The 55,367-nt window shown below is 67.6% G+C and carries 50 protein-coding genes, 1 tRNA gene, 1 pseudogene and 1 riboswitch (2 of these 53 cut by a window edge); of the genes and pseudogenes, 29 read left to right on the top strand and 23 right to left on the bottom strand.

Going from position 1 to position 55,367, the window contains the following annotated elements; all coding sequences use genetic code 11:
- The 11 genes from ACJQWM_RS01530 to ACJQWM_RS01580 form a co-directional block, all read left to right on the top strand.
- A protein-coding gene (locus ACJQWM_RS01530; RefSeq protein ID WP_332703403.1) for a mechanosensitive ion channel family protein crosses the window boundary here: on the top strand, positions 1 to 504 show its final stretch. The gene continues 651 nt to the left of window position 1, outside the view; the window shows 504 of its 1,155 coding nt (coding positions 652-1,155); its start codon lies beyond the left edge, outside the window; the stop codon is at positions 502 to 504.
- Positions 505 to 537: 33 nt separating this feature from the next.
- Positions 538 to 2,481 carry a dihydrolipoyl dehydrogenase gene (gene lpdA, locus ACJQWM_RS01535; RefSeq protein WP_332703401.1) on the top strand — a complete coding sequence of 648 codons (1,944 nt, stop codon included), beginning with the start codon at positions 538 to 540 and terminating at the stop codon, positions 2,479 to 2,481.
- A 539-nt stretch (positions 2,482 to 3,020) separates the two neighbouring features.
- The gene (locus ACJQWM_RS01540) at positions 3,021 to 3,386 is read left to right on the top strand and encodes a hypothetical protein (protein WP_332703399.1); all 366 of its coding nucleotides are present in this window, start codon (positions 3,021 to 3,023) and stop codon (positions 3,384 to 3,386) included.
- Between the two features lie 72 nt (positions 3,387 to 3,458).
- On the top strand, positions 3,459 to 4,256 hold the full coding sequence (atpB, locus tag ACJQWM_RS01545) for a F0F1 ATP synthase subunit A (protein WP_332703397.1): 798 nt from the start codon (positions 3,459 to 3,461) through the stop codon (positions 4,254 to 4,256).
- An 89-nt stretch (positions 4,257 to 4,345) separates the two neighbouring features.
- Entirely contained in the window at positions 4,346 to 4,645 is a 300-nt protein-coding gene (atpE, locus tag ACJQWM_RS01550) for a F0F1 ATP synthase subunit C (protein WP_330970337.1), read from the top strand.
- 120 nt (positions 4,646 to 4,765) lie between these two features.
- The gene (locus ACJQWM_RS01555; protein ID WP_332703395.1) at positions 4,766 to 5,236 is read left to right on the top strand and encodes a F0F1 ATP synthase subunit B; all 471 of its coding nucleotides are present in this window, start codon (positions 4,766 to 4,768) and stop codon (positions 5,234 to 5,236) included.
- Between the two features lie 7 nt (positions 5,237 to 5,243).
- Entirely contained in the window at positions 5,244 to 5,786 is a 543-nt protein-coding gene (locus ACJQWM_RS01560; protein ID WP_332703393.1) for a F0F1 ATP synthase subunit delta, read from the top strand.
- A gap of 157 nt (positions 5,787 to 5,943) precedes the next feature.
- Positions 5,944 to 7,509, top strand: coding sequence for a F0F1 ATP synthase subunit alpha (atpA, locus tag ACJQWM_RS01565; protein WP_332703391.1), 1,566 nt, complete (start codon positions 5,944 to 5,946; stop codon positions 7,507 to 7,509).
- Between the two features lie 149 nt (positions 7,510 to 7,658).
- Complete coding sequence (atpG, locus tag ACJQWM_RS01570) at positions 7,659 to 8,522, top strand: F0F1 ATP synthase subunit gamma (protein ID WP_332703389.1); 864 nt, start codon at positions 7,659 to 7,661, stop codon at positions 8,520 to 8,522.
- A gap of 128 nt (positions 8,523 to 8,650) precedes the next feature.
- Positions 8,651 to 10,087: a F0F1 ATP synthase subunit beta gene (gene atpD, locus ACJQWM_RS01575; protein ID WP_332703387.1), complete on the top strand. Its 1,437-nt coding sequence runs from the start codon at positions 8,651 to 8,653 to the stop codon at positions 10,085 to 10,087.
- A 132-nt stretch (positions 10,088 to 10,219) separates the two neighbouring features.
- On the top strand, positions 10,220 to 10,645 hold the full coding sequence (locus ACJQWM_RS01580; RefSeq protein ID WP_332703385.1) for a F0F1 ATP synthase subunit epsilon: 426 nt from the start codon (positions 10,220 to 10,222) through the stop codon (positions 10,643 to 10,645).
- Between the two features lie 178 nt (positions 10,646 to 10,823).
- Here the strand turns inward: ACJQWM_RS01580 and ACJQWM_RS01585 are convergent, their stop codons facing one another.
- On the bottom strand, positions 10,824 to 11,207 hold the full coding sequence (locus tag ACJQWM_RS01585) for a GtrA family protein (RefSeq protein ID WP_332703383.1): 384 nt from the start codon (positions 11,205 to 11,207) through the stop codon (positions 10,824 to 10,826).
- A 206-nt stretch (positions 11,208 to 11,413) separates the two neighbouring features.
- On the opposite strand from ACJQWM_RS01585, the gene glmU reads away from it, so the two are divergent.
- Complete coding sequence (glmU, locus tag ACJQWM_RS01590; protein ID WP_332703379.1) at positions 11,414 to 12,778, top strand: bifunctional UDP-N-acetylglucosamine diphosphorylase/glucosamine-1-phosphate N-acetyltransferase GlmU; 1,365 nt, start codon at positions 11,414 to 11,416, stop codon at positions 12,776 to 12,778.
- A 127-nt stretch (positions 12,779 to 12,905) separates the two neighbouring features.
- Here the strand turns inward: glmU and ACJQWM_RS01595 are convergent, their stop codons facing one another.
- The 9 genes from ACJQWM_RS01595 to ACJQWM_RS01635 all read right to left on the bottom strand — a co-directional run bounded on the left by ACJQWM_RS01595 (position 12,906) and on the right by ACJQWM_RS01635 (position 23,689).
- The gene (locus ACJQWM_RS01595) at positions 12,906 to 14,225 is read right to left on the bottom strand and encodes a sensor histidine kinase (RefSeq protein ID WP_332703377.1); all 1,320 of its coding nucleotides are present in this window, start codon (positions 14,223 to 14,225) and stop codon (positions 12,906 to 12,908) included.
- A gap of 117 nt (positions 14,226 to 14,342) precedes the next feature.
- On the bottom strand, positions 14,343 to 15,692 hold the full coding sequence (locus ACJQWM_RS01600; RefSeq protein ID WP_332703375.1) for a sigma-54-dependent transcriptional regulator: 1,350 nt from the start codon (positions 15,690 to 15,692) through the stop codon (positions 14,343 to 14,345).
- Between the two features lie 226 nt (positions 15,693 to 15,918).
- Complete coding sequence (locus tag ACJQWM_RS01605) at positions 15,919 to 17,142, bottom strand: ABC transporter permease (protein WP_332703373.1); 1,224 nt, start codon at positions 17,140 to 17,142, stop codon at positions 15,919 to 15,921.
- Positions 17,143 to 17,321: 179 nt separating this feature from the next.
- Positions 17,322 to 18,632, bottom strand: coding sequence for an ABC transporter permease (locus tag ACJQWM_RS01610; RefSeq protein ID WP_332703371.1), 1,311 nt, complete (start codon positions 18,630 to 18,632; stop codon positions 17,322 to 17,324).
- A gap of 67 nt (positions 18,633 to 18,699) precedes the next feature.
- Positions 18,700 to 19,917, bottom strand: a complete 1,218-nt coding sequence (locus ACJQWM_RS01615; RefSeq protein ID WP_332703369.1) for an ABC transporter permease — start codon at positions 19,915 to 19,917, stop codon at positions 18,700 to 18,702.
- A 13-nt stretch (positions 19,918 to 19,930) separates the two neighbouring features.
- Positions 19,931 to 21,247, bottom strand: coding sequence for an ABC transporter permease (locus ACJQWM_RS01620; RefSeq protein ID WP_332703367.1), 1,317 nt, complete (start codon positions 21,245 to 21,247; stop codon positions 19,931 to 19,933).
- A gap of 132 nt (positions 21,248 to 21,379) precedes the next feature.
- Positions 21,380 to 22,090 (bottom strand): ABC transporter ATP-binding protein, encoded by a 711-nt coding sequence (locus ACJQWM_RS01625; RefSeq protein ID WP_332703365.1) that lies wholly within the window; start codon positions 22,088 to 22,090, stop codon positions 21,380 to 21,382.
- A gap of 97 nt (positions 22,091 to 22,187) precedes the next feature.
- Positions 22,188 to 22,403 (bottom strand): hypothetical protein, encoded by a 216-nt coding sequence (locus ACJQWM_RS01630; protein WP_332703363.1) that lies wholly within the window; start codon positions 22,401 to 22,403, stop codon positions 22,188 to 22,190.
- A gap of 2 nt (positions 22,404 to 22,405) precedes the next feature.
- A complete protein-coding gene (locus ACJQWM_RS01635; RefSeq protein WP_332703361.1) occupies positions 22,406 to 23,689 on the bottom strand; it encodes an efflux RND transporter periplasmic adaptor subunit in 1,284 nt (427 codons plus the stop codon).
- Positions 23,690 to 23,902: 213 nt separating this feature from the next.
- Between ACJQWM_RS01635 and glmS the strand changes: the two genes are divergently transcribed.
- The 4 genes from glmS (at position 23,903) to ACJQWM_RS01655 (ending at position 29,378) form a co-directional block, all read left to right on the top strand.
- A complete protein-coding gene (gene glmS / locus ACJQWM_RS01640) occupies positions 23,903 to 25,744 on the top strand; it encodes a glutamine--fructose-6-phosphate transaminase (isomerizing) (RefSeq protein ID WP_332703359.1) in 1,842 nt (613 codons plus the stop codon).
- 384 nt (positions 25,745 to 26,128) lie between these two features.
- Positions 26,129 to 26,602: a hypothetical protein gene (locus ACJQWM_RS01645; protein ID WP_332703357.1), complete on the top strand. Its 474-nt coding sequence runs from the start codon at positions 26,129 to 26,131 to the stop codon at positions 26,600 to 26,602.
- On the top strand, positions 26,599 to 28,122 hold the full coding sequence (locus ACJQWM_RS01650) for a DUF7125 family protein (RefSeq protein ID WP_332703355.1): 1,524 nt from the start codon (positions 26,599 to 26,601) through the stop codon (positions 28,120 to 28,122). The genes ACJQWM_RS01645 and ACJQWM_RS01650 overlap by 4 nt, the downstream gene beginning before the upstream one ends.
- Complete coding sequence (locus ACJQWM_RS01655) at positions 28,119 to 29,378, top strand: ATP-binding protein (RefSeq protein WP_332703353.1); 1,260 nt, start codon at positions 28,119 to 28,121, stop codon at positions 29,376 to 29,378. Before ACJQWM_RS01650 ends, ACJQWM_RS01655 begins: the two co-directional genes overlap by 4 nt.
- Before the next feature lie 22 nt (positions 29,379 to 29,400).
- Here the strand turns inward: ACJQWM_RS01655 and ACJQWM_RS01660 are convergent, their stop codons facing one another.
- The 4 genes from ACJQWM_RS01660 to msrC all read right to left on the bottom strand — a co-directional run bounded on the left by ACJQWM_RS01660 (position 29,401) and on the right by msrC (position 33,863).
- Complete coding sequence (locus tag ACJQWM_RS01660) at positions 29,401 to 29,886, bottom strand: gluconokinase (protein WP_411306626.1); 486 nt, start codon at positions 29,884 to 29,886, stop codon at positions 29,401 to 29,403.
- Positions 29,887 to 30,496: 610 nt separating this feature from the next.
- Positions 30,497 to 32,353: a TonB-dependent vitamin B12 receptor gene (btuB, locus tag ACJQWM_RS01665; protein ID WP_332703349.1), complete on the bottom strand. Its 1,857-nt coding sequence runs from the start codon at positions 32,351 to 32,353 to the stop codon at positions 30,497 to 30,499.
- A gap of 152 nt (positions 32,354 to 32,505) precedes the next feature.
- A riboswitch (cobalamin riboswitch) is annotated at positions 32,506 to 32,736 on the bottom strand.
- Between the two features lie 258 nt (positions 32,737 to 32,994).
- Positions 32,995 to 33,372, bottom strand: a complete 378-nt coding sequence (locus tag ACJQWM_RS01670) for a TfoX/Sxy family protein (protein WP_332703347.1) — start codon at positions 33,370 to 33,372, stop codon at positions 32,995 to 32,997.
- A complete protein-coding gene (gene msrC, locus ACJQWM_RS01675) occupies positions 33,369 to 33,863 on the bottom strand; it encodes a free L-methionine (R)-S-oxide reductase MsrC (protein ID WP_332703345.1) in 495 nt (164 codons plus the stop codon). Before msrC ends, ACJQWM_RS01670 begins: the two co-directional genes overlap by 4 nt.
- Positions 33,864 to 33,907: 44 nt before the next feature.
- Here msrC and bioD point away from each other — a divergent pair, with 44 nt between their 5' ends.
- From bioD to ACJQWM_RS01690, 3 genes are all read left to right on the top strand, one after another.
- Entirely contained in the window at positions 33,908 to 34,594 is a 687-nt protein-coding gene (gene bioD / locus ACJQWM_RS01680; RefSeq protein ID WP_332703343.1) for a dethiobiotin synthase, read from the top strand.
- A 129-nt stretch (positions 34,595 to 34,723) separates the two neighbouring features.
- The gene (locus ACJQWM_RS01685; RefSeq protein WP_332703341.1) at positions 34,724 to 35,920 is read left to right on the top strand and encodes an efflux RND transporter periplasmic adaptor subunit; all 1,197 of its coding nucleotides are present in this window, start codon (positions 34,724 to 34,726) and stop codon (positions 35,918 to 35,920) included.
- 207 nt (positions 35,921 to 36,127) lie between these two features.
- Positions 36,128 to 39,214 (top strand): efflux RND transporter permease subunit, encoded by a 3,087-nt coding sequence (locus tag ACJQWM_RS01690; protein ID WP_332703339.1) that lies wholly within the window; start codon positions 36,128 to 36,130, stop codon positions 39,212 to 39,214.
- A gap of 216 nt (positions 39,215 to 39,430) precedes the next feature.
- Here ACJQWM_RS01690 and ACJQWM_RS01695 read toward each other — a convergent pair whose 3' ends face one another.
- The 3 genes from ACJQWM_RS01695 to ACJQWM_RS01705 all read right to left on the bottom strand — a co-directional run bounded on the left by ACJQWM_RS01695 (position 39,431) and on the right by ACJQWM_RS01705 (position 40,805).
- On the bottom strand, positions 39,431 to 39,874 hold the full coding sequence (locus tag ACJQWM_RS01695) for a phasin family protein (protein ID WP_332703337.1): 444 nt from the start codon (positions 39,872 to 39,874) through the stop codon (positions 39,431 to 39,433).
- A 383-nt stretch (positions 39,875 to 40,257) separates the two neighbouring features.
- Positions 40,258 to 40,611, bottom strand: coding sequence for a 6-carboxytetrahydropterin synthase QueD (gene queD / locus ACJQWM_RS01700; protein ID WP_332703428.1), 354 nt, complete (start codon positions 40,609 to 40,611; stop codon positions 40,258 to 40,260).
- 117 nt (positions 40,612 to 40,728) lie between these two features.
- Positions 40,729 to 40,805: transfer RNA gene (locus ACJQWM_RS01705), tRNA-Met, on the bottom strand.
- A gap of 130 nt (positions 40,806 to 40,935) precedes the next feature.
- Here ACJQWM_RS01705 and ACJQWM_RS01710 point away from each other — a divergent pair.
- From ACJQWM_RS01710 to bfr, 3 genes are all read left to right on the top strand, one after another.
- Entirely contained in the window at positions 40,936 to 41,553 is a 618-nt protein-coding gene (locus ACJQWM_RS01710) for an RNA pyrophosphohydrolase (protein WP_411306627.1), read from the top strand.
- Positions 41,554 to 41,669: 116 nt separating this feature from the next.
- Positions 41,670 to 41,873, top strand: a complete 204-nt coding sequence (locus ACJQWM_RS01715) for a (2Fe-2S)-binding protein (protein ID WP_332703335.1) — start codon at positions 41,670 to 41,672, stop codon at positions 41,871 to 41,873.
- Positions 41,874 to 42,039: 166 nt separating this feature from the next.
- Positions 42,040 to 42,510, top strand: a complete 471-nt coding sequence (gene bfr / locus ACJQWM_RS01720) for a bacterioferritin (RefSeq protein ID WP_332703333.1) — start codon at positions 42,040 to 42,042, stop codon at positions 42,508 to 42,510.
- An 85-nt stretch (positions 42,511 to 42,595) separates the two neighbouring features.
- Here the strand turns inward: bfr and ACJQWM_RS01725 are convergent, their stop codons facing one another.
- Positions 42,596 to 43,189 carry a DUF4126 domain-containing protein gene (locus ACJQWM_RS01725; protein ID WP_332703331.1) on the bottom strand — a complete coding sequence of 198 codons (594 nt, stop codon included), beginning with the start codon at positions 43,187 to 43,189 and terminating at the stop codon, positions 42,596 to 42,598.
- A 70-nt stretch (positions 43,190 to 43,259) separates the two neighbouring features.
- Between ACJQWM_RS01725 and ACJQWM_RS01730 the strand changes: the two genes are divergently transcribed.
- From ACJQWM_RS01730 to ACJQWM_RS01755, 6 genes and pseudogenes are all read left to right on the top strand, one after another.
- Positions 43,260 to 44,045, top strand: coding sequence for a DUF6776 family protein (locus tag ACJQWM_RS01730; RefSeq protein WP_332703329.1), 786 nt, complete (start codon positions 43,260 to 43,262; stop codon positions 44,043 to 44,045).
- Positions 44,046 to 44,049: 4 nt separating this feature from the next.
- Positions 44,050 to 44,427: pseudogene (locus ACJQWM_RS01735) on the top strand (bactofilin family protein); the annotation flags it as partial.
- Between the two features lie 189 nt (positions 44,428 to 44,616).
- Positions 44,617 to 45,366, top strand: coding sequence for a DUF6776 family protein (locus ACJQWM_RS01740; RefSeq protein WP_332703327.1), 750 nt, complete (start codon positions 44,617 to 44,619; stop codon positions 45,364 to 45,366).
- Positions 45,367 to 45,567: 201 nt separating this feature from the next.
- Positions 45,568 to 45,945, top strand: coding sequence for an iron-sulfur cluster insertion protein ErpA (gene erpA, locus ACJQWM_RS01745; protein ID WP_332703325.1), 378 nt, complete (start codon positions 45,568 to 45,570; stop codon positions 45,943 to 45,945).
- A gap of 7 nt (positions 45,946 to 45,952) precedes the next feature.
- A complete protein-coding gene (gene nudC, locus ACJQWM_RS01750) occupies positions 45,953 to 46,984 on the top strand; it encodes an NAD(+) diphosphatase (RefSeq protein WP_411306628.1) in 1,032 nt (343 codons plus the stop codon).
- Between the two features lie 125 nt (positions 46,985 to 47,109).
- Positions 47,110 to 48,069, top strand: a complete 960-nt coding sequence (locus ACJQWM_RS01755) for a hypothetical protein (RefSeq protein WP_332703323.1) — start codon at positions 47,110 to 47,112, stop codon at positions 48,067 to 48,069.
- A 215-nt stretch (positions 48,070 to 48,284) separates the two neighbouring features.
- Here ACJQWM_RS01755 and ACJQWM_RS01760 read toward each other — a convergent pair whose 3' ends face one another.
- The 4 genes from ACJQWM_RS01760 to purD all read right to left on the bottom strand — a co-directional run bounded on the left by ACJQWM_RS01760 (position 48,285) and on the right by purD (position 52,692).
- Positions 48,285 to 48,710 (bottom strand): DUF2752 domain-containing protein, encoded by a 426-nt coding sequence (locus ACJQWM_RS01760; protein ID WP_411306629.1) that lies wholly within the window; start codon positions 48,708 to 48,710, stop codon positions 48,285 to 48,287.
- Positions 48,707 to 49,060 carry a CD225/dispanin family protein gene (locus ACJQWM_RS01765; RefSeq protein ID WP_332703319.1) on the bottom strand — a complete coding sequence of 118 codons (354 nt, stop codon included), beginning with the start codon at positions 49,058 to 49,060 and terminating at the stop codon, positions 48,707 to 48,709. The genes ACJQWM_RS01760 and ACJQWM_RS01765 overlap by 4 nt, the downstream gene beginning before the upstream one ends.
- Before the next feature lie 226 nt (positions 49,061 to 49,286).
- The gene (locus tag ACJQWM_RS01770; protein WP_332703317.1) at positions 49,287 to 51,191 is read right to left on the bottom strand and encodes an MFS transporter; all 1,905 of its coding nucleotides are present in this window, start codon (positions 51,189 to 51,191) and stop codon (positions 49,287 to 49,289) included.
- 181 nt (positions 51,192 to 51,372) lie between these two features.
- Positions 51,373 to 52,692 (bottom strand): phosphoribosylamine--glycine ligase, encoded by a 1,320-nt coding sequence (gene purD / locus ACJQWM_RS01775; RefSeq protein ID WP_332703315.1) that lies wholly within the window; start codon positions 52,690 to 52,692, stop codon positions 51,373 to 51,375.
- 232 nt (positions 52,693 to 52,924) lie between these two features.
- Between purD and ACJQWM_RS01780 the strand changes: the two genes are divergently transcribed.
- On the top strand, positions 52,925 to 54,373 hold the full coding sequence (locus ACJQWM_RS01780) for an alanine/glycine:cation symporter family protein (protein WP_332703313.1): 1,449 nt from the start codon (positions 52,925 to 52,927) through the stop codon (positions 54,371 to 54,373).
- 9 nt (positions 54,374 to 54,382) lie between these two features.
- On the opposite strand, the gene ACJQWM_RS01785 is transcribed toward ACJQWM_RS01780, so the two are convergent.
- Positions 54,383 to 55,367: the 3' portion of a calcium/sodium antiporter gene (locus tag ACJQWM_RS01785; RefSeq protein ID WP_332703311.1), read on the bottom strand. The gene runs 92 nt beyond the window's last position; the window shows 985 of its 1,077 coding nt (coding positions 93-1,077); the start codon falls outside the window, past its right edge; it ends in the stop codon at positions 54,383 to 54,385.

The following is a 55,367-nucleotide window of genomic DNA, read 5'->3' on the forward strand; positions in this document are numbered from 1 at the left end:
GCGTACGGCACTGACAAGGAACTGGTCAAGAAGGCCGCGCTGGAGGCGGCGTCGCAGGTGCCGTTCACGCTCGATCTCGAAGGCAAGCGCAAGCCGCAAGTGTGGCTGGTGGCGTTCGGCGACAGCAGCCTGGATTTCGAGCTCGTGGTCTGGCTCAACGCGGAGGCCACCAAGCGGCCTTCCGCGGTCCAGGCTGCCTACTTGTGGGCGCTGGAGACGGCGCTGCACAAGTACCGCATCGAGATCCCATTCCCGCAGCGGGACCTGCACATCCGCAGCCTGTTTGAACGCCGCGGCGATGAGGCGATGGCGGTGTGGCAGGGCGTCGGCCGCGACGATGGCGCCGGCGTCGAGGAGCTGGCGGATGCCGGCGTGGCGCTGGGCCGCAGCGAGCGCGAGGCGCTGTCCAGCAACGACGCCGAGCAGGACGTCAAGCAGCAGATCGCCGAAGACGCCGCGGCGGAAGGCGCCGTGGGCGAGAACGACCCCTCCGCGCGCGACTAGCCGCGCGGCCCGCTATACCTGGAGAGCATTGCGATGGCCCGTACCACCGAAGTGAAAGTGCCCGATATCGGCGATTACGACGGCGTTCCCGTCATCGAGCTGCTAGTGGCGGTTGGCGACCGGGTCGAAAAGGACCAAGGGCTGGTCACGCTGGAATCCGACAAGGCGACGATGGAGGTGCCGGCGCCGGCGGCGGGCGTGATCCACGAGCTGCGGGTGAAGCTGGGCGACAACGTGGCCGAGGGCGCCGTGATCGCGGTGCTGAAAGCGGAAGACGAAGATGAGGACGAAGGCACGGATGCGGACAAGCCGGGCGGCGAGGCGCAGGGCGCCCCGCCCGTTGCCGCCCCGGCAGCGGACCGCGCGAAGGGTGATGCTCCCGCGGCGAGCGCAGCAGCGGCGGGCGAGGGGAAAGGCGATGGCGGTGCCGGCGGCCGTGTCGAGGGTTCGCCCGGTCCGGCGCCCGGCAGCCCCGCGTCCTCGCCCACCGGCCACAAGCAGGCGCCCCCACCGGCGCTGGCCCCGGGTGCTGCGCCATCGGGTCGCAAGCCCGATATCGAGTGCCGCATGCTGGTGCTGGGCGCCGGCCCCGGAGGTTACACCGCTGCGTTCCGCGCGGCCGACCTGGATCTGGACACGGTGCTGGTGGAGCGCTATCCGCAGCTGGGCGGCGTGTGCCTCAACGTCGGCTGCATCCCGTCCAAGGCGCTGCTGCACGCGGCGGCGGTGATCGATGAGGCCGCCCACGCCAGCGACTACGGCATTGAATTCGGCAAGCCCAAGATCGGTCTTGATGCGCTGCGTAGCTACAAGGACAAGGTGGTCGGGCAGCTGACCAAGGGCCTGGCCGGCATGGCCAAGCAGCGCAAGGTGCGGGTGGTTGGAGGTACCGGCAGGTTCATCTCGGCCAACGAGCTCCAGGTCGACGGCGAGGACGGCGAGAAGCTGATCGCCTTCGAGCAATGCATCATCGCCGCCGGTTCGCAGGCGGTGAAGTTGCCGGGCTTTCCCTGGGGCGAGAAGGACGCCACCGGTGCGCGGGTGATGGACTCCACCGATGCGCTCGAACTTGCCGATATCCCGAAAAAGCTGCTCGTGGTCGGCGGCGGCATCATCGGCCTGGAAATGGCGACGGTGTACCGCGCGCTGGGCAGTCAGGTCACTGTGGTCGAACTCGCCGACCAGCTGATGCCGGGCACCGACCTCGATCTGGTCAAGCCGCTGGCCGAACGCCTCAAGAAGCAGAGCGTGGCGGTGTACCTCAAGACCAAGGCCGCCGGCACCGAGGTGCAGAAGAAAGGCGTCAAGGTATCGTTTGAGGGCGACCAGGCTCCGGAGGCGCAGGTGTTCGACCGGGTGCTGGTGGCAGTCGGTCGCGCGCCCAACGGCGGCAAGCTCGATGCGCAGAAGGCCGGGGTGGAGGTCAGTGACCGCGGCTTTATCGCGGTCGATCGGCAGATGCGCAGCAACGTGCCGCATATCTTCGCGATCGGCGATCTGGTCGGCAACCCGATGCTCGCACACAAGGCCACGCACGAGGGCAAGCTCGCCGCCGAGGTCGCCGCCGGTGAGAAGAAAGAATGGGTCGCACGGGTGATCCCGTCGGTGGCCTACACCGATCCGGAGATTGCCTGGGTCGGGGTCACCGAAACCGAGGCAAAGGCCAAGGGCCTTAAGGTTGGCATCGGTAAGTTCCCGTGGGCGGCCAGTGGCCGCGCCATCGGCATCGGTCGCACCGAAGGCTTCACCAAATTGATCTTCGACCAGGCTACCCAGCGCATCATCGGCGGCGGCATTGTCGGCGTGCATGCGGGCGACCTGATCGCCGAGATCGCGCTCGCGATCGAGATGGGCTGCGAGGTCGGCGACATCGGACACACCATTCACCCGCACCCGACGCTCAGCGAGTCGGTCGCGATGGCTGCCGAGGTCTTCGACGGCACTATCACCGATCTCTACATTCCCAAAAAGAAGTAGGCCGGTCCGCTGCCGCCGCCGTGGCGCGAGCGCACGTGGGCGCGAACGCGAATCGGACAGGCGCGGTGGTCCGGATTCCATCGCGGCCATGGGCCGCTCCTACAAAAGCGCTCGTGATTCGTAGGAGCGCCCCATGGGCGCGAACGCGAACCGGACAGGCGCGGTGGCCTGGCTTTCATCGCGGCCATCGGCCGCTCCTACAAATGCGGGCCTTCCTGTGATTGCCGGAGGCCGGAAAAGCGAAACCCCGGCCGGGGCCGGGGCTTCTTGAACCCACCGCTGTCTTTGCCATTGACGAGGAGAGAGGCGGAGCGTTCCCAGGCTCTGACCCGGCCTTAGCCGAAAGGTTCCATCGGATCGCTTCCCGGCGGGGCGGGCGTTCAACCGCTGCGGTTCTCCGACGGATCCATAGCGGCCGGCTATCGCGGCGACCGGTGCAGGCCGTGGCGCAGCGGGTCGGTTGCCGCTTCTGCGTGCGCCCTCTATAATTCTGCGGCTCACCCGGGCGCTCTGGTGTCCGCCTCCTACGACGGGTCCGCATGCACGATCCATTGTCTGCAGGCCGTCGCCTGGCGTTGCGCACGCTCGCCTGGCAGGCCGGCTCGACCGCGCTGCTGGCGCTGGCGTTCCTCGCCAGTGGCGTGCCGCACGCCGCGGCGGTCCTGGTCGGCGGTGGCGCGATGCTGCTGGGCGGGGCGATCGCAGCGCGGCTGATGGTCGGCGGCGGTATCCAGCCGGCCAACGTGGTGATGGTCCGCTGGTTTGCGGGCGTGGTGTCGAAGTGGTTGCTGGTGGTGGTGATGTTGTTGCTGGGTCTGGCTGTCTGGCGCTTGCCGCCGCTGCCGCTGCTGCTGGGCATCGTGGTCGCGTTGATCGCGCAGATGCTCGCCACGATCCGGCGCTGATCCTGCGCGAAGCCGGTCTCAGGCCGGTTCAAATTCAAACATCTACAAAATTTCTATCGGGGTTCAGGACGCATGGCGGTCGAGCAAGAGCTGACGCCCACCGGGTACATCCAGCACCACCTCCAGAACCTGACCGCGCCGATCGGCGAGGGCGCTTTCTGGACGTTGCACCTGGACACGCTCATCACTTCGGTGTTGATGGGCCTGCTGATCGTATTCAGTTTCTGGATGGCCACCCGCCGTGCGACCGCCGGCGTGCCGGGCAAGTGGCAGGCGTTCGTCGAGATTTGCCTGGAGTTCGTCGACCGCCAGGCCAAGGACACCTACCACGGAAGCAGCAAGCTGGTGACGCCGATCGCCATCACGCTGTTCTTCTGGATCCTCATGATGAACCTCATCAAGATGATCCCGGCGGACTTCATCGCGGTTCCTCTGACCTGGGTCGGCGTGCATTACTGGAAGCCGGTGCCGACCGCCGACGTCAACGCCACGCTCGGCATGTCGATCAGCGTGTTCTTCCTGATGTTGTTCTTCGCCCTGCGCTCCAAGGGCCTGGGCGGTTTCACCAAGGAATTCCTGACAGCGCCGTTCGGCAAGTGGATGCTGCCGTTCAACCTGATACTCAACATCGTGGAGTGGGTCAGCAAGCCGATCTCGCTGGCGATGCGACTGTTCGGCAACATGTTCGGCGGCGAGATCGTGTTCCTGCTGATCTGGGTGCTCGGCGGCGCGGGCATCATCGGCGCATTCGCCGGTGGCCTGTTCGGCCTGGGCTGGATGCTGTTCCATCTGCTGGTCATCCCGCTGCAGGCCTTCATTTTCATGATGCTGTCGATCGTCTACCTGAGCCTGTCGGAAGACACGCACTGATCGCATCGCCCGACCTCACCTTGTTGTCCCGCTTCAAAGTTTCGCTTCATCCCTCAACGTTCAACCTCAAGCACGATTCGGAGAAAACCATGGAATCCATCCTCGCCAACCTCGCCCAAGTCCAGGCTTCCACCGTACTGGCCGTCGGCATCATGATCGGCCTGGCCGCGCTCGGTGCCGGTCTCGGTCTGGCGATCATGTCCGGCAAGTTCCTCGAGTCCGCCGCGCGTCAGCCGGAGCTGATCCCGGTCCTGCAGGTCCGCATGTTCATCACCGCCGGCCTGATCGACGCCGCGTTCATCATCACCGTCGCGGTGGCGCTGCTGCTGGCGTTCGCCAACCCGCTGGTGACCGTGTTCACCGAGCAGCTGGCCCTCCTCGCCGGCTGAGCCGGCCGGCACGCTCCGGTCGTGCCATGACGGGCTGCCTGCGGGCGGCCCGTCGGTACGGACAAGGGGGCGGGCGAACCCGCACGCCTCCGACCCAGCACCTCTGGCAGAACGTTACGCATGAATATCAATTTCACCCTCATCGCCCAGGCGCTGGCGTTTGCCGGTTTGATCTGGATCATCGCGACCAAGATCTGGCCGCCGCTGCTGAGCGCGATCGAAGAGCGCCAGAAGAAGATCGCCGAAGGACTGGCCGCGGCCGACCAGAGCCAGAAGAACCTGGCCCAGGCGCAGGAGCAGGTCGACGCGGCGCTGCGCGAGGCGCGTGGCAAGGCCAACGAGATCATCGACCAGGCGCACCAGCGGGCCAGCCAGATCGTCGAGCACGCCAAGAACGAGGCCATCACCGAAGCCGAGCGGCAGAAGGCGCTGGCGGTGGCCGAGATCGAGGCGGCCAGCAACCGTGCCCGCGAGGACCTGCGCCGCCAGGTGTCGGCGCTGGCGGTGAGCGGCGCCGAGAAGCTGCTGCGGCGCGAGATCGATGCCAGCGCCCACAAGGCGTTGCTCGACGAGCTCGCGGCGGAGATCTGAGCACGCCATGAGCCAGCCCCTGACCCTCGCCCGCCCCTACGCTCGCGCCGCGTTCGCGCTGTCGCGTGGGGACGGTCCCGACCAGGCCGGCCGCACCGAACAGTGGTCGCATGCGCTCGCGTTCGCCGCGCGCGTGGCCGCCGATCCGCAGGTGCATGCGCTGCTCGGCCATCCGCAACTGGCGCCGGGCGATGCGGTGACGTTGCTGGCCGCAGATGGCAGCGACGAGACCTTCGCGCGCTTCCTGACGCTGCTCGCCGACAACCGCCGCCTGTCGCTGCTGCCGGAGATCGCCGGTTTGTTCCAGGAGTTGCGCGCCGACGCCGACCGCGTGGTCAAGGCCCGCGTCACCACCGCGGGCGAACTGCCGGCAGCGGAGCTCGAGTCGATCCGGATGGCGCTCAGGCAGCGCTTCGGTCGAGAGGTCGAGATCGAAACCGCGATCGACGAGTCGTTGATCGGCGGCGCGCTGATCGACGCCGGCGACGTGGTGATCGACGGCTCGCTCAAGGGCAAGCTCGCGCGCCTGCGGACCGCGTTGGCCAATTGATGAAGCGGGATTAGGAAACAGGAAACAGAAAGCGGGAAAAGCTAGTGCCTGGCGCCATCGGCTTTGGCCACTTTCAAGTTTTACCGTTCTCGATTCTCGATACGAAATTAAAGCACCCCGCGCGCCGCAGTTCGCGACGCACGACAAGGAAACGACAATGGCAACCTCCCAGCTCAACCCGTCCGAAATCAGCGAACTCATCAAGACCCGCATCGAGAAGGTCAAGCTGACCGCCGAGGCCCGCAATGAAGGCTCGGTCACCTCGGTGGCCGACGGCATCGTGCGCATCCACGGCCTGGCCGACGTGATGCAGGGCGAGATGGTCGAGCTGCCTGGAGCTGAAGACGGAGCGTCCAGCTTCGCACTGGCGCTGAACCTGGAGCGCGACTCGGTCGGCGCGGTGGTGCTTGGCGAGTACGAGCACCTGCGCGAGGGCGATGTGGCGAAGACCACCGGCCGCATCCTCGAGGTGCCGGTCGGCCCGGAGCTGCTCGGTCGCGTGGTCAACGCGCTGGGCGAGCCGATCGATGGCAAGGGCCCGATCACCGCCACCCTGACCGCGCCGGTGGAGCGCGTCGCCCCCGGCGTGATCTGGCGCAAGTCGGTCGACCAGCCGGTGCAGACCGGTTACAAGACCGTCGACTCGATGATTCCGATCGGCCGCGGCCAGCGCGAGTTGATCATCGGCGACCGCCAGACCGGCAAGTCGGCCCTGGCGATCGACGCGATCATCAACCAGAAGGGCACCGGCATCAAATGCGTGTACGTCGCGATCGGCCAGAAGGCCAGCTCGGTGGCGAACGTGGTGCGCCGCCTGGAAGAGAACGGCGCGCTGGCCCACACGATCGTGGTGGCCGCGACCGCGTCCGAGTCGGCCGCGATGCAGTACATCAGCGCCTACTCGGGCTGCACCATGGGCGAGTACTTCATGGACCGCGGCGAAGATGCGCTGATCGTCTATGACGACCTGTCCAAGCAGGCCGTTGCCTACCGCCAGATCTCGCTGCTGCTCAAGCGCCCGCCGGGTCGCGAAGCCTATCCGGGCGACGTGTTCTACCTGCACAGCCGGCTGCTCGAGCGTGCCGCGCGCGTGTCCGAGGAGTACGTCGAGCAGTTCACCAACGGCGCGGTGAAGGGCAAGACCGGTTCGCTGACCGCGCTGCCGCTGATCGAGACCCAGGCCGGCGACGTCTCCGCGTTCGTGCCGACCAATGTGATCTCCATTACCGACGGCCAGATCTTCCTGGAGACCGACCTGTTCAACGCCGGCATCCGCCCGGCCGTGAACGCCGGTATCTCGGTCTCGCGCGTCGGCGGCTCGGCCCAGACCAAGATCATCAAGAAGCTGTCGGGCGGCATCCGCATCGCACTCGCCCAGTACCGTGAGCTCGCAGCCTTCGCGCAGTTCGCCTCGGACCTGGACGAAGCCACCCGCAAGCAGCTCGAGCGCGGCCAGCGGGTGACCGAGCTGATGAAGCAGAAGCAGTACCAGCCGATGTCCATCGCCAACCAGGCGCTGTCGATCTACGCGGTCAACGAGAACTACCTGGACGACGTGCCGGTCGGCAAGATCGGCTCGTTCGAAGAGGGCCTGCACGCCCACTTCGCCAACACCCAGGGCGAGCTGATCGACAAGGTCAACGCGACTGGCGGCTGGGGCGACGAGATCGAGGCCGCTTTCAAGAAGGGCATCGAAGAGTTCAAGCAGACCGGTAGCTGGTAAATAGAGCCGGGACTCGGGACTCGGGACTCGGGACTCGCGAAAGCGAGCTTCCCGGCGACCGAACCTCGAACCCGGGCGTGGAGTAAAGCGATTCGAGTGCGGGCTCTTCCGAGTCCCGAGTCCCGAGTCCCGAGTCCCGGATTGAGAGAATGGCAGGCGGCAGAGAAATCAAAACCAAGATCAAGAGCGTGCAGAACACCCGCAAGGTGACGCGCGCGCTCGAGATGGTCTCGGCTTCCAAGATCCGCAAGGCGCAGGATCGGATGAAGACCTCGCGCCCGTATGCTCGGGTGATGAAGCAGGTGATCGGGCACCTGGCCCAGGCCAATTCCGACTACCAGCATCCGTACATGACCGAGCGCCCGAACCCCAAGCGGGTGGGGTACGTGATCGTCTCGTCCGACCGCGGCCTGGCCGGCGGCCTCAACAACAACCTGTTCCGAAAGCTGCTGGGCGAGTTCCAGAAGTGGCACGAGCAGGGCGTCGAGGTCGACGTGGTCACCATCGGCCAGAAGGCCTCGGTGTTCTTCCGCCGGATCAAGGTCAACATGCTGGCCTCGGTCACCCACCTGGGCGACCAGCCCAAGCTCGAGCAGCTGATCGGCATTATCAAGGTGATGCTCGACTCCTACAGTGCCGGAACCATCGACCGGGTGTTCCTGAGCTACAACGACTTCGTCAACACCATGGTCCAGCGCGCCGCGTTCGACCAGCTGCTGCCGTTGCCGTCGCCGGAGACCCAGGTCGCCCGGCACGACTGGGACTACATCTACGAGCCCGATGCCGAGACCGTGCTCGAGCACGTGCTGACCCGCTACATCGAGTCGCTGGTGTACCAGGCGGTGCTGGAGAACGTGGCCTCCGAGCACGCCGCGCGCATGGTTGCGATGAAGGCGGCCAGCGACAACGCCAACAAACTGATCGAGACCCTGCAACTGGTCTACAACAAGGCGCGGCAGGCCGCGATCACGCAGGAAATTTCCGAAATCGTCAGCGGCGCCGCGGCGGTTTGAACGAGAGCAGTTTTGGTCCGCAAAGAACGCAAAGAACGCAAAAGAGAATCTTTTAACGTTACTTGGCTTTTTTGCGTCTTTCGCGTCCTTTGCGGACAGCAAGATTTTGATTTTCTGAGGAAGCATCCATGAACAGCCAGGTCACCACCGCCCCGGCCAGCGCCCAGGGCAAGATCGTCCAGATCATCGGCGCCGTCGTCGACGTCGAGTTCGCGCGTGAATCGGTGCCGCGCGTGTACGACGCGCTGAAGGTCGACGGCACCGAGATCACACTGGAAGTGCAGCAGCAGCTGGGCGACGGCGTCGTGCGCACCATTGCGCTGGGCTCCACCGACGGCCTCAAGCGCAACCTGATGGCCCGCAACACCGGCCGCGGGATCTCGGTTCCGGTCGGTGCCGGCACCCTGGGCCGCATCATGGACGTGCTCGGTCGCCCGATCGACGAGGCCGGTCCGGTCGACGCCACCGACACCTGGGAGATCCACCGCGAGTCGCCGTCCTACGAGGAGCAGTCCTCGACCAACGAACTGCTCGAGACCGGCATCAAGGTGATCGACCTGATGTGCCCGTTCGCCAAGGGCGGCAAGGTCGGCCTGTTCGGCGGCGCCGGTGTCGGCAAGACCGTCAACATGATGGAGTTGATCAACAACATCGCCAAGGCGCACGAGGGCCTGTCGGTGTTCGCCGGCGTGGGTGAGCGCACCCGCGAGGGCAACGACTTCTACCACGAGATGAAGGACTCCAACGTCCTGGACAAGGTCGCGATGGTCTACGGCCAGATGAACGAGCCGCCGGGCAACCGCCTGCGCGTCGCGCTGACCGGCCTGACCATGGCCGAGTACTTCCGCGACGACAAGGACCCGGCGACCGGCAAGGGCCGCGACATCCTGTTCTTCGTCGACAACATCTACCGCTACACCCTGGCCGGCACCGAAGTGTCCGCGCTGCTCGGGCGCATGCCCTCGGCGGTGGGCTACCAGCCGACCCTTGCCGAGGAAATGGGCGTGCTGCAAGAGCGCATCACCTCGACCAAGACAGGCTCGATCACCTCGATCCAGGCCGTCTACGTGCCGGCCGACGACCTGACCGACCCGTCGCCGGCGACCACCTTCGCCCACCTCGACGCCACCGTCGTGCTGTCGCGCAACATCGCATCCCTGGGCATCTACCCGGCGGTCGATCCGCTCGACTCGACCTCGCGCCAGCTCGACCCCAACGTGATCGGCAACGAACACTACGACGTCGCCCGCAAGGTTCAGTCGACGCTGCAGAAGTACAAGGAGCTGAAGGACATCATCGCGATCCTCGGCATGGACGAGCTGAGCGAGGAAGACAAGCAGGCGGTGTCGCGCGCGCGCAAGATCGAGCGCTTCTTCAGCCAGCCGTTCCACGTCGCCGAAGTGTTCACCGGCTCGCCGGGCAAGTACGTCACCCTCAAGGAGACCATCCGCGGCTTCAAGGGGATCGTCGAGGGCGAGTACGACCACCTGCCGGAGCAGGCGTTCTACATGGTCGGCACCATCGAGGAAGCGGTCGAGAAGGCCAAGAAGATGGGCGTGGGCTGACTGGAAGAGAGGCGGGAACGGTGAACAGGAAATGGGGAACTGAAGATCCGTTCCTGTTCGTACCTTCTCGTCCACACTGATTTTCCGTTCCCTGCGCCCCGTTTCCCTGTTCCCGCTTTTGAGATTCAGACCATGGCCTCCACCTTCCGTTGCGACATCGTCAGCGCCGAAGAAGAAATCTTCCGCGGCGACGCTGAATTGCTGGTCGCCACCGGCGAAATCGGCGAGCTCGGCATCGCGCCCAAGCACGCGCCCCTGATCACCCGGCTCAAGCCCGGCAAGGTCGTGGTGACGTTGCCCGGCGGCGAGCAACTCGACTTCGCGGTCTCCGGCGGGATCCTGGAGGTGCAGGCGACGGTGGTGACCGTGCTGGCCGACACCGCCGTGCGCGCCCAGGACATCGACGAGGCCGCGGTACGCGCCGCCAAGGACGAGGCCGAACGCGCGTTGGCCAATCGCGGCGAGCAGATGGATGTGGCCGAAGCGCAGGCCAAGCTGGCCGAAGCAATGGCGCAGCTGCAGGCGCTGGAGCGCCTGCGCAAGAACATGAAGCACTGACCTCGGTGCTGCTGTCGATCAGAAAAACGCCGGCTGATGCCGGCGTTTTTTTTGCCGGGAGCACGCGCTTTTGCTCCCTCCTTTGGAAAAGGATGGCTGGGGAGGATTTGCTCCAGGCAACGCGCGGAAAGCCAAGGAGGCCCCTTGGCCCCTTCTTCAAAGGGGAAAACAGCAGCGCTCAGCGTCGGTAGATCCAGTACCGCGACAGCAGGAAGCCCAGGCCGCCCAGCACGAGCTCGACGCCGGGCTTGGCCAGCCATGCCCACTTCAAACCCAGGTAGTCATCGATCGTTCCGATCGCAAGCGTGCTGAGCAGCGTCATGCTCAGCCACATCCCCAGGAAGCGCAGAAACTGGGTGCGGCCGACCGCGGTATCGTCGCCGGCAAAGGTGATGCGGCCGTTGAGCCAGAATCCCAGCAGCGCACCGCAGACGCGACCGACCACGTTGGCCTGTCGCACCGGCATGCCGAAATGGCTCAGCGCGACCATCACGCCCCAGTCGAGCAGCCATTGGATCATCCCGATCAGCAGGTAGTGCCGGCCTTGCCGCTTCAGGCTCATCGAAGCAGGCTCATCGAAGCAGGCTCATTGAAGCCGCGCCTGGATGGCGGTCCTGCGCGTGCATCCAGGCGCAAACGCCGTTCGGCACACGGGGAGCGGCGAGCGGAGTGGAAAGTCGAGATAGCGGCACCGCGGCATCCTAGCAGGCCCGCGCCGGCTAGAATCGCCGTTGTCTCTACCGAGTCGAACACGTATCCGGAGTCCGCATGAGCGCACCGCTGCACGTCGTCATCCTCGCCGCAGGCGAAGGCAAACGCATGAAGTCGTCGGTGCCCAAGGTGCTGCAGAAGATCGCGGGCCGGCCCATGCTGGCGCACGCGATCGAGACCGCGCGCGCCTTGCACCCAGCCGGCATCCATGTGGTCTACGGCCATGGTGGCGACCAGGTGCGCAAGGCCTTTGCCGAGCAGCGCGACCTGCACTGGAGCGAGCAGCGTGAGCGCCTGGGTACCGGCCATGCGGTGCAGCAGGCGATGCCCGAGGTGCCGCAGGACGTGCGCGTGCTCATCCTCTATGGCGACGTACCGTTGATCACCGCCGAGACCCTGCGGCGCCTGCTGGACGCTCCCGGACGGATCGCGGTGCTGGTGGCCGACCTCGATGACCCCAGCGGCTACGGCCGGATCGTGCGCGATGCCGAGGGCCGCGTGGCGCAAATCGTCGAGCACAAGGACGCCGACGAGGAGCAGCGCGAGATCCTCACCGTCAACACCGGCATCCTGATCGCCGATGGCGACCCGCTGCGCCGCTGGCTTGCCGGACTCGACAACGAGAACGTACAGGGCGAGTACTACCTCACCGACGTGTTCGCCGCCGCGGCCGACGAATACAACGCCGCCGAGATGGTGCACGTGCGTGAGGCGATCGAAGTGGAGGGCGCGAACGACCCATGGCAGCTGGCCCAGCTCGAACGTGCCTTCCAGCTGCGCGCCGCCCGCGCGCTGTGCGACGCCGGTGCGCGGCTGGCCGACCCGGCGCGGCTCGACGTGCGCGGCCGCGTGACGGTCGGCCAGGATGTCGAGATCGATGTCGACGTGGTGTTCGAAGGCAACGTCGAGCTTGCCGATGGCGTGCGCATCGGCCCGTTCTGCCGGCTCAAGGACGCTAGGCTCGGCCCCGGCACCGAGGTGCGGGCGCATTGCGACATCGACGGCGCCGTGGTCGAGGGCGCGGCCACCATCGGCCCGTTCGCGCGGCTGCGGCCGGGCACGGTGCTGGCCGATGGCGTGCACATCGGCAACTTCGTGGAAACCAAGAACGCCAAGGTCGGCGTGTCGAGCAAGGCCAACCACCTCAGCTACATCGGCGACACGTTCATCGGTGTGGGGGTCAACATCGGAGCCGGCACCATCACCTGCAACTATGACGGCGCCAACAAGTCGGTCACCCGGATCGAGGACCGCGCGTTCATCGGCTCCAATGCCTCGCTGGTGGCGCCGGTGACGATCGGCAAGGGCGCCACCATCGCCGCCGGCTCGGTGATCACCAGGCCCGCGCCCGACGGCAAGCTCACCGTCGCGCGCGCGCGGCAGTCGGTGGTCGAAGGGTGGCAGCGGCCTAAGAAGAAATAGCTCGGTGGTCGCGGGGGCGCACGTCCTGTTGTAGGAGCGGCTTCAGCCGCGATCGGACTCCCCAGCGAGCGACCGGTTCCGGATCGCGGCTGAAGCCGCTCCTACGGGTGTTGATCTTTGGGTTTCGCTAATCCGGCAGCACCAGCGTCACGCACAGCCCGCCGCCGTCGCGGTTGAGCAGCGCGATCCTGCCGCCATGGGCTTCGGCGATCTCGCGGGCGAGGGCGAGCCCCAGGCCGGTGCCGTTGCGCTTGGTCGAATAGAAGGGCAGCAGCGCGTTGGCCAGCACCGCCTCGTTCATGCCGGTGCCGCGGTCGAGCACGTCGATACGCCAGGCGTCAGGCGTGCGGCGCAGCACCAGGGCCACCTCGTGCGGCGGCGATCCGGATTCGTGCGCGTTCTTGAGCAGGTTGATCAGGCTCTGCTCGAGCTGGGCGACATCGACCCGCGCGATGCCGTCGCTGCCCTTGCCATCGAAGGTGAACTCGACCTGGGTGCGGAGCTGCGCGACGAAGCGCGACCATTCGATGGGCGTGCGCCGCGGCGCCGGCAGCTTGGCAAAACGCGCGTAGTCGCGGATGAAGCCTTCCAGGTGCCGCGCGCGGTCTTCGATCGTCGCCAGCGCGGTGGGCAGCTTGTCGTACTGGCCCCGGCGCAGCAGCTCGCTGCCCGAGTGCGCGAGCGAGGCGATCGGCGCGAGCGAATTGTTCAGCTCGTGGCTGATCACCCGGATCACCTTCTTCCAGGTCTGTACTTCCTGCCGGCGCAGCTCGGCGGTCAGCACGCGCAGCAGCACCAGCTCGTGGTGGCGGCCATTGAGCCGGAACTGGCGGCGCGAGAGGTGGTAGATGTCCTCCTCGTCCTCATCGCCGACGGTGAACATGCCGTCGCCACCGCGCTGGAATGCCTCGCGCACCGCGTCGTGCGCGCCGGCAAGCAGGTCCTCGAACGTATGCCCCTCCAGCCGCCGACCTTCGCCGAGCAGCTTGCGCGCGGCAAGGTTCGCATGCACCACGTGGCGGCCCGGGTCGATCAGCACCATCGCCACGGGCGTGTTCTGGACCATGGTCTCGAGCAGCAACTCGCGCTGCACCAGCGCCAAGCGCTGCTCGCGCAGCGCCTCGCCGAGCCGGTTGTGGCTGGCGACCAGCTCGGCCAGTTCGTCGCGGCCCTGCCATGACAGCCCGAAGCTGTAGTCGCCGTCGCGATAGCTGGCAACGCTGCCGGCCAGCGCGCGGAACAGCGAGTTCATCGGGGCGAATGCGCGCTGCACGTGGTAGACCAGCAGCGGCGCCAGCACCGCTGCTGTGATCAGTACCACCAGCCACGGCTCGCCCATCCACTTCGACAGCAACGCCGCCAGCGCCGCGGCCGCCGCCACATAGAGCAGGGCGATCGCGCCGAACTGCAGCGACAGCGGAAGCCGGCTACGCCAGTGCCTGATCATGGTCCGTCACCGGTAGGCTCCGCCCTGTAGAGCCGAGCTTGCTCGGCTGCTCCCCCGTCCCGGCCGCGGCGCAGCCGGGCAAGCCCGGCTGTACCGACGCGGTGGCGTCGCTGTGGCTCACGGCCGCTCGATGCCTAGCCGGTCCAGCCGCCGATACAGCGCCTGGCGCGACAGCCCCAGCTCGCTGGCGGCCTGGGTGAGGACGCCGCCGTTGCGCTGCAGCGCGGCCTCGATCGTCGCGCGGTCGGGCTCGTCGGCCGAGTTCACTGCCGAGCAGCTGCCCGGCAGGCCCAGGTCGCCGGCGCCGATGACATCTCCGCGCGTGAGCAACATCGCGCGCTGGATCGTATTGCGCAGCTCGCGCACGTTGCCGGGCCAGGCGTGTGCGAGCAACGCGCGTTCGGCATCCTCGCCCAGACGCTTGCCGGCGGCCACGCCCGTGTCCTGCAAGAACAGCCGGGCCAGCGGCAGGATGTCATCGCGACGGTCGGCCAGCGGCGGCACCTCGATCTGGATCGTGTTGAGCCGGTAGTAGAGGTCCTCGCGGAATTGGCCGTCGCGGATCATCTGCGGCAGCTCGGCGTTGGTCGCGCTGACCAGGCGCACCTTGACCTGCCGCTCGCGGTTGGAGCCGAGCCGCGCGAAGCGGCCGGTTTCCAGCACGCGCAGCAGCTTCATCTGCCCGGCCGGCGGCAGCGTGCCGATCTCGTCGAGGAACAAGGTGCCGCCGTCGGCCGCCTCGAACTTGCCCTCACGCGCCTTGGTCGCACCGGTGTAGGCGCCCGCCTCGCTACCGAACAACTCCGCCTCGATCAGCTCGCCCGGCAGCGCGCCGCAGTTGAGCGTCACGAAGGGGCCGTCCTTGACCGACGAGTTCGCCTGCACGATCTCGGCGATCTTTTCCTTGCCGGCACCGTTGGGGCCGCAGATCAGCACCGGCACGTCGGCGCGCGCAACCTGGCCGGCCAGCTCGACCACGCGCGCGAGCGCGTCGGAGGCGAACACCAGTCCGCACAGGTCGTAGCGCGACTGCAGCTCGCGATGGATCTTCCTGCGCTGGCCATGCAGGCGCGAGACCTCGCGCGTGCTGGCCGACAGTTCCAGCAGGTTTTCCACGCTCGCCAGCAGCTTGTGGTCGTCCCACGGCTTGGCGAGGTAATCGGCGGCGCCCGCCTTGGCCAGGTCGACGGCGATCTCCAGATGCGTCCACGCGGTCAGCAGGATGATCGGCAGGTCCGGATGGCGCGCGCGGATCGCACGGAACAGTTCCACGCCTTCCTCGCCGGAGGTGGTATCGGCACGGAAGTTCATGTCCTGCACGACCAGCCCGATGTCCTCGCGCGCGAGCATGCGCAGCCCATCCTCGGGCGAATGCGCGACCAACGTGCGGATCTCGCGCAGGCCGAACAGCACGTCCAGTGCGGTGCCGACCGCCGGGTTGTCGTCGATGACCAGGACCGTGCGCATGGAGCTCCTTTCTGTCAGCCGCGTTAGGCAAGCGTAGCAACTGCGTTCCTGGTCCCGGGAGGATGTATCCAGGCCGTCATCCCCGGGAAAGCGGGGACCCAGTGACTTTAAACGCGTCTGCAGGTTGCGGCGACGCGGACCCAGTGCGCTGAAGCCTCTGGATCCCCGCCTCCGCGGGGATGACGGATTGGAGGCTTCGCGCATCCGTTGAGCGGGTTGCCCGTCGTCAAATCGAGCGCGTCGCCACCGCCGGCGGCACCGCCGCGGCGCGGCGGGCCGGTGCGAACACCGCGATCTGGCCGAGCAGCCACAGCGCGAGCGCACCGATTGGCAGGTACATCGCCGGGAGCCGGGGCAGCTCGTAGCGCTCCATCAGCATCAGGTTGATGCCGTAGGCCAGCGCCATGCCAAGCGCGATGCCGACTGTAGCCAGCAGCAGGTTCTCGGTCTGGAAGTAGCGCAGGATCTGGCCGCGGGTGGCGCCGAGCGCACGCCGCACGCCGATCTGCTTGGTGCGCTGCTGCACCCAGAAACTGGCCAGCCCGACGATACCCAGGGCGGTCACGATCAGCAGCGCGATGCAGACCGAGACCAGCAGCCAGGCCATGGCGCGGTCCTGTGCGTAGAAGTCGTCGCTCATCTGCTCGAAGCTTTCCGAATCGAGCAGGATGCGATCGGGATTGCGTTGCTCCAGCACCGCCACCGCCGCCTTCAGCACCTCGTCGCGGCGCGCCGGTTCGGTGCGCAGCACGTAGGAACCCGTCGTATAGGGCCGATGGATCGGCAGCACCATCGACAGCCCGGCATCCGCCGGACTGCCGTTGTCGCCGGGACGGATCAGGTGCTCGATGACGCCGACCACGCGCTGCGGGTTGTCGCCGCCGCTGTAGATCGACTTGCCGACCGCATCCTCGCCGGGAAACAGTCGCTCGGCGGTCGCGCGGGTGAGGATCACCGAGGAGATCTCGACCTCCGATGCGGGCGCCGTCAGTGCCTCCCACTCGACGTATTCATCGGCGGTGAATTCGCGGCCGGCGACCAGCCGCAGGCCGAAGGTCTCCAGCAGTTGCTCATCGCCGGCATAGACGGATGCGTCCAGCGTCGGGTTCTGCTGGTCCGGCTCCAGGTTGATAGAGCTGTACGAGGACGAGTTGCCGAACGGGACCTGGTTGACCACGGTGGCCGCGCGTACGCCGGGGAGTGCACGCAGGGCGGCAAGATCCCCGCGGGTCAGCGCTGCGGCATTGTCGTCGCGGCCGATGCCGGTGTAGCGCAGGCGCACCAGCTCGTTCTCGGCCAGGCCGGTGGTGCGGTTCATGCGGTCCAGCCGGGTGTCGATCAGGAACACCGCATTGCAGATGATCGCGCAGCTCAGCGCGATCTCCAGCACGATCAGCGCGGCGGCGGTCTTGTGGCGACGCAGGGTCGACAGGATGGGGCGGATGTCCATGGTGGTTCTCCAGCGTCCCGCGGTGCGGGAGGTTTTTTTGTCGTTTCCTTCTCCCGCGTGCGGGAAAAGGTGCCCGAAGGGCGGATGAGGGCGAGCGATACTTGGAACGGCCGACGCAAGTGTGTTTCGCGTGCCCTTTACCCCCCACCCTCTCCCGCCAGCGGGAGAGGGTGTTTTGTTCATTGCGATTTGAGCTGGATAGCCGGCGTGACCTGGCAGGCTCGCCATGCGGGCAACAGCCCCGCCAGCAGACTGGCCGCGATCGCGAGGGCAAAGGTGGTCAGCAGCATCGCCGGGTCGAGCTGGGCGAGTTCGGCATAACCGGTTGGCTGCTGGCGCACCGCCCACAGGCCCAGCAGGGCCAGCGCCAGTCCCAGCAGCCCGCCGGCCAGCCCAATCGTGCCGGCCTCGACCAGGCACTGGGCGAAGACCGCGCGGCGCGAGGCGCCCAGCGCGCGGCGCACGCCGATCTCGCCGGCGCGGCGCAGGAACTTGGCCAGCAGCAGGCCGACGGTGTTGAGCAGGCACACCAGCAGAAAACCGAAGGCCAGCCAGACCTGCAGGCGCACGTCGCTGGGCACTATGCGCTGGTTGTCGAGCCAGCCCATCACGTCGAACATGCGCACGTTGGTCGGGCGCCCGAAGCGGCCGGCGGCACGTTGCTGGTCGGAGTAGTTGGTGAGGTAACGCAGGTAGTCCTCGGCCTTTTCTGGCGAATCCAGTTCGACCCAGTACTGCAGCCAGCTGCAGGAGGCATCTACGCCGCGAACGCCCTCCGCGCCATTGCCAGTGTCCTCCCAGCAATTCATGTTGCCGCTGGTATTCATGTCGACATCGCGCGAGGTCGAGAACGGCAGGAACACCTGTTCGACCTCGCCGAAGTGGCTGTTGGTTACGTCGTAGAAGCGCGGTGTCGGCCGCCATTCGTCCAGCACGCCGACGATGCGGAATGTGGTCTGGTCCAGCCGGAGCGTCTGGCCGACGCTGTTGGCGCCGTCGAACAGCCGATCGTTGAGTTCCTTGGCGATGACCACCACGCGGCCACGCGCCTCGTCGTCGCTGGCAGCCCAGCCGCCACCATGGGCGAACGGCGCGTCGAACATCGGAAAGAAGTCCGCCGAGGTGAAGCGCGACTCCACGTTGAATGGGCTCATGCCGGAGCGCTGCGGCTCCGCGACCACGCTGCCCGCGGTCATCAATGCCTGGCGGTCACCGCGCGCCTCGCGCAGCAGCGCCTCGGCATCGAAGCGGGTCATCTGGAATTCTGGAGGATCGCTGGGCGTGTAGCCGCTCATTGAGCGCGGGTCCATCTGTGGGTAGAACAGGGTGTCGCTCTTGCCGGGTATGGGATCGCCCGACAACACATGGAACACCGTGAGCGTGGTCATGGCCGCGCCGATGCCCAGCGCGATCGCGAGCACCATCAGCGCGGTCAGTACCTTGTTGCGGCGGAAGCTGCGCAAGGCGAGGTCGAAGTAGTAAGTGAACATGGCAATCCTTTGAAGCCGTAGGGCGGGTTTCAACCGGCCGTCTTGGTGGCTGGAATGGCGGGCCTTCCTAAACGCTGCGCGTCGCGACCGCCGGCGGTACCGCCGCCGCGCGCCGGGCCGGGCCGAGTACGGAGGCCTGTCCGAGCAGCCACAGTGCGATCGCGCCGACCGGCAGATAGATCGCCGGCAGCCGGGCGAGCTCATAGCGCTCCATCAGCGCGAGGTTGATGCCGTAGGCCAGCATCATCCCGATGACGATGCCTATCGTGGCCAGCAGGAAGTTCTCGGTCTGGAAGTAGCGCAGGATATGGCCCCGGGTGGCCCCGAGCGCGCGCCGCACGCCGATCTGCTTGGTGCGCTGCTGCACCCAGAAACTCGCCAGCCCGACGATGCCCAGCGCGGTGATCACCAGCAGCGCCATGCAGACGATGGCCAGCAGCCAGGCCATTTCAACATCCGTTCGGTAATAGCTGTCGCGCATCTCTTCCAACGTTTCCTGCCTGACAATGGTGCGGTTCGGATCAATGCGCATTAGCGTGTCGACCGCGCGCTCTAGCACCTGCGCGCGTTGCGCAGGATCGCTGACGCGCAGCAGGTAGTTGCGGAAAGCGCCCTCCACCGGCATCAGCATCGCGTATGTGTAGGAGGCCGGACCGTTGGCTCCGTGGGGCTGTACCAGATGCTCGACAATCCCCACGATGGTGATCGGCGTATCGCCCCAGGCGTAGAAGGATTTGCCCAACGGGTCCTGTCCCGGAAATAGCTCCTTGGCCATGCTGTGGGAGATGATGACCGATGGAATTGCGAGCTTGCTGTTGGGGGCGCTCAGTGCCTCCCAGTCGACGAACTCGTCCGGCGTGAAGTGCCGGCCGGCAATTAGGTTCAGCCCCATCGCATCGATCAACTGCCTGTCGCCTGCGTAGTAGGAGCTCTCGAACAGTGCAGATTCGCCCGGTGTCCGCCTGACATCCAGACTCCTTCCCGCCGAACCCAAGGGAAGAAAGTTAACGGCGGCGGCATTCCTGACTCCAGGCAACGCGCGCAGCGCAACCAGATCTTCCCGGGTCCGCGCAGCGGCGCTGTCGTTCGTACCGGGGTCGGCTAGCTGGATGCGCACGAGTTCGGTTTCCGCCAGACCGGTCGGGCGGTCCATGAGCTGCAGCCGGGTGTGGATCAGGAAAACCGCATTGCTGAGGATGGCGCAACTCAGGGCTATCTCCAGCACGATCAACGTGGCTGCCGTCTTGTGGCGACGCAGGGCGGAAAAAATCGGTCGAATGTCCATGGCTGCCTCTGGCTTATTGCGTCTTGAGCTGGATGGCGGGGGCGACCTGACATGCGCGAAAGGCCGGCAACAGGCCGGTGAGCACGCTTGCCACGACCGCGAGCGCGAAGGTGGCGATCAGCATCACCGGATCCAGCTGCGCCAACTCGGCGTAGCTGGCCGATCGCTGGCGCACCGTCCACACTCCCAGCAGCGCGACACCCAGGCCGAGCACGCCGCCGGCCAGGCCGATCACGCCGGCCTCGACCAGGTACTGGACGAAGATGGATCGGCGCGATGCTCCCAGAGCCCGGCGCACGCCGATTTCACTCGACCGGCGCATGAACTTCGCCAGCAGCAATCCGACGGTGTTGAGCAGGCATACCGCCAGAAAAGCAAAGGCCAGCCACACCTGCAGGCGCACGTCGGCCGGCACTGTCTTGATGTGCTCAAGCCAGTCCATCACGTTGTCCAGACGCACGTTGGTTGGGCGCTCGAATCGGCCCGCCGCGCGCTGCTGGTCGGAGTAATTGGTGAGGTACTGCAGGTAGGCGGCGGCTTTTTCCGGCGTGTCCAACTCCACCCAGTACTGCAGCCAGGCACAGGGGGCATTGAGACCGGTGGCGCCTTCCGCATCCTCCTCGACATCGTCACTGCCCCAGCAATGCATGCGGCCTGCGACGTCCATGTCGAGGTCGCGCGAGGTCGAGAACGGCACGTATACCTGTTCGATTTCGGCATAGCGGTTGCCGTACATGTCGTAGAACTTCGGAGTCGGGCGCCAGTCGTTGAGTACTCCGACGACCTGAAACTCCGTTTGGTCCAGCCACAGCGATCGTCCGACGCTGTTTTCGCCGCCGAACAGCTTGTCATTGAGCGGTTTGGCGATGACCGCAATTCGGGCGCGCGCATCGTCTTCGGCCTTGCCCCATCCGTTGCCGAAAAGGAACGGCACAGCGAACATCGGAAAGAAATCGCTGGAAGCGTAGCGGGAATCCACGGAAGACGAATCGAGTGCGCCCGGCTGCGACTTGACCACTACGCTGCCCCGCTTGGTTATCGCCTGGCGGTCACCTCGTGCGTGGCGCAGCAGGGCTTCGGCGTCGTAGCGGGTCATCTGGTCTTCCGGATATTGCTCCGGGACGTACCCGTCCATGCTGCTGGCGTCCAACTGCGGATAGAACAGCGTGTGGCTTCGGCCAGGCAATGGATCGCCCGAAAGGATGTAAAACACCGTCAGCGTCGTGATGCAGGCGCCGATGCCGAGCGCGATCGCGAGCACCATCAGCGCGGTCAGTACCTTGTTGCGCCTGAAGCTGCGCAGGGCGAGGTCGAAGTAGTAGGCGAACATGCTGCGTTCCTTCGATGATCGGGGTCTTTGTAGGAGCGGCTTCAGCCGCGAACAGGAGTCGGCGCGAGCGAACGATTTCCGATCGCGGCCGAAGCCGTTCCTACGACCGACAGGGAGTCCAGTCGGACAGGATCAGGCGGAGGTTTCGGCCGGTTTGCGCACCAGGCTCGGCTCGGCCGCGAGGTCGGTCGCCATGCCGTCGACGATGTGCACGTTGCGCCGCGCGCGCGCGGCCAGTTCCGGGTCGTGGGTCACCATGACGATGGTGGTGCCGGCGGCGTTGATCTCCTCGAGCATCTCCAGCACGCCGCGGGCCATCTGCGAGTCGAGGTTGCCGGTGGGTTCGTCGGCCAGCAGCAGGCGCGGGCTGCCGGCCAGTGCACGCGCGATCGCGGCGCGTTGTTGCTGGCCGCCCGACAGTTCGGCCGGGTAGTGCTTCATGCGCGAGCCCAGCCCTACCTTGGCCAGCGATTCCTCGATGCGCTGCTTGCGCTCGGACGCACTCATGCCGCGGTAGCGCAGCGGCACGTCGACGTTGTCGAACAGGTTGAGGTCCGGGATCAGGTTGAAGCTCTGGAAGATGAAGCCGATCTTGCGGTTGCGCAGCTTTGAGCGTGCGTCGTCCGACAGGCCGCTCACGTCCTCGCCATCGAGCTTGTAGGTGCCACCGGTGAAGCTCTCCAGCAGCCCGGCGATGTTGAGGAAGGTGGTCTTGCCCGAACCCGACGGACCGGTGACGGCGACGAACTCGCCCTCGCGCACATGCAGGTCGAGCGAGCGCAGTGCATGGGTTTCGACCAGTTCGGTGCGGTAGACCTTGGTGACCTGTTGCATGTCGAGCATGGGAATGGTTCCTGTGAGCGGAGGAGGTTCTATCCGCCATCCCGAGCAGCGCTGGGATGACGGGTGGGAGTGAAGAGGTGGTGGTGGTGCGGCCGGTTCAGCCGTGCACCCGGAACAGCGCGGCCCCGGGGTCGGACCGGGCGAAGCGGCGCCACGGGCGGGGCTTGAGCCGCCGCTCGTACTGGTGATCGTTGGCGCTGTCGTCGTGGGCGGCGACAGCGAGGGCCGGGGGCTCCAGCAGCCGCAGGGACGCCGCATCGGATACCGGAGCGGTCGATTGCGGGTCGGAAGGAAGCACGGTCTGGGTATTCATGGTCAATCTCCAGTGATGCGAATGCGTTCGGCATCGCCGAACTGATCGGCGCCGGAGACCACGATGCGGTCGCCCGGCTGTAAACCATCGAGGATCTCCACCGAGGACAGGCTGCTGACGCCGGTGCTGATCGGCTGGCGCACCGCGACGTCGCCGTCCATGACATAGGCGTGGCGGCCGCCGCTCTGTTCCAGGAACGGCCCGCGCTCGACCATCAGCACGTCATCGCGGGTATCGAGCATGATCCGCGCCCGCAGGCGCTGGTTCTGGCGCAGTCCGGGCGGTTGCTCCTCGGTGAAGCGCAGGCGGCTGACGACCTCGCCGTTGACCACCTCCGGTGATACCGCCGAGACCTCGCCCGGGTATGGCCGGCCTGCGCCGCTGGTCAGCTGCGCCGGCATGCCGATCGCCAGGTCACGCGCGAAGCTTTCCGGCACGCGGATCTCCACCTCGAACCGGGTCAGGTCGACCACGCTCAGCACCGGCGCATTGACCGCGACGTTCTGGCGATGCGCGACCTGCACCTGGCCCACCTGGCCATCGAATGGCGCGCGCAGCGTCAGCGCATCGACCTGGCGCTGCAGTTCGCTGACCACCGCACGCTGGCGGTCGGCGAGCAGCTTCTTGTTCTGCGTGTCCAGCCCCGCACCCTGGCCCTGCAGGTCATACTCGCGCCGCGCATGGGCGACGCCGAGCTCGGCCTTCTTGAGGTTGTCCTGCGAGCGCGCCACGTCGATCTGCGCGACGGCACCGCCTTCGAACGCGCGCTGGTTGCGCTCCAGGTCACGCCGCGCGGCCTGCTCCTCGATTTCGGCCTGGTCGAGCGCGCGGCGCGCGGCCGAACGCGCGATCTGCGCGTCCAGCCCGGCGCGCCCGGCCTCGGCCTCCACGCTGGCCAGGGTGGCCTGCTCCTGCGCCAGTCGGCTGCGTAGTTCCGGGCTGTCGATCTCGGCTAAGGGCTGGTCGGCCTTGACCACGTCGCCGGCGACCACATGCAGGGTCACGGTGCCGCCGGCGATCGCGTACAGGGTCGGGCTGTTGGCCGCAATCACCCGGCCGTCGGCGGAGATGTCACGGACCAGGTCGCCGCGGGTGACCTCGGCGATGCGCACGCGCGAGGCGTCGAAGGAGCGGCTGCCGCCGCTCCAGGCCGATACCAGCCAGCCGCCGAGCAGCAGCACGCCGATCGCCACGGCGGCGCCGGTCAGCCATCGGCGGCGGCGCTGGACGTGCGCCGGGGTGCTGACGACGGCGTGGTCCTGGGCGGAGGTGTCGCGGATGCTCATGGGTCGGGCTGGCCTCTGTGCGTGCTGGGGACGGGGTGTACGGGGTGCACGGGGTGTATTAAGCATGAAGCGTGCCAACCTCCAGAAGGCTGATTCCACGTGTGTTTCCCGTTGTCTACAGGTGTCCGCGGGCAGGTGCGCAGTGTCCGCCGGACAGTGTCCGCGGCGCGCGGCACCGCTAAACTGCGCCGTCATCAGAGGAGTCGCCCATCCATGTGTGGAATCGTCGGTGCAATCGCGGATCGCGATGTGGTCCAGCTCCTGATCGAGGGACTGAAGCGGCTGGAGTACCGCGGCTACGACTCCGCCGGCATTGCCGTGGTCGCCGGTGAGGCAGGCTGCGAAGAGATCCGCCGCGTGCGCCGCACCGGCCGGGTCGCCGAGATGGAAGCGGCGGCCGCAAGCGAGGCATTCACGGCCGGCACCGGCATCGGCCACACCCGCTGGGCCACGCACGGCGGGGTGACCGAGGCCAACGCACATCCGCACATCAGCCACGGCGTGGCGCTGGTGCACAACGGCATCATCGAGAACCACGAGGAGCAGCGCGAGAAGCTGCGTGCGCTCGGGTACGAGTTCGAATCGCAGACCGACACCGAGGTCATCGCCCACCTGATCCACTCGTTCCTGAAGCAGGGCGACGATCTGCTGGCTGCGGTGCAGCGGGCGGTCGGCGAGCTCACCGGCGCCTATGCACTGGCGGTGGTGAGCCGGCACGAGCCGGAGCGCCTGATCGCCGCGCGCATGGGCTGCCCGCTGCTGGTCGGCCTGGGCGAGGGCGAGAATTTCATTGCCAGCGACGTTTCGGCGATCGTCCAGGCCACGCGGCGGGTGATCTTCCTGGAGGAGGGCGATACCGCCGAGGTCACGCGCGATGCGGTGCGGGTGTTTGACGAGCACGGCGCCGTGGTCGAACGCGAGGTGCACGTATCGGATGTCTCGCTGGCCTCGCTGGAACTCGGCCCCTACCGCCATTTCATGCAGAAGGAGATCCACGAGCAGCCGCGCGCGATCGCCGACACCATCGAGGCGGTGATCGACAACAAAGGGTTTTCGGCCTCGTTGTTCGGCGCCGGTGCCGAGCCGGTGCTGGCCGATGTCGAGGCGGTGCAGATCCTCGCCTGCGGCACCAGCTACTTTGCCGGCCTGACTGCGCGCTACTGGATCGAGGCGATCGTCGGCATCCCGTGTTCGGTCGAGGTCGCCAGCGAATACCGTTACCGCAGCGCCGTGGCCAACCCGAAGCAGCTGGTCGTGACCATCTCGCAATCGGGCGAAACCCTCGACACGATGGAGGCGCTCAAGTACGCCAAGTCGCTGGGACACGACAAGACCCTGTCGATCTGCAACGTGCCCGAGAGCGCGATCCCGCGCGCCAGCCGGCTGGTCTACTACACCCGCGCCGGCGCCGAGATCGGCGTGGCTTCGACCAAGGCCTTCACCACCCAGCTGGTCGCGCTGTTCACCCTGACCGCGACCCTGGCCAAGCTGCGCGGGCGCCTGTCACCGGAACAGGAAGGCGAGTTCCTCGATGCGCTGCGCCAGCTGCCCGGCAGCGTGCAGCACGCGCTGAACCTGGAGCCGCAGATCACCGCCTGGGCCGAGCGTTTCGCACCGAAGCAGCACGCGCTGTTCCTCGGCCGCGGCGTGCACTATCCCATTGCTTTGGAAGGTGCCCTGAAGCTTAAGGAGATCTCCTACATCCACGCCGAGGCGTATCCGGCCGGCGAGCTCAAGCACGGCCCACTGGCGCTGGTCGATGCCGACATGCCGGTGGTGGTGATCGCGCCGCGGGACAGCCTGCTGGAAAAGGTCAAATCCAACATCCAGGAGGTGCGCGCGCGCGGCGGCGAGATGTTCGTGTTCGCCGATCTCGACAGCCATTTCGGCGATTCCGAGCAGGTCAGCGTGATCCGCACCCCACGTCACGTCGGCGTGCTGTCGCCGATCGTGCACACCATCCCGGTGCAGTTGCTGGCCTACCACGTCGCGCTCGCACGCGGCACCGACGTCGACAAGCCGCGCAACCTGGCCAAGTCGGTGACGGTGGAATAGGGCTTTTTGTAGGAGCGCTTCATGCTTTTGTAGGAGCGCCCCCAGCTTTTGTAGCAGCGCCCCATGGGCGCGAACCGGAATCGGACAGGCGCGGTTGTCCGATTTGCATCGCGCCCATGCTCCTCATGAGCCCCATGCTCCTCATAAGCCCCATGCTCCCCAAAAGCCCCATGCTCCTCATAAGCCCCATGCTCCTCATAAGCCCCATGCTCCCCAAAAGCCCCATGCTCCTCATAAGCCCCATGCTCCTCATAAGCATGGGGCGCTCCTACAAAATCCCTGGGTCGGCTGGCTGCGTGCCATCGCCGCGCCGGCAGCCCGCCACGCGCGTGCGGCCGGGGTGGCGTACCCCTGACGTGATGAGCGAGCGAAGGCAGCCGGCGTATGATCAAGCATCAAGAATTCAACCGCGACGGCCCCGCCACACCTGTGGAAAAGCAGGAACACCAACGCATCGCCGCGAACCTGACCCATCGGGCCGAGAACGGCGCGGATGCCGAGCAGATCGCCGACGCGATCGTCTCGATCTGGCAGCAGATCGAGGCCGCTCTGCGTCCGATCCTCGGCCAGCGCGGCGTCGATTCGCTCTACAGGCGCAGCCTGCATCTTGCCGGATTGGCCCACCCATGGTTGGCGGGCATCCATGAAGGCCGTCCCGACGCGCTGGATTTCGAGGCGCTGAAGTCCGCGCTGGTGCAGCAAAGCAGCGCCGCCGCCGCGGCCGCAGGCGGCGCGCTGCTGCAGACCTTTCACGACTTGCTGGCCGGCCTGCTCGGTCCCGCGCTCACCGACCGCCTGCTGCATTCGGTGTGGATCAACTCGCCAAGCGGTGCATCCGCAGAGGACACCATTCGATGACGACCCGAGTGACAATCAACCGCCTGGCCACCGGGGTGCCGGGCCTGGACGAAGTGCTCGGCGGCGGCCTGCCCGAGTTCTCGTTCAACGTGATCGCCGGGGCGCCCGGCTGCGGCAAGACCACGCTGGCCCACCAGATGATGTTTACGCTGGCCTCCGCGGAGCGCCCGGCGCTCTACCTGACAGTACTCGGCGAGCCACCGATGAAGATGCTGCGCTACCAGCAGCAGTTCGATTTTTTTGACAACGAGGCGATCAACCGCCACGTGCATTTCGTCAACCTGAGCGACGATGCCGCGACCGGCAATTTCGACCGACTGCTGCGCCGCATCGTCTCCGAGGTCGAAGCGCACGCGCCGGCGGTGGTGTTCGTGGACTCGTTCCGCTCGATGGCGCGGGCGGGCATGGTCCAGAACGCCCAAGAGCACGACCTGCAGCAGTTCGTGCAGCACCTGGGCCTGCTGATGACCAGCTGGCAGGCCACCTCGTTCCTGATCGGCGAATATTCCAACGAGACCGACGCCAATCCGGTGTTCACCGTGGCCGACGGCATGATCTGCCTGCGCCAGAGCGTGCAGCGCAACTCGATGGTCCGCAAGATCGAGGTCATGAAGATGCGCGGCCAAGCGACGCTGCCGGGGCTGCACAGCTTCCGTATCAGCCCGGCCGGGATCAGGGTGTTCGCGCCGGCGTACATCGTGGATCCGGAGTGCGCAGGGGCGAGCCAGCACGCGCCCGAGACGCGTCTGTCGATGGGCATACCGGAGCTGGACAAGATGTTCGGCGGCGGCCTGCCCCAAGGCTTTTCGCTGCTGGTGGCGGGTCCTTCGGGATCGGGCAAGAGCATTCTGGCCGGTGCTTTCCTGGCAGCAGGCGCGGCGCGCGGCGAAACCGGCGTGATGGTCGCGTTCGAGCAGCATCCCAACCGCTCGCGGCAACGCGTGGTCGCTGAATTGATCGAAAGCGGCCAGGTCGGCCTCATCACCACCCGCGCGCCCGACACCTCGATCGACGAGATCGTGCACCGCATCACCGACGAGGTCCACCGAATCAAGGCGACCCGCGTGGTCATCGATTCACTCACCGGTTTCGAGCTGCTGGTCGCCCCGACCTTCCAGAGCGACTTCCGCGAATCGCAGCTGCGCCTGGTCACCGCGCTGGCAGGCGCGGGCGTCACCGTGCTGATGACCGCCGAGCTTGAGGACCGTTACAACGAGCTGCGCTTCAATCCGTTCGGCACCGCGTCGCTGACCGACGCGATCATCGTGCAGCGCTACATCGAGGTCGAGAGCCGGCTGCTGCGCGTGATGGCGGTGGCCAAGGTGCGCGCGAGCAACCACTCCAGCGAGTTGCGGCTGTACAGCATCGATGAAGACGGCATCCAGGTGGGCGAGTCGCTGCCCGACCAGGAGGGGCTGCTCGGCGGCAGACCGACCAGAAAACCGGACAAGCCGGACCGGTCGGTCACGGGGGCCAAGTCGGATCCCGAGGACTCCGGCCAGGCCGGCAGCTCGTCATGAGCCCGACCACTGGCCGCAACGACCACGCAGCCGACGAGGCCGCGCGCGAGCTGGCCGGACTACAGCACGAGATCGTGAAGGCGCGGGCGCAACTGGCCGGGTTGCAACGGCACGTGCGCGAGGCGCAGGCCCAGCGCGACCACGATCAGGTGCCGGCCACGACCGCGCGCCGGCACTCCGACACGACCGAGGCGAACACGCAACTGGCCGATGATCACGCGTTGGCGATGGCCACGCACGAACGCCGGCACTCCGCGAACAGAGAGGCGAACACGCAACGGGCGGACGATCATGCCGGCGCGATCGCCGCGCACGAGCGCCAGCACTCCGAGAACAAGGAAGCGAACACGCAGCGGGCCGACAATCATGCTGGCGCGCTTGCCGCGCACGAACGCCAGCATTCCGAGGACAAAGCGGCGCACACCCAATTGGTGGGCGACCACGAACGCGCAGAGGCCGCGCATGAAAACCAGCACACGCAGCAGCAGGAGGCCAACGCCCAGCTGGTGCTGGCCGCGCTCGGTGCCCAGGACCTGCAGGCCGCGGCCGAGCAGGCGCAGCGGCGCCAGACGGAGTTTCTGGCAGTGCTCGCGCACGAGCTGCGCAACCCGCTGGCACCGATCAGCAGCGCCGCGTCGATGCTGGGCATGGTCGGCTCGGATGACGACACGTTGCCGCGATTGCGGGAGATCATCGAACGCCAGGTGACGCACATGTCACGCCTGGTCGGCGACCTGCTCGATGTCTCGCGCGCCAGCACCGGCAAGCTGCGGCTCGAGCGCGAGACGGTCGACTTGGCCCGGATCATCGATCAGGCCATCGACGCCAGCCGGCCGGCGATCAAGGCGCGCGGGCAGCATCTGGACCTGCATCGCCCGGCTCGCGCGCTGGAGGTGCACGGCGACCCGGTCCGGCTGGCGCAGGTCCTGTGCAACCTGCTCGACAACGCCTGCAAGTACACGCCCAAGGGCGGCGAACTCGGGCTTTCGGTCGCGGTGGAGGGCGAGTCCGTCGTGATCACCGTGTCCGACAACGGCATCGGGATCAGCGCCGACGCCCTGGGCAACGTCTTCGAGCCGTTCGTGCAGGAGCCGCACGCCACCGGCTTCCACGGCGGCGGCCTCGGGATCGGGCTGACGGTGGTGAAGCAATTGATCGACGCCCATGGCGGCACCGTGACCGCCCGCAGCGCCGGCAGCGGCCAAGGCAGCCAGTTCGTGGTGACGTTGCCCATGCTCGACCCGGAGCACCTGTAGAGCCGAGCTTGATCGGCTGCTCCTACGCAATCCGGCGCAGGTTGGAGATCACCTGTTCCACGGTGTCCGCCACCGGCCCGAGCGGTCGCACGATGACCGCCCTTTCGTCCGCGGCCGGTGGCTGCAACGTTGCCAACTGGTCGTCCAGCAGCGATTGCGGCATGAAGTGCCCGCGGCGTCGGTGTATGCGTTGCATCAGCGTGTCGCGGTCGAGATCCAGGTGCACGAACACCATGTGCTCCGCAGCCCTGCGCAGGCGGTCGCGGTAGACGCGCTTTAGCGCCGAGCAGGCAACGACGATCCGGCCGCCGCCCGCGACCCGGGACGAGATGGCGCGTGCCACGGAGTCCAGCCAAGGTGCCCGATCAGCATCGGTCAGGGCGGTCCCGGCGGCGAGCCTGGCGCGGTTGGCGGGCGGGTGCAGGTCGTCGGCATCCATGAAATCGTGCCCCAGCCGCTCGGCCAGGGCGCGGGCGATGGTGGTCTTGCCTGAGCCGGACACGCCCATCACAACGATGGCCGATGGGATGGACGGCGGGGCGAGGTGGGGCTCCGGATATTCGGGCGAAGGACTCATCGGAAGTTCTCGCTCCGCGCTCCTGGTCCGGTGGATCAGGGACCATACGCAGGAGCGCGTGAGCACAGGTTGATCGCGTCCGGTGGGGCTGGGGCGTCGAGCCGCCAGCGCAGCGGAGCAAGCTCCGCCATACCCCCCGGTTCTTGTAGGAGCGCCCCATGGGCGCGATCGGGTTTCACCGCGTCGGCCCGAAAAGCATCGCGGCCATGGGCCGCTCCTACAGGTGCGACGACGCTGCGCGGGTGCAGCGGAGCAAGCTCCGCTCTACCCCCCGCAGTTTCGTAGGAGCGCCCCATGGGCGCGATCGCGGTCTACCGCGTCGGCACGAAAAGCATCGCGGCTATGGGCCGCTCCTACAGGGGACGATGCTGCACGGTGCCGTAGAGCCGAGCTTGCTCGGCTTTCGTGTTTGCCCGGAAGGTTCGTTGTGGCCGTGGCGGTGCAGCGGAGCAAGCTCCGCTCTACCCTCGGATTTGCGGGGCAACACCACATCGCACTCATCGCGGCCATGGGCCGCTCCTACGTCGAGGCGGTGCGTGCGTCAGTCCGCCGGCGCGTAGCGCAAGGTCAGGAACCACTCGCGCCCGGGCTGGTTGTAGAACGATGAGGTCTCGTAGTCGCGGTCGAACACGTTGGCCAGCCGCGCCTGCAGGGTCCATGCGGGCGCGAGGACGTACTCGGCACGCAGATCGAGCGTCGCGTAGCCGGCGAGCCTGCGGGTGTTGGCGACATCATCGAAGCGCGAGCCTTCCGCGACGCCGGTCAGCCCGACGCGCAAGGTGTCGAACGCCCGGTCCAGGTCGATCCGGGCGCTCTGGCGCGCGCGCCGCGGCAGTTCATTGCCTGCGTTGAAGCCGATGAGATTCTCGGTGTCGAGCACGCTGACGCTGGCCGCGATCGCCCACTGCGCGAGTTCGGCATCCAGCCCCAGTTCGGCGCCGCGCAGGCGCGCGCGTTCGATGTTGTTGGGCAGGAACAGACTCGCGTCATAGGCGATCAGGTCATCGACCTCGGTATCGAACCCGTCCAGCCGCCAGCTCGCGCGCTCGCCGCGCCAGGCCAGGCCGGCCTCCCAGGTGCGCGATTCCTCCGGGCGCAGCGCGGGGTTGCCGAAGAACGGGAAGTACAGCTCGTTGAAGGTCGGCGCCTTGAACGCGGTGCCGTAGCCGGCACTCACGCGCCAGGCGTCGGTGAGCTCGATGCCCCAGGCAGCACTGCCGGTGGTGGCGTCGCCGAACTGGTCGTTGTCATCAACTCGCAGCGCGAACTGCAACGACTGCATGGCAAACATACCTTGGTATTGCGCGAACGCGGCGCGGTTGCTGCGCTCGGTTTCGGCGTAGGTGGTGCTGCTGTCGACCCGGTCGCGCAGCCAGTCCAGCCCGAGCGTCAACAGCTGGTCGCGGGCCAGTCCGAAGTCGCCCTGCAGGGTGGCGCTGTCGCGGTCGGTGTCGAAGTAGCCCAGGAACGCCTGGTTCTTGAAGTTGTCGGAGGCATCGACATTGCGGCCGGCGGCCAGCTGCAGCCTGATCCGGTCCGACGGCGTCCAGGTGCTGCTGCCGCCGATCACCTGCTGCACGGTCTCGGAGCCGTTGGTGAAGTCGCCGTCGAACCGGGTTTCGCCCTCGGCGCGCAGCGCATGCAGGTCCAAGGCCAGGGTGTCGCCGGCCTCGATGCCGCCGCGCAGCGACAGCGACCGGTTGCGGTAGCCGTCGCGATCGGGTTCCGGCTCGGCGATGAAGCAACCGCCGGAGAACGGCGTCGGCGTGGCTACGTCGCAGGCGTCGATGCCGTCGGTGCGCTGGTAGGCCGCGTCGATGCCGAACCACGCCTGCCCGTTGCCGCCACCGAGGCCGGCGCTGGCCTCGCGGTGGTCGTGGCTGCCCACGGTGACGCTGGCACGCGGGTTGATGCCGTCGCGGTCGCGCCGGGTGAAGATCTGGATCACCCCGCCGATCGCGTCGGCGCCGTACAGGCTGGAGCGCGGGCCGCGCACGATCTCGACCCGGTCGATCAGCGCCAGCGGCAGGTTCTGGAACGACACCAGGCCAGAGGTCGACGAGCCCATCCGCACGCCGTCGACCAGCACCAGGACATGGTCGGACTCGCTGCCGCGCATGAACAACGTGGTGAGCTTGCCGGGCCCGCCCTGGTTGGAGATCGAAATGCCGGCGCGGCCGCGCAGCAGCTCGGGCAGCGAGCGCGCCTGGCTGCGCACGATGGCGTCGCGGTCGATCACCTGCACCGGCGCGAGTGCTTCATCGGCGCTGATCGCGGTGCGGGTGGCGGTGACGACGACCTCGTCGAGATCGAGCGCGTCGTCATGCGTCTGCGCGTGGGCGAAAGCGGGCAGGGCGAGCGCGCAGGCGGCGGTCAGCTTGAGAAGGCGGAACTGCATCGGTGGTTCTCCATCGCACGGAATCCCGTGCCGGTAGCGAGGGAAAGTCGGATGCAGAGGGAGAGAGGCCGCGAGATCGGGCGGACAGCACCGGCGTCGCCGCCGCAATGCCCGCCGCATCGCAACCAGTGGTGGGTGTGTCGGCGTTTGCCCAGACACCCCGCTGCAAGGCCGGTCTCCGGACTTGCAAGTGGAAGCGGTGATCCTGCTTCCGGCCGAGGCGCCTTCCCACGCTGCTGCGCAGTGGCGGATGCCGCGGCCTTGACTCGCTTACCGTTGCGGGGGCAGTGCCGGAATGTGCCGCGTGGTCGCGGCGGTCACCGGCTTCCCGTTTCAACCCGTTGGCAGACAGCCGCCGGGTCACCTTGGAGCGCGCGCAGTCTAGCCGAAAAGTTCGCCGCGCGCGGTGGCTTCTTGTTCCGGACGTTTGTAGGAGCGGCTTCAGCCGCGAGCTCTTGCTCCGGACTTTTGTAGGAGCGACGTGAGTCGCGACCGGGACTACGGCCGCGACGTGCATCGCGCCCATGGGGCGCTCCTACAACAGCGCCAGCCATCGTCGCGATCGGACGATGCTTCGGCGCACCGGTTGGGAATCGCGGCTGAAGCCGCTGCTGCGGGATCACGACGATCGTGAAATCAGCTCAATAGCGCCCGCTGCGGTAGGGCGCGTCCGGGTCCGGACGCGCTGCCACGGTGTCTTCGGTCAGCACGGTGGTGGTCACCGGCGAGGCGGCCGGCTTGTGGCGCGGTGGCGGCAACTGGGCAATGGCGGCTTCGGCTTCGCTGACCAGTTGCTGGCGGCGCGAGTCCTGGATTTCCTGCCAATGGCAGTCCAGCAGCGCGCCCTCGATGGCATAGAGCAGGTTCAAGGTCGGTTTGAAGCCCGCCCGCTTGACCCGCATGAACGCCTCGACCGCACCGATCTCGGCCAATTCCGGGTGCGTGCGCAAGCCGACCTGGCGCAGCCACGCGGCCGATTTGGGGCCGATATTGCGCAGCTTGGCAGTAGTGTCGCTCATGTCATGGACTCCATATAGGCTTGCGCGATTGCTTCCAGGCCGCGCTGGTCCTCGTCGTCGAAGCGATGCGTGCGCGGGCTGTCGATGTCGAATACACCGATGAGGTCGGGGCCGTCGGCGCCGTCGCGCACCAGCGGCACCACCACTTCGGACTGCGAGGCCGCATCGCAGGCGATGTGGCCGGGAAAGGCTTGGACGTCGTCGATGCGCTGGGTCCGCCGCGTGCTTGCAGCGGCGCCGCACACGCCCTTGTCGAGCGGGATACGCACGCATGCCGGCAAGCCCTGGAAGGGACCGACCACGAGCTCGCGCCCGTCGAAGAAATAGAAGCCGACCCAGTTCAGCTCCGGCAGCGCGTGGTAGACCAGCGCCGACAGGTTGGCGGCATTGGCGATGCGGTCGGGCTCGCCGTGCAGCAGCGCCCGTGCCTGCGCCAGCAACTGCGCGTACTGCTCCGGCTTGCTGCCGGTGAGGGTATTGGCGGCGAACATGGCCCGAGTGTAGCAGCGGGTCGCGCGGCGTTTACGATGGGGCGATGGACATCAAGAACGTATTCGTCACCGGCACCGACACCGGCATCGGCAAGTCCGTGGCCAGCGCGGCACTGCTGCACGCCTTGCGCGCGCGCGGCCTGCGCGCGGTCGGCATGAAGCCGCTGGCCAGCGGTTGCGAGCGCACCGCCGAAGGCTGGCGCAACGAGGACGCGCTGCTGCTGCAGGCGGCGAGTGATCCGCGCCCGGCCTACGGGGATATCAACCCGTATGCATTGCCCGCGCCGCTGGCGCCGGAACTGGCCGCGGCCGAGGCCGGCGTCGAGATCCGGCTCGAGCCGATCGTGCAGGCACATGCACGGCTTGCCGCACAGGCCGACTGCGTGGTGGTCGAGGGCGTCGGTGGCTGGGCGGCGCCGCTGTCGGCGACGCTGGACCAGGCCGACCTGGTCCGCGCGCTGTCGCTTCCGGTGGTGCTGGTGGTGGGCCTGCGGCTGGGCTGCATCAACCACGCGCGGCTGACCGCACAGGCCATCTGCGCTGACGGCGCGCAGCTGATCGGCTGGATCGGCAATGACATCGACCCGGGCATGGCCCGGTCCGGCGACACTTTCGCGTTGGTAGCGGAACGACTGCCAATCCCCTGCTGGGGCCGCTTGCCGTTCCGCGAGCGACCCGACCCGGCCGCGCTGGCGGGTGGACTGGTGCTGCCGGCGGCTCTGCCAGGCTGATCTGCCGAGCTGACCTGCCGGGCCGGCCTTCCGGCCGCTGCTGCCCATGACTCACGGCACGGGAGCGGATCGCGCCGGACAAGAGTAAACTCGTCGGTACAAGAAATCGAACACCTGCCGAGGCTCCCCATGCGCCGCAACCTGCTGTCCACCCGAGTGCCGTTCTCCAGAGGCCCGCTCACCGCCTTATTGATCGCCAGCATCCTGGGTCTTGGCGCCTGTGGCGGCGAGGATGCGGGCGGTGCTGGCGCAGCCGGCGGCCCGCCAGGGGACATGCAGTTGCCGGTGGAAGCGGTCACCGTGCAGCCGCAGCCGTTGTCGGCAGGCCTGCAGACGGTCGGCAGCCTGCGCGCCGACGAGTCGGTGGTGGTGCGGCCAGAGGTCGCCGGCCGCATCGACCGGATACACTTCACCGAAGGCGGCCGGGTCGAAGCCGGGCAACCGCTGTTCAGCCTCGATGCGAGCCAGGCCCAGGCCAGCCTCAACGAGGCCAGCGCCAACCTCGCCAACAGCCGCAGCGCCAACGAACGCGCCGAACGTTTGGCCGAGCAGCAGTTGATCGCGCGCTCGGACTACGACACCACCCGCGCCGTTCTGAGCGTCGACCAGGCGCGCGTGGCGTCGGCCCGCACCGCATTGTCGAAAATGACGCTGCGCGCGCCATTCTCCGGGCAGATCGGCCTGCGTGAGGTCAGCGTGGGCGAGTTCGTCAATGTCGGTCAGGACCTGGTCACGCTGGTGCGGCTGGACCCGATCGAGGTCGACTTCAGCGTGCCCGAGGGCGCGCTGCCGCGCATGCGCCAGGGCCAGCCGGTGCAGATCAGCATCGATGCGTTTCCGGGGCAGAGCTTCACCGGCGAGATCGTCGCGATCGCTCCGGTGATCGACCTCAACAGCCGCAGCGCACAGTTGCGGGCGCAGGTGCCCAACCCGGATTCCAAGCTGCGCCCGGGCCAGTTCGCGCGGCTGCAGGTCGACACCGGGCGTGGTTCGCCCGAGGCGCTGATGGTGCCGGAACAGGCCCTGATGCAGGAGGGCGAGAGCCGCTTCGTCTATACCGTGGTCAATGGCAAGGCGCACAAGGCGCCGGTCGAAACCGGCGTGCGCGTGCCCGGCGCGATCGAGGTGGTCGAGGGACTCAGTCCCGGCGATGTCGTGATTACCGCCGGGCAGGGCAAGCCGATGATGCACGAGGGCATGCCGGTGATGGTGTTGCCGCAGCCGGGTGAGGCTGCGGCCGCAGGACCCGGGGCGCCGGCCGATGACGCGGCGCCCGCACCGGCGGCGCCAGAGGATGCGGCCGAACCCGTAGCCGACACACAATAAAGCCCCTCTCCCGCCGGGAGAGGGTTGGGGGGTGAGGGTGCGGCGAAACGATGACTGCTGAACCATCGGCGCCATTAAAAGGCTGACGATCCAGGTCCAGCGCTTCACTAGCACCGCTCCGCCGCACCCTCATCCGCCCTTCGGGCACCTTCTCCCCAAGCGTTTCAAGGCGAGGGGAGAAGCGAACAAGCACAGAACGAGGCCCCCATGGTCCTGTCCGACATCTCCATCCGCCGTCCGGTCTTCGCCACGGTCATCAACCTGGTCGTGTTGCTGATCGGCATCATTGCCTACGACCGTCTGGCGGTGCGCCAGATCCCCAACGTCGACACCCCGGTGATCACGGTCAACACCGTGTATCCCGGCGCCAGCGCGCAGGTGATCGAGTCGCAGGTCACCCAGCCGATCGAGGATTCGCTGTCGGGGGTCGAAGGCATCGAGTTCATGCAGTCGGTCAGCCGCGAGCAGTCCAGCCAGGTCACCGTGCGCTTCCGCCTCGACCGCGACCCCGATGGCGCGGCCAGCGACGTGCGCGACCGCGTCGCCCAGGCGCAGCAGTTCCTGCCAGACGAGGTCGACCCGCCGATCATCCAGAAGCAGGAGGCCGACGCGCAGCCGATCATCTACCTGGCGTTCTCCTCGGACCGCCATTCGCGGGTCGAGATCGCCGATATCGCCGAACGCCTGGTCAAGGACCGCATCCAGACCATCCCCGGCGTCGCGCAGGCGCAGGTGTTCTCCAGCACCTACGCGATGCGGGTGTGGCTGCAGCCGCAGCGACTGGCCGGTTTCGGGTTGACCCCGGCCGACGTCGAGGCCGCGCTGCGCGCGCAGAACGTGGAGATCCCCGCCGGGCGCGTGGAGGGCAGCGACCGCGAGTTCACCGTGCTTTCGGAAACCGACCTGCGCACGCCCGAGCAGTTCGGCCAGGTCATTGTCGGCAACAGTCGCGGCGAGGCCGGCGGCAGTGGCTACCTGGTGCGGCTCAGGGACGTCGCGCGGATCGAACTGGGCTCGCAGGAGGAGCGTTTCCGCGCGCGCTTCAACGGTGTCAACGCGGTGCCGCTGGCGGTGGTCAAGCAGGCCGTCGCCAACCCGCTGGACATCTCCGAGGCGCTCGAGCAGATGCTGCCGCGGATCCAGCAGACGCTGCCGGACGGGATGAACATCCAGGTGGCGTTCGACAGCACGATCTTCATCGAGAACTCGATCCACGAGGTCTACAAGACCGTCGCCGAGGCGGTGCTGCTGGTGATTCTGGTGATCTTCCTGTTCCTGCGCAGCTGGCGCGCCACCCTGATCCCGCTGGTCACCATCCCGATCTCGCTGATCGGCGCGTTCGGGCTGATGTACGCCTTCGGCTTCACCATCAATACGCTGACCCTGCTGGCGATGGTGCTCGCGATCGGGCTGGTGGTCGACGATGCGATCGTGATGCTGGAGAACATCCACCGACACATCGAGGAAGGCATGCCGCCGTACCAGGCGGCGTTGAAGGGCAGCAAGGAGATTGGCTTCGCGATCGTCGCGATGACGCTCACGCTGGTCGCGGTGTACGTGCCGCTGGCGTTCTCCACCGGCCGCACCGGCAAGCTGTTCATCGAGTTCGCGCTGACCCTGGCCGGCGCGGTGCTGGTGTCGGGCTTCGTTGCGCTGACGCTGTCGCCGATGCTGTCGTCAAAGCTGCTGCGACGCGAGAAGCAGCACGGCCGCTTCTACGCGGCCGGCGAGCGCGTGCTCGGCTGGATGGACCGCAACTACCGCCGCGGCCTGACGAGCGTGCTTGCGGTCAGGGCGCGCTGGGTGGTGGTGGGCGTCGCCGCGGTGGTGTTCGGCGGCGCCTTGCTGCTGTTCACGCAGCTGCCCGACGAGCTGGCGCCGCAGGAGGACCAGGGCTTCATCATCGGCTTCGGCGTCGCCCCGGAAGGCTCGACCGTCGAGTACACCGACCGCTACGCGCGAATGATGGAAGCGCATTTCGCGCAACTGCCGCAGGTCGAGCGCTACTTCCAGATCGTCGGCTTCCCGTCGGTGACCAACACGATCGGGTTCGTGATGCTCAAGGACTGGGACCAGCGTGAGGTGTCGACGGCGCAGGTGCACGCTGGATTGCTCCCGCAGTTCATGGGCATTCCCGGGATCATGGCGTTCCCGAACCTGCCGCCGTCGCTAGGGCAGGACGGATTCGGCCAGCCGGTCAACTTCGTCGTGCAAGGTATGGGCAGCTGGGAGGAACTGGGCGCCACCGTGCAGCAGCTGATGGCGAAGATCGCCGAGAACCCGCAGCTGATTAATGCCGACAGCGATCTCAAGCTCGACAAGCCGCAACTGAAGATATCGCTGAACCGCGACAAGGTCGCCGCGGTCGGCAGCGACGTCGCCACGGTCGGCCGAACCCTGGAGACGATGCTGGGCGGTCGCAACGTCACCCGTTTCAAGCGCGGCTCGGAGCAGTACGACGTGATCGTGCAGGTCGAGGATGCCGACCGCCGCACGCCCGGCGACCTGTCCAACATCTTCGTGCGCGGCGGCGACGGCCAGATGGTGCAGCTGTCCAACCTGGTCGACGTCGAGGAAACCGTCGCGGCCAAGGAGCTCAACCACTTCAACAAGCTGCGGGCGGCGACCATCAGCGCCGGCCTGGCGCCGGGCTACTCGATGGGCGAGGCGCTGGACTGGATGGAGAGCGCACTGGCCGAGGTCGCACCGGATACGCAGTACGACCTGACCGGGGAGAGCCGCGAGTTCCGCGAATCAGCCAGCGATTTCAAGATGATCTTTGCGCTCGCGCTGATCTTCATCTTCCTGGTGCTGGCCGCGCAGTTCGAGAGCTGGGTCGATCCGCTGGTGATCCTGCTGGCGGTGCCGCTGGCGGCGTTCGGTGCGTTCCTGCTGCTGTGGCTGACTGGCGGCAGCTGGAACATCTACTCGCAGATCGGACTGGTCACGCTGGTCGGGTTGATCGCCAAGCACGGCATCCTGATCGTGGAGTTCTCCAACCAGTTGCAGGAGCAGGGCAAGAGCAAGCTCGATGCGGTCATCGAGGCCGCCGCGCGGCGCCTGCGCCCGATCCTGATGACCACCGGTGCGATGGTGCTCGGCTCGCTGCCCCTGGCGGTCGCGGCCGGTGCCGGCGCCGAGGCACGCAACCAGATCGGCCTGGTGATTGTCGGCGGCATGTCGATCGGCACCGTGTTCACCCTGTTCGTGGTGCCGGTGATGTACCTGCTGATCGGTCGCAACCACCAGAAGGCGGCAAATGAGCAGGCCGGGCTGGAGGCCGAGCGGAGCTGACACAACCCCTCCTTTGAAAAAGGAGGGTCGGGGAGGATTTGCTTCTTCGGCTTTTCGCTATTGCTGCAGAGACCAGTCGGGAGCAAATATCCCCCCAGCCCCTTTTTTCCAAAGAGGGGAGCGAAGCCGCCAGACTCACCCGCGCGCAGGCAACAAAAAAACCCGGCAGCCTGCGCTGCCGGGTTTCGTGTTCCTGCCGAAGCGGGAGAGAGAGACTTACTTGGTGCTGTTCTTCGCGGTCTTCGCCACGTCGGCGTAGGTCGCCTCGGCCTTGTCGGTGGCGGCCTTGGTGGCCTGCTCGACGTTCTCGCGAGTCGCCTTCGCAGCGGTCTCGGCCTGCGCCTTGGCAATCTGGGCGATCGCCTCGTTGGCCTTGATGCTGCGGCCCAGCACTTCCTGGCTGGTGCTCACGGTGCGCTCGATGTTTTCGCGCGCGAGCTGGGCGCCCTTGGGCAGCAGGGTCTTCAGGCTGTCGATGTCGCGGGCCTCGGCGGCCTCGCCCCAGAAGGCGAAGTTGGCGTTGACGCGCTCTTCCAGCGCCGCGACCTGCAGGCCGAACACGGCCGAGGCATTGTCGAGGGCCAGACGGTTGATCTGGGCGGCCGTGTCCGCGAACTGGCGGGTCGCGGCGGTGAACTGCTCGTTGAACTGCTGATACATGGCGGTCTCCTGCTCGGTTCGCCGACAGGGTTGTCGGTTTGTGCGGTGCAGCATAAACCGACGTTTGTTGCGATGCAACATCGCTGGCAGTCTGGCAGCTGAACGAGGCTCCAACCCCCGCCTTTTTGTAGGAGCGCCCCATGGGCGCGAGCGGAACCTCACGAGGCCTGCCCGAACGGCATCGCGGCCATGGGCCGCTCCTACAGGGGAGACTATGCCGGTCCTCGTAGAGCCGAGCTTGCTCGGCTTCGCTCCTGCCCCGGAAGCCCGTTGTCGTCGGGCCGTCGGCTTTTTGTAGGAGCGCCCCATGGGCGCGAACTGCAATCTCACGACCGCTGCCCGAACGGCATCGCGGCCATGGGCCACTCCTACAGAAGCCTGCCTCAACCGCGGTAGCGGCACCCCGACGTGCAGGTCTCGTGCACCACAACCTCGCTCAGCAGTGGCAGCGCCGGCTTGAGCCGATCCCAGATCCACACCGCAAGCCGCTCGCTGGTCGGATTCTCCAATCCCTCGATGTCGTTGAGGTAATGGTGATCCAACTGCTCGTACAGCGGCTTGAATGCGGCTTTGATCTCGGCGAAGTCCATCACCCAGCCCGACTGCTCGCCCAACTCGCCGCTCAGATGGATCTCGATCCGGAAGGAATGCCCGTGCAGGCGCGCGCACTTGTGCCCTTCCGGCACGTTCGGCAGCCGGTGCGCGGCCTCCAGGGTGAACGCTTTGAAGATGTCGATGGCGGCCATTGGCAAGTGTCCCGATTCGGGCGCGGCGGGAACGCCGTCGACGCGGCAAACGCGTTGAAACGTCTGGCTGCGAGCGGCGAAGGGCCGGAGAGGGGATTTCCGCAGGGATGGTGGCTATGGGTGGACTCGAACCACCGACCCCAGCATTATGAGTGCTGTGCTCTAACCGGCTGAGCTACATAGCCACGCGGAGAACCGCGAATTGTTCCTGCACCGCGCTCGCCTGTCAATCGCTGGCCGACTCGCTTGTCGTCTGCCGGGGGGCGTGGCAGAGTCGGAGCCAGTGACGCAAGTCTAAAGTCAGGAGTCCGCATCGTGATCGATCCGGACGGCTACAGGCCCAACGTCGGCATCGTCCTGATGCATCCGGACGGTCGACTGTTCTGGGCCCGCCGCGTACATCGCGATGGCTGGCAATTCCCGCAGGGCGGGATGAACACCGACGAGACGCCGCTCGAGGCGATGTATCGCGAACTGCGCGAGGAAACCGGGCTGCTGCCCGAACACGTCGAGGTACTCGGCGCGACCAAGGGGTGGCTGCGCTATCGCCTGCCGCAACGCGCGATCCGCCGCAACGACCGGCTGGTCTGCATCGGCCAGAAGCAGGTCTGGTTCCTGTTGCGGCTGGCCGGGGAGGAATCCGACCTGCGGCTGGACCTGAGCGACAAGCCGGAATTCGACCATTGGCGCTGGGTCGATTTCTGGTATCCGCTCGAGCACGTGGTGATGTTCAAGCGTGGCGTCTACGCCAGCGCGCTGCGCCATCTGGCGCCTTTTGCCCGTCACGTGGCCGGCACCCAGGCCGTGCCGGTGCCCGCGCCGGACCCGCGGGCCGGCTGGAACAACCGGCACCGCTCCCGTCCCCGGCCGGCCGCGCCGGCATGCGGCGGCAGCCACGCCGGCGGCAAGGCGGGCGATCCGGTCCCCGGTTGAGCGATTTGTCTCCAGGCGCCCCCGTCGGCGCCACGGATTGACAATCATTCTCATTCGTAGTCGAATGACCCTGCAGCCCGCCGGCTGCCTGTCTTCCGCCTTACGGCCGTCACCGCATGTACGTCTGCATCTGCAACGGAGTCACCGAGCGCGATATCCGCCAGGCCGCCGAGGCCGGCTGCCGGAGCGTGCCCGAGCTGACCATGCGCACCGGCGCGGGCGCCAATTGCGGCAGCTGCCTGGATACCGCCGCGGCGTTGCTTGAAGACACTCGGGGCGTGCGCGAACTGCCCGTGCCCATGCTGCAGCAAGCGGCTTAAACCTGGCCGGGCCGGAATCCGGCGGACTGAACCCGCCGCGGTGATCGCACCAGCCGCCGCTCCGGAAACGCATTGATTCTCGCCTGCGATCGCACTCGATTCGCGTTCCGCCATGGCGCGGGCGAAGGCGCTAGAGTGCCGCCATTGCAGGCAAGGGAGCACGGCGATGAAAGGCGAAGCCAAGGTCATCGAATTCCTCAACAAGGCGCTCTACAACGAGCTGACCGCGATCAACCAGTACTTCCTGCACGCCAAGATGCTGAAGAACTGGGGGTTGAAGGAACTGGCCGAGCACGAGTACCACGAGTCGATCGACGAGATGAAGCACGCCGACAAATTGTCCGAGCGCATCCTGTTCCTCGACGGACTGCCGAACTTCCAGGCACTGGGCAAGCTGCGCATCGGCGAGAACCCGCGCGAGGTGCTGGCCTGCGATCTCGCGCTCGAACTGGAAGCGCTGCCGTTGCTGCGTGACGCGATCGCCCATTGCGAGAGCGTCAATGATTTCGTCAGCCGGCAGCTGTTTGCCGACATCCTCGAATCGGAGGAAGAGCACGTCGACTGGATCGAAACCCAGCTCGCGCTGGTCGAGCGCCTGGGCGAGCAGAACTACCTGCTGAGCAAGATCGAGAGCTGAGCGAAGCAACCTCGGGGGAGGGGGAACGCCATCGTCAGCGGTGGCGTTTTCATATGCGAGTCCCGAGTCCCGGATCCGAAAACGATCACCATTTAACGGGCCGCGGCGCCCGCCGGAACAACCTGCGCCAGATCCACCAGATCACCAGCGCCAGGGTCAGCGTGATCGCCAGCACCATCGACAGCGCCAGCCACGGGTAGGCGAATACCAGCGCCAGTCCCGTGACCACCGCGACATCTTCGGTCACCGAGGCGGTCCAGTTGCTCAGCGGCTCCGGCGAGGTGTTGATCAGCACCCGCGAACCGGCCTTGACCGCATGGCTGACCAGCGCGGCGCCGCCGCCGATGGCGAGCGCGCCGGCGCCGAGGTCGCCCAGACCCTCGGCCTCGGGCGACAGCGTGGCCGCGGCCAGGAACGCGCCGGCGGGAATGCGCAGCAGCGTGTGCAGCAGATCCCAGCCCGAATCGACGCCGGGGATCTTGTCGGCGAAGAATTCGGCCACCGCCAGCGCGCCGGAAATGCCGAGCACCCACGGCGACGTGGTCACCTGCAGCGCCTGCGGCAGCTCGAGCCAGCCCAGCGCACCGGCCAGGCCGACCCCGAACACGGTCAGGTACACCCGGATGCCCGCCAGCCATGCGAGCACTACGCCAATTGCGAACAGGTGCGCATCTGTCATCGGGCGGCCCCGCTAGACTGGTGCCGGGAGTATATGGGGGGCCGGGGGTGCATGCCGCCGGCAGACAGTCATGAGCAATGCGCCACGCAAGGCACCGCCGAGCTTCGTCATCGTCCAGCGCCAGCCGCGCCGGCGGTGGCTGCTGTGGCTTGCAGTGGCCGTGGCCTGGGTGATGTCGCTGGCAGCGGTCTGGGCCAGTTGCGGGTACTTCGCGCCCGAGCGGCCCGCCGGCGAGAGCGCAGCGCTCCACCGCCTCCACCAGCAGCTTGGCCACTACCAGGAGCGCCATGAGGCGCTCAAGCAGCGCGTGGCCACCCTGAAGCGCTCCGACCAGATCAGCCGGGTCGCCAACAAGGAGATCCAGAGCGCACTGGCCGAACGCGAGGACGAGATCGCCGACCTGCGCGCCGATGTCGCGTTCTACGAGCGGCTGGTCGGCGCCACCGCGCCGAAGAAGGGGCTGAACGTGCATTCCAGCCGGTTCGAGCGCGAGGTCGGCGGCACCTGGCGCTATCAGATCGTGCTGACCCAGACCCTCAACCGCAACGCGATCAGCCTGGGCGAGCTGCGCTTCTCGGTCGAAGGCGTGTACGACGGCAAGCTGGCCAGCATCGGTTGGGACGAGCTGCACCAGAAGCGCGCGGCGCCGGGCCAGGACTATTCCTTCCGTTATTTCCAGCAGATCGAGGGCAGCGTCATGCTGCCGCCCGGGTTCACCCCGCAGCGCGTGCGCGTGTCGCTGCGCGGCGACGGTGCGGCGGTCGACCAGACCCTGGCCTGGACCACCAGCGACAACGGCGCGACCGCAAGCAGCGGCGACAGTACCAGCGACGCCATCACCAACAAGGACAGCTGAGACCATGTTCAAGAACAAACCGATCCCGCACGAAGGCCCGGTCGATACCCTGATCGGCCCCAACACCGTGATCCATGGCGACCTGCATTTCAGCGGCGGGCTGTACATCGAAGGCCGCATCATCGGCAAGGTGATCGCCGAGGACGGGCAACAGGCAATCCTCACCCTGGCCGAACCGGGCAGCATCGAGGGCGAAATCCACGCGCCGGTGGTGGTGATCAACGGCCAACTCAACGGCGACGTGCATGCCGGCGAACGGGTCGAACTGGCATCGAAGGCGCGCGTGCACGGCAATGTGCACTACAAGGTCGTGGAGATGAGCGCCGGATCGGTGCTGACCGGCCGGCTGCTCCATGTCGACAGCGCCAGGCTCGAAAGTGCCCAGCTCGACAGCGCCCATCTCGACAGCGCCCGCGCCGGCCGGCACCAGGTCGACAGCGTCAACGCGGAGCGGCCGGAGCGCGAAGCCCCGATCCGCTCGATCGGCGTCGGCTGAGCCTCGCCCCTGCAGGGGCGCGCCGGCCGGTCCCCGTCGCTTGACGCTGTCGCGGCCGGACCCTATACCGGGAGCATGAACGACGACGCGCGCGCACCAGCCCCCGGACCGGCCTCCGCCACTGCGACGCCGCTGTCGCGGAGGGGTCGGCTGACACGGTGGCTGGTCGTTCTGGTCGCGGTGGCGCTGTTGTTCGGTGTGTGGGGTGCCTGGCGGGTGCTTGCGCCCGCGACCGACGATGTCCGCGCCCAGCTCGCCGCCAGCGAGCGCGACCGCCGCGGGCAGTCCGACCGGATCGAGCATCTGCAGCAGCGGGTCGCGACCCTGGGCCGCTCCGACCAGATCAGCCGCGACGCCAACCGCGACCTGCAGAGCACCCTGGCCGAGCGCGACGAGGAAATCGCCGCGCTGCGTGCCGACGTCGCCTTCTACGAGCGTCTGGTCGGCTCCACCGAACAACGCCGCGGCCTGACCGCGCACGCCATCCGCATGCAGCCGCAGAACGGTGCCGCGTGGCATTTCACTTCCACCCTGACCCAGAACCTCAACCGCGGCGCGATCAGCGCCGGCGAGCTGACCCTCTCGATCGAAGGTACCCGTGACGGGCGCCTGCAGACGCTCGACTGGGACGCGCTGCGCCAGCAGGAAGACGCGCCGGGCGTGGAGTATTCGTTCAAGTATTTCGAGCAGCTCGAAGGCGACGTGTTCCTGCCCGAAGGCCTGACTCCGGTGCGGGTGAAGGTACGACTGGCGCCGGATTCGGGCGCCGCGGTCGAGCGGTCCTTCGGTTGGGCGCAGGTCGCCGGTGAGGGCGGCAGCGGCTAGGGCGGCAGCCGGGCCGGTCGCCGCCTGCCTAATTGCGGTTGCACGCACAGGGCGGCGGGACACCATCCCCACCCAACCCGCCCCTTGAAGGGGAGGGTTTCAGCGCTTGTGTCCTTCCCCTTCAGGCGGCGACGTGAACGGGTCGGGCCCGCAATGCGCCCGACGCTTGAATGCACGCCCCGCGCGCCCCATCCTGACCGGATGGAAACCACGCCGCTGCCCACCCTCACGCCCGACTACCAGTCGCTGGAACAACCGCTGCAATTCACCTCGGCCGCCGCGGCCAAGGTGGGCGAGCTGATAGCCGAAGAGGGCAACGCGGCGCTGAAGCTGCGCGTCTATATCCAGGGCGGCGGTTGTTCGGGTTTCCAGTACGGCTTCGAGTTCGACGAGGCCCAGGCCGAGGACGATCTCGCGGTGCGTACCGACGGTGTGACCCTGCTGGTCGATCCGCTCAGCCTGCAATACCTGATGGGTGCGGTGGTCGACTACACCGAAAGCCTGCACGGCGCGCAGTTCGTGATCCGCAACCCCAACGCCAAGACCACCTGCGGCTGCGGGTCCTCGTTCTCGGCCTGACATGTCCGTGTCCGCCACCCCCGGGCACACCGACTCATCCCCTACCGCCGGCGACGCGTTAGCGCCCGGCGCCGCCGGTACCGCGTCCAGCGCTCCTTTCGCATTCTGCGATGCCTGTGGCCCGGAGGCGCGGCCGACCGCGGCGCTGGATCGTGCCGACCACCTGCGCGGGGCGCCTGCCGCGCTGGCCGCGCTGTGGCCGCACGCGCGGGTGTTGCTGCTCGACCGTAACGGGCATGCACCGACCGATGCGGCGCAACAGTTGTGGGCGCCCGCCGGAGCCGAGATCGACAGCGCCGGGGTTCCCGCGGGCGCGGCGTTTCTCGGCGTTGATTGCGACGGACGCGGGTGGTTCGCGCTGGACGCCGAAGGCGCCGGAAAGACGCCGCACACACTGGACCTGCGCAGCGCGGCGGCGTTGTGGCCGGCGCGCGAAGCGGCCGCGTTCGCCCAGGCCCGTGCGCTGCAGCACTGGCGCGTGCGGCACCGCCATTGCGGCGCGTGCGGCGCGACGGTGGCGATCACGCGTGCGGGCTGGGCCGGCCGCTGCACCTCCTGCGCGCTGGAGCACTACCCGCGCACCGATCCGGCGGTGATCGTCGCCGTCGGCGACGGGGAGCGCCTCCTGCTCGGCCGTCAGTCGGGCTGGCCGGCGCGACGCTATTCGGTGATCGCCGGATTCGTCGAGCCCGGCGAGTCGCTGGAGCAGGCGGTCGCGCGCGAGGTGATGGAGGAGACCGGTCTGCGCATCCGCACCTGCCGCTACCTGGCCTCGCAGCCGTGGCCATTCCCGGGTGCGTTGATGCTGGGCTTCATCGCAGAAGCCGAGCCCGGCGAGCCGCAGGTCGGCGACGAGCTCGAGGAGGCGCGCTGGTTCAGCGTCGATGAACTGCATGGGGCACAAGCGCGCGAACACGCCGAGTACGGCTTGGACGACGGCGGCCCGTTGCTGTTGGCGCGCATCTCGATCGCGCGCTGGCTGATCGAGCAATGGCTGGCTGATGCCGGTCACGCCGACGCTGCCGCAGGCGCGACCTAGCGGCGCGATGCGCCGGCAGGTCGGACGACCAGTTGAACGGACGGCTAGAGCGACCCGCTAGAGCGGACCCGTTAGAGCGGACCCGTTAGAATCGGACGCACCCACCGGACGCTGAAAGGGAAGCCATGGCTGTCACGCTGATCGCCACCGTCGTCGCACTCCTGCTCGGCCATCTGGTGCCGTCGCTGGCCGCTTCGGTGCGCCAGTTCGGCTGGTATGGCGACTGGTTGCGCTGGCTGGACGCGCGTTTCCCCGAAGGCGGGTTCTGGCGCGGGCGCTGGGGCATCGCGCTGGCACTGGTGCCGCCGCTGTTGGTGGTCGGTTTGTTCCAGCTCGCCCTGGACGGGCCGCTGTTCGGCCTGGTCAGCCTGTTGTTCGGGATCGTGGTGCTGTTCTACGCGTGGGGCCCGCGCGACCTCGACCTGGATGTCGAGGCGATCAACGAGGCGAGCGATCCGGCGTCGCGCCGCGAGGCCGCCGCGGCGTTGTTCCCCGAAGGCCAGGCCCCCGCGCTCGACGGCGGCACGCTGGTCGAGGCGGTCTTCCGCAACGGCCTGCGGCGCTGGTTCGGCGTGCTGTTCTGGTTCCTGGTGCTGGGGCCTTTCGGTGCATTGCTGTACCGGCTGGCGGCGCTGTCGGCCGCAGGCGCCGCGGCGCGCGAGTTGCCGGGCGAGACCGCGGGTGGCGCGAACACGCTGCTGGCGATTCTCGAATGGCCGGTGGCGCAACTGATGACCCTGGTGCTTGGGCTGGTCGGCAACTTCGATGCCGTGCTCGGTGCCTGGCGCGATGGCGGCGGCGCATCGCTGCGTCTGAACCAGAACTTCCTCGATGCGGCTGCGCGCGCCAGTGTGCGCAGCGAAATGGCCGAGGACGCCGCCGACGATGGTGCCGACGGTGTGCCAAGCCAGGCCGGAGCAGGTGCACGCTGGTCCGACGCAGACGACTTGGTGGCAGCGGGCGCTGGCGCCGACGCGGCTTCCGGGTTTCCGGAGCTTCGCGATGCGATGAGCCTGGTCTGGAGAAGCCTGCTGGTATGGCTGGTGGTGATCGCACTGTTCGTGATTGCCGGCGTAGTCGGCTAACCCCGGGGCGGCACGCCTGGTGTCGTCTGTAGGAGCGACGTGAGTCGCGAAAGGCGACACGGGCGACCTGCGCCGGTGGGTTGCGACTGACGTAGCGCTCTACAAGAGCTGGCCCGCGTCTCGTGGCAACAGCTCGCGGCTGAAGCCGCTCCTACAGAGGCGATCAAAAACAATTTCCATCAGGCGCATGCCCGCGGGAACAGTTTCCCGCTGCGCTAGCCCGGCGCCATCCACGCGAACGGCCACCACGGCAAATTGCGCAGCACCCAATAGCCGCCGATCAGCAGCAACCAGAACCTGCCGCCCAGCAGCACGTCCATCACCGGCTTGGGCAGCGGCACGCGACGGCCCAGGCTGTGCAGCAGCATCGGTGGCAGCAGCAGCGCGAGCACCGGCAGCAGCGGGTTCGTCGCCACGACGCCGGCAACATCGCCATGCGCCAGGGCGTGCAATGCACGGGTCGTCCCGCAGCCCGGGCAGAACAGCCCGGTGAACTGCAGGAACAGGCACGGCAGGAAGCCGCTGTCGGCGGCATTGGGATCGAACCGCCGCAGCGCCCACACACCCAGCGCGCCGACCGAAGCAAGCGCCGCCGTGCCTGCAAACACGACGGCGTGGCGCGATGGGCGATGCAGGATCATCCCTGCGCGGCTTGCATCTGCTGGAACATTTCCAGGTACTGCTCGGTGGCGCCGGTCATCAGGCTCCAGACGGTCAGCAGCACGCCGGCGATCGCCAGCGCCGTCGCCACCCAGCACCAGGTCTTGGCGCTGTCGGAGGCGCGGCGTGCGCCTGCGATGTCGCCCTGGTCGAGCTTGCCGTTGACCTGCGCGGCATAGACGATCGCGACGATGCCGGGAATGCCGCCGACAAAGCAGCACAGGCAGAACGAGGCGATCATCGAGATGATCGCCCAGGCGAGATGGTTCGGGACGTGCGCGGGTGCGTCGGCGTGCGCGGACGTCGGCGGTACCGGTGGTGGTGTGCTCATGGTGCTCCCCAGATGGTGTTCTTGTTTGCGTCGACCACGGCCGACTCCCCGGCCGCATCCTAGCGTGCGGCAGGGCGGCTGTCTTGGCAGCTGCGGAGCCACCGTGGCGGCGGCGAGCAAATCCTCACCAACCTTCCTTGCCAAAGGAGGGAGCAGGTGTGCAGTGCTTTGGCTGTTCTCCCCTCTTTGGAAAAGAGGGGCAGGGGAGATTCGCCCTTGCTCTTGCCTAGGCCGCCTCGCCCCGGAGCGCCCGCACCGCCGCCTCCAAGGACTGCGCATCGGCAAGAGCACCGTCGACAGGCGTATCGGCGACCACCTCCACGTGCGCACGGCACCGGCGCGGTACGCGCATGCGCGACAGGCGTCCATCGCGCCGGCTCCACATGCTGGCCCACATGCCGCGCAGCGCCATTGGCACCACCGGCACCGGGCGGCACTCCAGGATCCGCTCCACGCCGGACTTGAATGTGGCGATCGCGCCATCGCGGGTCAACGCGCCTTCCGGGAAGATGCAGACGATCTCGCCGTCGGCCAGCGCCGCATCGATCCGGTCGAACGCGCGCTGCATCAGTGCCGGATCCTCACGTGCGCCGGCGATCGGGATCGCCTTGGCGGTGCGGAAGATCCAGCGCATCAGCCCGCCTCCCAAAAACCTGGAATCGAAGATCCTGTAATACATCACGAAGCGCACCGGCCGCGGGATGCTCGCCGCCAGGATCAGCGCGTCCATGTAACTGATGTGGTTGCACACGATCAGCGCCGCGCCCTCGTCGGGCACATGCGTCTCCACGCCGCGCACGCGCAGCCGGTACAGCGTGCGCACCAGCACCCAGCTGAGGAAGCGCATCAGGAACTCGGGCACGATGGTGAAGATCCACAGCGCGACCAGCGCATTGAGCACTGCCAGCGCCAGCAGCACCTGCGGGATGCTCCAGCCGAGGTAGCGCTGCACGACGATGCCGAGCACCGCCGCCAGCACGATGAACGCCGCGTTCTGGATGTTCATGCCGGCGATCACGCGCGCCATCTCGTGGCGCGGCGAGCGGCTCTGGATCAGCGCGAACAGCGGCACCACGAAGATACCGGCCGACAGCCCGATGCCGACCAGGTCGAGCACGATCCGCACGCTGCCCGGCTGCTGCAGGAAGCCGCCGATGCCCAGCCCCCCGACCGGCGCCAGACCGCTGCGGGCGAAGTACAGATCGAGCAGGAACGCGCTGATGCCGAACGCGCCGACCGGCACCAGGCCTATCTCGACCGTGCGCCCCGATAGTTTCTCGCACAGCAGCGAGCCGGCCCCGACGCCCACGGAGAACAACGCCAGCGCGAACACGTACAAGGTGGTGTCGACGCCGCCGAGGTTGAGCTCGGCGTAGGTCGGCAGCTGCGCGGTCAGCACCGTGCCGATGAACCAGAACCACGACACCCCCAGCACCGCGTTGCCGACCGCGCGCTGCTTGCGGGTGAGTTTCCAGATCGCGACCGATTCGGGGATCGGGTTCCAGTTGATCTTCAAGTCCGGCGCGCCGGCCTCGGCCCGCGGGATCGCGCGGCTGACCAGGTTGCCGGTGATCGCCAGCAGCACGATCGCGCTCGCGGCGACCACCGGGCCGTACTCGCCGGCCAGCTTGAAGATCAGTCCGCCGAAGATCATCCCGACCAGGATCGACATCGAAGTCCCCATCTCGACCAGGCCGTTGCCGCCGGTGAGCTCCTCGGGCTTGAGCACCGACGGCAGAATCGAATACTTGACCGGCCCGAACAGCGTCGACTGCACGCCGGTGCAGAACAGCGCGACCAGCAGCACGGTCATGTCCTGAAGCAGGAAGCCGGCCGCGGCCAGCGACATGATCAGGATCTCGAGCGCGGTGGTGATGCGGATCAGCTTGGATTTTTCGAGCTTTTCGGCGATCTGCCCGGCGGTCGCGGAGAACAGGAAATACGGCAGGATGAACAACGCCGGTGCGAGATTGGTGTAGAGCGTGCGCTCCTGCGCGCTGACCCCGAGCCAGAACAGCAGCCCGATGATCGCCTGCCGATAGACGTTGTCGTTGAAGGCGCCGAGCGCCTGGACGGTGAAGAACGGCGCGAAACGCCGCTGCTTGAGCAACGCGAACTGGTTATGCGCCATGCGGTGCCATGCGCCCCTTGAGTCCGGCGGAGCCTAGCAGAGCCGGTCGGCAGCGCTGACCCTATCGCGTGCGAACGGCCGTAGGAGCGCCCCATGGGCGCGATGCACGTCGCGGGGTAGGTCCGGGTCGCGACTTACGTCGCTCCTACACAGGATTCACGGCTCGCGGCTGAAGCCGCTCCTACAGGGGGGCGGTGTCGGGGATCTGTTCTCTTTCGATCGCGCGCCAGCCGATGTCGTGGCGGTGGAACTCGCCGTGCCAGGAGATTCCGGCGACCGCCTCGTAGGCGCGGTGCTGGGCGTCGGCGACCGAGTCGCCGAGCGCGCACACGCACAGCACGCGGCCGCCGGTGGTCGTGATCTGGCCGTCGACCAGTCGGGTGCCGGCGTGGAACACCTTGCTGTCGCCGATCTCGGGCACGTCCCAGGCGCTGACCGGATCGCCCAGGCGCGGCGTGCCGGGGTAGTTCTCCGCGGCCATCACCACACCTAGCGCCGGGCGCCGGTCCCATCGTGCTTCGACCTCGTGCAGGCGCGCATCGAGCGCCGCCTCGATCAGCTCGAGCAGGTCCGACTGCAGTCGCAGCATCACCGGCTGGGTTTCCGGATCGCCCAGGCGCACGTTGAACTCGATCACATTGGGCGCGCCGGATGCGTCGATCATCAGTCCGGCGTACAGGAACCCGGTGAACGGCACCCCGTCGGCGGCCATGCCGCGCACGGTCGGCTCGATGACCTCGCGCATGATGCGCGCGTGCACCTCCTCGGTGACCACCGGCGCCGGCGAGTACGCGCCCATACCGCCGGTGTTGGGACCGGTATCGCCGTCGCCGACCCGCTTGTGGTCCTGCGACGTCGCCAGCGGCAGCGCGGTGCTGCCGTCGACCAAGGCGATGAAACTGGCTTCCTCGCCCTGGAGGAATTCCTCGATGACCACGCGCGCACCGGCCGCGCCGAACGCGTTGCCGCCGAGCATCTCGCCGATCGCACCTTCGGCCTCGGCCAGCGTCATCGCCACGACTACGCCCTTGCCGGCGGCCAGGCCGTCGGCCTTGATGACGATCGGCGCGCCGCCGCTGCGCTCGGACTGCTGGCGCACGTAGGCCAGCGCGGCGTCGAGCTCGTGGTGCACCGCATACTGTGCAGTCGGGATGCCGTGGCGCAGCAGGAACTCCTTGGCGAAGGACTTGCTGCCTTCGAGCTGCGCGGCCGCGGCGGTCGGCCCGAAGATGCGCAGGCCCTCGCTGCGGAAGCGGTCGACCACGCCGGCCACCAGCGGCGCCTCGGGGCCGACCACGCTGACCGCGACCGCCTCGCTGCGCGCCAGTGCCAGCAGGCCGTTGATGTCGGTCGCATCGATCGGGATGTTGCGGCACTTGTGCTCGGTGGCGGTGCCGGCGTTGCCGGGCGCCACCAGTACTTCAGTGATGCGCGCGGACTGGGAGAGCTTCCAGGCCAGCGCATGCTCGCGGCCGCCGGAACCGATCACCAGAATCTTCATTGGCAGGAAATCCTCGTTGGGTCATGCCGCGCACGCGCGAGGTTCGCGCGGCGCTATGCTCGTCCGGCTCCACGCACCGCGCGGGCGCCTGGGGCGGGCGGGGCGCGGCGCGTTTGGGGCCGCACTATCCATAGATAACGCAATTGCCGCCGCGGCGCGGCAATTCTACGCGAGCCGCCGGCAGCGAGAAGCGGCTGCTACCATCGCGCGGTTTGCACAGACGGGGTTGGGTGTGGAATTCGTGCTCGGCGGTATCGAGGCTCTGCTGGCGCCGGTCATCGGCGTGATCAACCGCGTGCTGTGGGACTACGTGCTCGTCTACGGGCTGCTCGCGGTGGGCGTGTACTTCACCGTGCGGCTGGGCTTCCTGCAGGTGCGGCGCTTCCCGCACATGCTGAGGATCGTGCGCCCGGGCACCGGCGGCGACGCGAGCGGCATCTCGCCGTTCCAGGCGCTGGCGACGAGCCTGGCCTCGCGCGTGGGCACGGGCAATCTCGCCGGCGTGGCGATCGCGCTCGGCGTCGGCGGGCCCGGTGCGCTGTTCTGGATGTGGTGCACGGCGGCAGTGGGCATGGCCACCGCCTATGCCGAAAGTGCGCTCGCGCAGCTGTACAAGGAGCGCGACGAAGATGGGCAGTATCGCGGCGGGCCGGCTTACTACATGGCGCGTGGCCTGAAGAACCGCTGGATGGGCGCTGCGTTCGCGCTGTCGCTGCTGCTGACCTACGGCGCGGTGTTCAGCAGCGTGCATGCGAACGCGATGGCGCAGGCGCTCGGCGCTGCGTTCGGCTTCAGCCAGGCGATGGTCGCTACCGGCCTGGTCGCGCTGGCCGCCATCATCATTTTCGGCGGCCTGCGCCGCATCGTGCGTTTTGCCGAATGGGTGGTGCCGTTCATGTCGGTCGGCTACCTCGCGCTCGCGCTATGGGTCGTGGTGACCAACATCACCCAGGTCCCCGACGTGCTGACACTGGTGCTGCGCAGTGCGTTCGGCCTGGACGCCGCGGCCGGTGGCGTGCTCGGCGGCATCACCGTCGCGATGCTGCAGGGCGTCAAGCGCGGGTTGTATTCGAACGAGGCCGGCATGGGCAGCGCGCCGAACATCGCCGCGGCCGCGACGCCGATGCCGCACCACCCGGCCAGTCAGGGCCTGGTGCAGTCGCTTGGCGTGTTCATCGACACGCTGCTGATCTGCAGCGCGACCGGTTTCGTGATCCTGCTGTCGGGAGTGCTCGGCGGCGAGGGCGACGGCGTGCTGCTGACCCAGCGCGCGATGACGGTTTTCTTCGGCGAGGCCGGCAGTTATTTCGTTGCGGTCGCGCTGTTCTTCTTCGCGTTCACCACGATCATCGGCAATTACTCGTATGCCGAGAACAACCTGCTGTACCTCGGCGGTGGCCGCATCGGCCTGCTCGTGCTGCGGCTGGCCACGCTCGCGGTGATCGTCTGGGGCGTGTACACGAAGGTGCAGATGGTCTGGGACGCGGCGGACGCGGCGATGGCGATCATGGCCTCGATCAACCTGGTCGCGCTGGTCATGCTGTCGGGCGTGGTGGTCAAGCTGACCCGCGACTACGACCGGCAGCTCGATGAAGGCCGGTCGCCGGAGTTCCGCATCGCCGACCATCCGGAGCTCGGCGATGGCGTCGACAGCACCATCTGGAGGCGCCGCGGCGCCTGAGCGCGCTGATCAGTGCTGCCGACGCCGGCGCCGCTCGCGTCGTTCCCGCACCACCACCACGGCCAGGGTCAGCACCGTCAGGGGCACCACGAACTGCAGCATGGCCAGGCTGAAGGCCGGCAGTGCGTCGTGCCCGCTGGCGTCCAGCAGCAGATAGGCGGTGTAGGCGATGTAGTAACCGAGGAATACCGCGCCTTCCCAGCGCTGGATGCAGTGGCCGGTGAAGAAGATCGGAAGGCACGCGATCGCGACTGCACTCATCACCGGTAAGTCGAAACGCACCGCCGCATCGCTGACCGGCAGGCCCGCGGGGGCGATCGCCGCGGCCGCGCCGAGCACGATCAGCAGGTTGAAGATGTTGCTGCCGACCACGTTGCCGACCGCGAGGTCGCGCTCGCCACGCAGCGTGGCCAGGATCGAGGTGGCGATCTCCGGCATCGAGGTGCCGATCGCGACCACGGTCAGGCCGATCACAAGGTCGCTGACGCCGATCGCCGAGGCGATCGCCACCGCCGCCTCCACCAACCAGCGCGCGCCCGCGACCAGCAGTCCGAGGCCGGCCAGCACCAGCAGCACGTTGACCCACCAGCGCCGCGGCGGGACGCCGGCCTGGTGTTCTGGCGTCGGCGCCGCAGCGGTATCGCCGCGGCGGCCGATGCGGATCAGGGTCACCGTGTAGGCGATGCCGCCCGCGAGCAGCAGCAGTCCCTCCCAGCGTGCGATCGCGCCGTCGAGCGCCATCACGCAGACCCCCAGCGAGATCGCGACCATCACCGGCACGTCCAGCCAGATCAGCTGGCGCGCCACGACCAGCGGCGCGAGCAGGGCGGAGATGCCGAGGATCAGCAGCACGTTGGCGATATTGCTGCCGACCACGTTGCCGAGCGCGATCCCCGGGGTCCCGCTCAGAGCGGCATCGACACTGATCGCGAGCTCCGGTGTGCTGGTGCCGAACGCGACCACCGTCAGGCCGACAATCAGCGGCGACAACCCG

The organism is Novilysobacter longmucuonensis (assembly GCF_046600735.1).
Lineage (GTDB): Bacteria > Pseudomonadota > Gammaproteobacteria > Xanthomonadales > Xanthomonadaceae > Novilysobacter_A > Novilysobacter_A longmucuonensis.

What these genes read in the sequence shown, in the direction of transcription:
- ACJQWM_RS01625 (WP_332703365.1), bottom strand. Translation starts at nt 22,090, where the DNA reads ATGCTCGACATGCAACAGGTCACCAAGGTCTACCGCACCGAACTGGTC.
- atpD (WP_332703387.1), top strand. Translation starts at nt 8,651, where the DNA reads ATGAACAGCCAGGTCACCACCGCCCCGGCCAGCGCCCAGGGCAAGATC.
- btuB (WP_332703349.1), bottom strand. Translation starts at nt 32,353, where the DNA reads ATGCAGTTCCGCCTTCTCAAGCTGACCGCCGCCTGCGCGCTCGCCCTG.
- ACJQWM_RS01645 (WP_332703357.1), top strand. Translation starts at nt 26,129, where the DNA reads ATGATCAAGCATCAAGAATTCAACCGCGACGGCCCCGCCACACCTGTG.
- bfr (WP_332703333.1), top strand. Translation starts at nt 42,040, where the DNA reads ATGAAAGGCGAAGCCAAGGTCATCGAATTCCTCAACAAGGCGCTCTAC.
- erpA (WP_332703325.1), top strand. Translation starts at nt 45,568, where the DNA reads ATGGAAACCACGCCGCTGCCCACCCTCACGCCCGACTACCAGTCGCTG.
- ACJQWM_RS01770 (WP_332703317.1), bottom strand. Translation starts at nt 51,191, where the DNA reads ATGGCGCATAACCAGTTCGCGTTGCTCAAGCAGCGGCGTTTCGCGCCG.
- ACJQWM_RS01585 (WP_332703383.1), bottom strand. Translation starts at nt 11,207, where the DNA reads ATGAGCCTGAAGCGGCAAGGCCGGCACTACCTGCTGATCGGGATGATC.
- atpA (WP_332703391.1), top strand. Translation starts at nt 5,944, where the DNA reads ATGGCAACCTCCCAGCTCAACCCGTCCGAAATCAGCGAACTCATCAAG.
- ACJQWM_RS01600 (WP_332703375.1), bottom strand. Translation starts at nt 15,692, where the DNA reads ATGCGCACGGTCCTGGTCATCGACGACAACCCGGCGGTCGGCACCGCA.
- ACJQWM_RS01725 (WP_332703331.1), bottom strand. Translation starts at nt 43,189, where the DNA reads ATGACAGATGCGCACCTGTTCGCAATTGGCGTAGTGCTCGCATGGCTG.
- purD (WP_332703315.1), bottom strand. Translation starts at nt 52,692, where the DNA reads ATGAAGATTCTGGTGATCGGTTCCGGCGGCCGCGAGCATGCGCTGGCC.
- ACJQWM_RS01715 (WP_332703335.1), top strand. Translation starts at nt 41,670, where the DNA reads ATGTACGTCTGCATCTGCAACGGAGTCACCGAGCGCGATATCCGCCAG.
- glmU (WP_332703379.1), top strand. Translation starts at nt 11,414, where the DNA reads ATGAGCGCACCGCTGCACGTCGTCATCCTCGCCGCAGGCGAAGGCAAA.
- ACJQWM_RS01670 (WP_332703347.1), bottom strand. Translation starts at nt 33,372, where the DNA reads ATGAGCGACACTACTGCCAAGCTGCGCAATATCGGCCCCAAATCGGCC.
- bioD (WP_332703343.1), top strand. Translation starts at nt 33,908, where the DNA reads ATGGACATCAAGAACGTATTCGTCACCGGCACCGACACCGGCATCGGC.
- ACJQWM_RS01650 (WP_332703355.1), top strand. Translation starts at nt 26,599, where the DNA reads ATGACGACCCGAGTGACAATCAACCGCCTGGCCACCGGGGTGCCGGGC.
- ACJQWM_RS01695 (WP_332703337.1), bottom strand. Translation starts at nt 39,874, where the DNA reads ATGTATCAGCAGTTCAACGAGCAGTTCACCGCCGCGACCCGCCAGTTC.
- ACJQWM_RS01620 (WP_332703367.1), bottom strand. Translation starts at nt 21,247, where the DNA reads ATGTTCGCCTACTACTTCGACCTCGCCCTGCGCAGCTTCAGGCGCAAC.
- ACJQWM_RS01740 (WP_332703327.1), top strand. Translation starts at nt 44,617, where the DNA reads ATGAACGACGACGCGCGCGCACCAGCCCCCGGACCGGCCTCCGCCACT.
- ACJQWM_RS01635 (WP_332703361.1), bottom strand. Translation starts at nt 23,689, where the DNA reads ATGAGCATCCGCGACACCTCCGCCCAGGACCACGCCGTCGTCAGCACC.
- atpE (WP_330970337.1), top strand. Translation starts at nt 4,346, where the DNA reads ATGGAATCCATCCTCGCCAACCTCGCCCAAGTCCAGGCTTCCACCGTA.
- ACJQWM_RS01660 (WP_411306626.1), bottom strand. Translation starts at nt 29,886, where the DNA reads ATGGGCGTGTCCGGCTCAGGCAAGACCACCATCGCCCGCGCCCTGGCC.
- ACJQWM_RS01580 (WP_332703385.1), top strand. Translation starts at nt 10,220, where the DNA reads ATGGCCTCCACCTTCCGTTGCGACATCGTCAGCGCCGAAGAAGAAATC.
- ACJQWM_RS01615 (WP_332703369.1), bottom strand. Translation starts at nt 19,917, where the DNA reads ATGGACATTCGACCGATTTTTTCCGCCCTGCGTCGCCACAAGACGGCA.
- ACJQWM_RS01765 (WP_332703319.1), bottom strand. Translation starts at nt 49,060, where the DNA reads ATGAGCACACCACCACCGGTACCGCCGACGTCCGCGCACGCCGACGCA.
- ACJQWM_RS01730 (WP_332703329.1), top strand. Translation starts at nt 43,260, where the DNA reads ATGAGCAATGCGCCACGCAAGGCACCGCCGAGCTTCGTCATCGTCCAG.
- lpdA (WP_332703401.1), top strand. Translation starts at nt 538, where the DNA reads ATGGCCCGTACCACCGAAGTGAAAGTGCCCGATATCGGCGATTACGAC.
- ACJQWM_RS01605 (WP_332703373.1), bottom strand. Translation starts at nt 17,142, where the DNA reads ATGGACATCCGCCCCATCCTGTCGACCCTGCGTCGCCACAAGACCGCC.
- ACJQWM_RS01690 (WP_332703339.1), top strand. Translation starts at nt 36,128, where the DNA reads ATGGTCCTGTCCGACATCTCCATCCGCCGTCCGGTCTTCGCCACGGTC.
- ACJQWM_RS01630 (WP_332703363.1), bottom strand. Translation starts at nt 22,403, where the DNA reads ATGAATACCCAGACCGTGCTTCCTTCCGACCCGCAATCGACCGCTCCG.
- glmS (WP_332703359.1), top strand. Translation starts at nt 23,903, where the DNA reads ATGTGTGGAATCGTCGGTGCAATCGCGGATCGCGATGTGGTCCAGCTC.
- atpB (WP_332703397.1), top strand. Translation starts at nt 3,459, where the DNA reads ATGGCGGTCGAGCAAGAGCTGACGCCCACCGGGTACATCCAGCACCAC.
- ACJQWM_RS01760 (WP_411306629.1), bottom strand. Translation starts at nt 48,710, where the DNA reads ATGATCCTGCATCGCCCATCGCGCCACGCCGTCGTGTTTGCAGGCACG.
- ACJQWM_RS01610 (WP_332703371.1), bottom strand. Translation starts at nt 18,632, where the DNA reads ATGTTCACTTACTACTTCGACCTCGCCTTGCGCAGCTTCCGCCGCAAC.
- ACJQWM_RS01560 (WP_332703393.1), top strand. Translation starts at nt 5,244, where the DNA reads ATGAGCCAGCCCCTGACCCTCGCCCGCCCCTACGCTCGCGCCGCGTTC.
- ACJQWM_RS01655 (WP_332703353.1), top strand. Translation starts at nt 28,119, where the DNA reads ATGAGCCCGACCACTGGCCGCAACGACCACGCAGCCGACGAGGCCGCG.
- atpG (WP_332703389.1), top strand. Translation starts at nt 7,659, where the DNA reads ATGGCAGGCGGCAGAGAAATCAAAACCAAGATCAAGAGCGTGCAGAAC.
- ACJQWM_RS01755 (WP_332703323.1), top strand. Translation starts at nt 47,110, where the DNA reads ATGGCTGTCACGCTGATCGCCACCGTCGTCGCACTCCTGCTCGGCCAT.
- ACJQWM_RS01595 (WP_332703377.1), bottom strand. Translation starts at nt 14,225, where the DNA reads ATGATCAGGCACTGGCGTAGCCGGCTTCCGCTGTCGCTGCAGTTCGGC.
- msrC (WP_332703345.1), bottom strand. Translation starts at nt 33,863, where the DNA reads ATGTTCGCCGCCAATACCCTCACCGGCAGCAAGCCGGAGCAGTACGCG.
- ACJQWM_RS01555 (WP_332703395.1), top strand. Translation starts at nt 4,766, where the DNA reads ATGAATATCAATTTCACCCTCATCGCCCAGGCGCTGGCGTTTGCCGGT.
- ACJQWM_RS01685 (WP_332703341.1), top strand. Translation starts at nt 34,724, where the DNA reads ATGCGCCGCAACCTGCTGTCCACCCGAGTGCCGTTCTCCAGAGGCCCG.
- ACJQWM_RS01540 (WP_332703399.1), top strand. Translation starts at nt 3,021, where the DNA reads ATGCACGATCCATTGTCTGCAGGCCGTCGCCTGGCGTTGCGCACGCTC.